41 protein-coding genes are annotated in these 43296 nt (G+C 58.9%); 24 read left to right on the forward strand and 17 right to left on the reverse strand.

Features of this window, described 5'->3' with window-relative positions; genetic code table 11:
• Positions 1-175: 175 nt before the first annotated feature.
• The 5 genes from Q0X21_RS05930 to Q0X21_RS05950 all read left to right on the forward strand — a co-directional run bounded on the left by Q0X21_RS05930 (position 176) and on the right by Q0X21_RS05950 (position 5222).
• Entirely contained in the window at positions 176-682 is a 507-nt protein-coding gene (locus tag Q0X21_RS05930) for a VanZ family protein (protein ID WP_297850906.1), read from the forward strand.
• A gap of 328 nt (positions 683-1010) precedes the next feature.
• Positions 1011-3116 (forward strand): integrin alpha, encoded by a 2106-nt coding sequence (locus tag Q0X21_RS05935; protein WP_297850907.1) that lies wholly within the window; start codon positions 1011-1013, stop codon positions 3114-3116.
• Between the two features lie 45 nt (positions 3117-3161).
• A complete protein-coding gene (locus Q0X21_RS05940; RefSeq protein WP_297850909.1) occupies positions 3162-4469 on the forward strand; it encodes a hypothetical protein in 1308 nt (435 codons plus the stop codon).
• Positions 4470-4493: 24 nt separating this feature from the next.
• Positions 4494-4880 (forward strand): YidH family protein, encoded by a 387-nt coding sequence (locus Q0X21_RS05945; protein ID WP_297850911.1) that lies wholly within the window; start codon positions 4494-4496, stop codon positions 4878-4880.
• Between the two features lie 12 nt (positions 4881-4892).
• Positions 4893-5222, forward strand: a complete 330-nt coding sequence (locus tag Q0X21_RS05950) for a DUF202 domain-containing protein (RefSeq protein ID WP_297850912.1) — start codon at positions 4893-4895, stop codon at positions 5220-5222.
• Here the strand turns inward: Q0X21_RS05950 and Q0X21_RS05955 are convergent.
• The 3 genes from Q0X21_RS05955 to Q0X21_RS05965 all read right to left on the reverse strand — a co-directional run bounded on the left by Q0X21_RS05955 (position 5219) and on the right by Q0X21_RS05965 (position 8352).
• Positions 5219-6526 (reverse strand): IS1096 element passenger TnpR family protein, encoded by a 1308-nt coding sequence (locus tag Q0X21_RS05955; RefSeq protein WP_297850913.1) that lies wholly within the window; start codon positions 6524-6526, stop codon positions 5219-5221. The genes Q0X21_RS05950 and Q0X21_RS05955 overlap by 4 nt on opposite strands.
• A 76-nt stretch (positions 6527-6602) precedes the next feature.
• Positions 6603-7202 carry a hypothetical protein gene (locus Q0X21_RS05960; RefSeq protein WP_297850914.1) on the reverse strand — a complete coding sequence of 200 codons (600 nt, stop codon included), beginning with the start codon at positions 7200-7202 and terminating at the stop codon, positions 6603-6605.
• 19 nt (positions 7203-7221) lie between these two features.
• On the reverse strand, positions 7222-8352 hold the full coding sequence (locus tag Q0X21_RS05965) for an MFS transporter (RefSeq protein WP_297850951.1): 1131 nt from the start codon (positions 8350-8352) through the stop codon (positions 7222-7224).
• A gap of 183 nt (positions 8353-8535) precedes the next feature.
• On the opposite strand from Q0X21_RS05965, the gene Q0X21_RS05970 reads away from it, so the two are divergent.
• Complete coding sequence (locus tag Q0X21_RS05970; RefSeq protein ID WP_297850916.1) at positions 8536-9270, forward strand: TIGR02206 family membrane protein; 735 nt, start codon at positions 8536-8538, stop codon at positions 9268-9270.
• Here Q0X21_RS05970 and Q0X21_RS05975 read toward each other — a convergent pair.
• Genes Q0X21_RS05975 through Q0X21_RS05985 form a run of 3 tightly spaced genes read right to left on the reverse strand, consistent with a single transcriptional unit; the run spans position 9236 to position 12607 of the window.
• Positions 9236-10822: a bifunctional ADP-dependent NAD(P)H-hydrate dehydratase/NAD(P)H-hydrate epimerase gene (locus Q0X21_RS05975; protein ID WP_297850918.1), complete on the reverse strand. Its 1587-nt coding sequence runs from the start codon at positions 10820-10822 to the stop codon at positions 9236-9238. The two genes, Q0X21_RS05970 and Q0X21_RS05975, sit on opposite strands and share 35 nt — an antisense overlap.
• 25 nt (positions 10823-10847) lie before the next feature.
• Positions 10848-11453 carry a response regulator transcription factor gene (locus Q0X21_RS05980; protein WP_297850920.1) on the reverse strand — a complete coding sequence of 202 codons (606 nt, stop codon included), beginning with the start codon at positions 11451-11453 and terminating at the stop codon, positions 10848-10850.
• Positions 11453-12607: a sensor histidine kinase gene (locus Q0X21_RS05985; protein ID WP_297850921.1), complete on the reverse strand. Its 1155-nt coding sequence runs from the start codon at positions 12605-12607 to the stop codon at positions 11453-11455. Before Q0X21_RS05985 ends, Q0X21_RS05980 begins: the two co-directional genes overlap by 1 nt.
• A gap of 116 nt (positions 12608-12723) precedes the next feature.
• Here Q0X21_RS05985 and Q0X21_RS05990 point away from each other — a divergent pair, with 116 nt between their 5' ends.
• Both Q0X21_RS05990 and Q0X21_RS05995 read left to right on the forward strand, forming a co-directional pair.
• A complete protein-coding gene (locus Q0X21_RS05990) occupies positions 12724-13713 on the forward strand; it encodes an FtsX-like permease family protein (RefSeq protein ID WP_297850923.1) in 990 nt (329 codons plus the stop codon).
• Positions 13714-14427, forward strand: a complete 714-nt coding sequence (locus Q0X21_RS05995) for an ABC transporter ATP-binding protein (protein WP_297850924.1) — start codon at positions 13714-13716, stop codon at positions 14425-14427.
• Positions 14428-14557: 130 nt separating this feature from the next.
• Here Q0X21_RS05995 and Q0X21_RS06000 read toward each other — a convergent pair whose 3' ends face one another.
• The 3 genes from Q0X21_RS06000 to aceA form a co-directional block, all read right to left on the reverse strand.
• Positions 14558-15370 carry an Fpg/Nei family DNA glycosylase gene (locus Q0X21_RS06000; protein ID WP_297850925.1) on the reverse strand — a complete coding sequence of 271 codons (813 nt, stop codon included), beginning with the start codon at positions 15368-15370 and terminating at the stop codon, positions 14558-14560.
• 23 nt (positions 15371-15393) lie between these two features.
• Positions 15394-15891, reverse strand: coding sequence for a ribonuclease E activity regulator RraA (rraA, locus tag Q0X21_RS06005; RefSeq protein ID WP_297850926.1), 498 nt, complete (start codon positions 15889-15891; stop codon positions 15394-15396).
• A 138-nt stretch (positions 15892-16029) separates the two neighbouring features.
• Positions 16030-17322: an isocitrate lyase gene (aceA, locus tag Q0X21_RS06010; protein ID WP_297850928.1), complete on the reverse strand. Its 1293-nt coding sequence runs from the start codon at positions 17320-17322 to the stop codon at positions 16030-16032.
• A gap of 477 nt (positions 17323-17799) precedes the next feature.
• On the opposite strand from aceA, the gene Q0X21_RS06015 reads away from it, so the two are divergent.
• From Q0X21_RS06015 to Q0X21_RS06025, 3 genes are all read left to right on the forward strand, one after another.
• The gene (locus Q0X21_RS06015; RefSeq protein WP_297850929.1) at positions 17800-20004 is read left to right on the forward strand and encodes a malate synthase G; all 2205 of its coding nucleotides are present in this window, start codon (positions 17800-17802) and stop codon (positions 20002-20004) included.
• A gap of 127 nt (positions 20005-20131) precedes the next feature.
• Positions 20132-21625, forward strand: coding sequence for a DUF1846 domain-containing protein (locus Q0X21_RS06020; protein ID WP_297850930.1), 1494 nt, complete (start codon positions 20132-20134; stop codon positions 21623-21625).
• A 44-nt stretch (positions 21626-21669) separates the two neighbouring features.
• Positions 21670-22548 carry a rhodanese-related sulfurtransferase gene (locus Q0X21_RS06025; protein ID WP_297850931.1) on the forward strand — a complete coding sequence of 293 codons (879 nt, stop codon included), beginning with the start codon at positions 21670-21672 and terminating at the stop codon, positions 22546-22548.
• 8 nt (positions 22549-22556) lie between these two features.
• Here Q0X21_RS06025 and Q0X21_RS06030 read toward each other — a convergent pair whose 3' ends face one another.
• From Q0X21_RS06030 to Q0X21_RS06040, 3 genes are all read right to left on the reverse strand, one after another.
• A complete protein-coding gene (locus tag Q0X21_RS06030) occupies positions 22557-23102 on the reverse strand; it encodes a hypothetical protein (RefSeq protein WP_297850932.1) in 546 nt (181 codons plus the stop codon).
• A 25-nt stretch (positions 23103-23127) separates the two neighbouring features.
• A complete protein-coding gene (locus Q0X21_RS06035; protein ID WP_297850933.1) occupies positions 23128-24090 on the reverse strand; it encodes a universal stress protein in 963 nt (320 codons plus the stop codon).
• Positions 24091-24175: 85 nt separating this feature from the next.
• Positions 24176-24634, reverse strand: coding sequence for a MarR family winged helix-turn-helix transcriptional regulator (locus Q0X21_RS06040; protein WP_297850934.1), 459 nt, complete (start codon positions 24632-24634; stop codon positions 24176-24178).
• A gap of 101 nt (positions 24635-24735) precedes the next feature.
• Here Q0X21_RS06040 and Q0X21_RS06045 point away from each other — a divergent pair, with 101 nt between their 5' ends.
• From Q0X21_RS06045 to dnaB, 8 genes are all read left to right on the forward strand, one after another.
• Positions 24736-25098 carry a DUF5318 family protein gene (locus Q0X21_RS06045; protein ID WP_367172746.1) on the forward strand — a complete coding sequence of 121 codons (363 nt, stop codon included), beginning with the start codon at positions 24736-24738 and terminating at the stop codon, positions 25096-25098.
• A 57-nt stretch (positions 25099-25155) separates the two neighbouring features.
• Positions 25156-27477: a transglycosylase domain-containing protein gene (locus Q0X21_RS06050; protein ID WP_297850936.1), complete on the forward strand. Its 2322-nt coding sequence runs from the start codon at positions 25156-25158 to the stop codon at positions 27475-27477.
• Positions 27478-27486: 9 nt separating this feature from the next.
• The gene (locus tag Q0X21_RS06055; protein ID WP_297850952.1) at positions 27487-29028 is read left to right on the forward strand and encodes a glycosyltransferase family 87 protein; all 1542 of its coding nucleotides are present in this window, start codon (positions 27487-27489) and stop codon (positions 29026-29028) included.
• Between the two features lie 197 nt (positions 29029-29225).
• Positions 29226-29654: a hypothetical protein gene (locus Q0X21_RS06060; protein WP_297850937.1), complete on the forward strand. Its 429-nt coding sequence runs from the start codon at positions 29226-29228 to the stop codon at positions 29652-29654.
• A gap of 152 nt (positions 29655-29806) precedes the next feature.
• Entirely contained in the window at positions 29807-30106 is a 300-nt protein-coding gene (gene rpsF / locus Q0X21_RS06065) for a 30S ribosomal protein S6 (protein WP_297850938.1), read from the forward strand.
• Between the two features lie 155 nt (positions 30107-30261).
• Positions 30262-30855 carry a single-stranded DNA-binding protein gene (locus Q0X21_RS06070; protein ID WP_297850939.1) on the forward strand — a complete coding sequence of 198 codons (594 nt, stop codon included), beginning with the start codon at positions 30262-30264 and terminating at the stop codon, positions 30853-30855.
• Between the two features lie 48 nt (positions 30856-30903).
• The gene (gene rplI / locus Q0X21_RS06075) at positions 30904-31356 is read left to right on the forward strand and encodes a 50S ribosomal protein L9 (protein ID WP_297850940.1); all 453 of its coding nucleotides are present in this window, start codon (positions 30904-30906) and stop codon (positions 31354-31356) included.
• A gap of 500 nt (positions 31357-31856) precedes the next feature.
• Positions 31857-33362, forward strand: coding sequence for a replicative DNA helicase (gene dnaB / locus Q0X21_RS06080; protein ID WP_297850941.1), 1506 nt, complete (start codon positions 31857-31859; stop codon positions 33360-33362).
• A gap of 6 nt (positions 33363-33368) precedes the next feature.
• Here dnaB and Q0X21_RS06085 read toward each other — a convergent pair whose 3' ends face one another.
• The 4 genes from Q0X21_RS06085 to Q0X21_RS06100 form a co-directional block, all read right to left on the reverse strand.
• Positions 33369-34697: an MFS transporter gene (locus Q0X21_RS06085; protein WP_297850942.1), complete on the reverse strand. Its 1329-nt coding sequence runs from the start codon at positions 34695-34697 to the stop codon at positions 33369-33371.
• 57 nt (positions 34698-34754) lie between these two features.
• The gene (locus tag Q0X21_RS06090) at positions 34755-36953 is read right to left on the reverse strand and encodes a cation-translocating P-type ATPase (RefSeq protein ID WP_297850953.1); all 2199 of its coding nucleotides are present in this window, start codon (positions 36951-36953) and stop codon (positions 34755-34757) included.
• Between the two features lie 183 nt (positions 36954-37136).
• The gene (locus tag Q0X21_RS06095; RefSeq protein WP_297850943.1) at positions 37137-37340 is read right to left on the reverse strand and encodes a heavy-metal-associated domain-containing protein; all 204 of its coding nucleotides are present in this window, start codon (positions 37338-37340) and stop codon (positions 37137-37139) included.
• Between the two features lie 41 nt (positions 37341-37381).
• A complete protein-coding gene (locus Q0X21_RS06100) occupies positions 37382-37585 on the reverse strand; it encodes a transporter (RefSeq protein WP_297850944.1) in 204 nt (67 codons plus the stop codon).
• Between the two features lie 135 nt (positions 37586-37720).
• On the opposite strand from Q0X21_RS06100, the gene trxA reads away from it, so the two are divergent.
• Together trxA and Q0X21_RS06110 are read left to right on the forward strand one after the other, a co-directional pair.
• The gene (trxA, locus tag Q0X21_RS06105) at positions 37721-38098 is read left to right on the forward strand and encodes a thioredoxin (RefSeq protein WP_297850945.1); all 378 of its coding nucleotides are present in this window, start codon (positions 37721-37723) and stop codon (positions 38096-38098) included.
• A gap of 181 nt (positions 38099-38279) precedes the next feature.
• The gene (locus Q0X21_RS06110; RefSeq protein WP_297850946.1) at positions 38280-39086 is read left to right on the forward strand and encodes a PspA/IM30 family protein; all 807 of its coding nucleotides are present in this window, start codon (positions 38280-38282) and stop codon (positions 39084-39086) included.
• Here Q0X21_RS06110 and Q0X21_RS06115 read toward each other — a convergent pair.
• Entirely contained in the window at positions 39083-40312 is a 1230-nt protein-coding gene (locus Q0X21_RS06115) for an NYN domain-containing protein (protein WP_297850947.1), read from the reverse strand. The genes Q0X21_RS06110 and Q0X21_RS06115 overlap by 4 nt on opposite strands.
• 214 nt (positions 40313-40526) lie before the next feature.
• On the opposite strand from Q0X21_RS06115, the gene Q0X21_RS06120 reads away from it, so the two are divergent.
• The 3 genes from Q0X21_RS06120 to Q0X21_RS06130 are packed head-to-tail and all read left to right on the forward strand — an operon-like array spanning position 40527 to position 42667.
• Complete coding sequence (locus Q0X21_RS06120) at positions 40527-40901, forward strand: GntR family transcriptional regulator (protein ID WP_297850948.1); 375 nt, start codon at positions 40527-40529, stop codon at positions 40899-40901.
• Entirely contained in the window at positions 40898-41656 is a 759-nt protein-coding gene (locus tag Q0X21_RS06125; RefSeq protein WP_297850949.1) for an ABC transporter ATP-binding protein, read from the forward strand. Before Q0X21_RS06120 ends, Q0X21_RS06125 begins: the two co-directional genes overlap by 4 nt.
• Positions 41657-42667, forward strand: a complete 1011-nt coding sequence (locus Q0X21_RS06130) for a hypothetical protein (RefSeq protein ID WP_297850950.1) — start codon at positions 41657-41659, stop codon at positions 42665-42667.
• The last annotated feature ends 629 nt before the right edge of the window (positions 42668-43296 follow it).

Below are 43296 nucleotides of genomic sequence, written 5' to 3' on the forward strand. Positions count from 1 at the left end.
CCGTCCAGATCAACGGCAAGGTTCGCGCACGTGTTGACGTTCCGACTGAGGCATCCAAGGATGAGATCGAGAAGATCGCGCTTGCCGACGACCGCATTACCAGCCTCACCGAAGGCAAGAATGTGGTGAAGACCATCGTGGTGCCGGGCCGCATGGTCAACTTGGTGGTCAAGTAGTGCGTCAAAGCGGAGCACAGCGCGCCGCCACGATCGGTGCCCTCATGGGGTACTCCGGCGTGGTGGTGGCGCTGACCATGCTCCGGGCGTTCTACACCATCGGGGATTTGTGGGACCCCGCCAAGCAAATGCGACGGAGCCTCCAGCTCGTCCCCTTCGACACGTTGACGAACGCCACTTCCTGGCTCAAGCCGGTATACGAGTACGGCGGGAACACTCTGCTGTTCATTCCCCTGGGAATGCTCGTGTACATCCTCTACCGCCCCGGTCCCCGTCCCCTACTGGCAACCGCACTGGTCGGCGCTGGTTTCAGTTTGATCGTTGAGACCTGGCAATTCCTCTTCGGACTCGGCTACAGCGACATCGACGACCTGGTGCTGAACACCCTCGGCGCATTCATCGGTGCTGTACTTGCAAAGCTCTGCGGTCCGCGGTTTCACTCACTGTGGGCTGGACTCGCCGCTGTTGCCACTGTTGCGTTCATTGCGCTCGTGCTTGTTGGGTAAGACCCCAAAGTGAATGAGTAACTAGGTTGAGAAACCTAAATCTCCGGGGGCTGCGCTGACTGATCCCCAACTGATTTCGCCAACCTACTGGAAACGTCCGGAATAAAAGCGACCACCCCGCCTATCGCACGGGGCGAAAAGCCTTCAGGGGCTCTTGTCAGCAGGGTGGAACCTTTATTCGCAGCCTATGCCAAGAGTGATTGGTGCCCAACCTTGGGTTTCCTCGATTTACAGTGATCTAAATCACTTATTATCCTCTTGTTACCTAATTCTCTCCTACTTATGATCGTTAGGCCAGGATAACCTAAGTTAGGTAAGGGAATGCTAAATGAATAAAAGAAATCGTGCGTTCACGCGTGCGATCGCCAGCTTGACAGCTCTGTCACTGGCAACCGTGGCTGCCCCGGCAGGGGCGCAGTCGAACGCTTCTTTAGAGCCGCTCGAGACGTACACCTTGTACGGGGCGCCGGGAAATTTTCTCGGAGCAACCATGTCTCAAACTGGGTGCAACATGCTCGGAGATGAAACTCCAGAAGTGTTCGTCACCGACTGGAATTGGGTGCGAAACGGCAAGAAGATCGGCGCGGGTTACGGCGTGACCTGGGAAAACTTCAAAGCAGCTGCTGAGAAACCTCAACCGATCGACGATGAGGATGTCGGCGTCGTTCGTATTGAGAACGATTCGCGATCGAACAGCTCGATCGGCTTTTCTGCCGCGTGCCTCGGTGACACCAACGGCAACGGATTCGACGACATCGTCATGAACGACTTCCAAGCCAGTACTGCCACCGTCGTGTTCGGCGACGAAGATTTGGATACAACGTCAACAGAGTTTTTCGGCGACAAGGGTTACTTCATGAAAGGTGCCCAGGGGTCGCGATTCTCGAATTTTGTGAATGCTGTAGGAGACTTAGACGGCGATGGTCGAAACGATATCGCGGTAACGACGTACGCAGCAAAGGCAAACCCGCGTATCGAAGTATTCAGCGGATCTGACGACATCGCGACGTACGACGCAGCTGCAGATTCATCCCGGTTGTTGATGACAGTAAAACCGGGCAGTAACGCGATCCAGCAGTTCGTTAACGTCGGCGATATTAATGGTGACGGGAAGGATGACTTCGCGGTCACGTCTTATGCAGGGAAGTCCGAGGCTTCGAAGGATTCAGCAAACGGACTCGTGTGGGTCTTGTTCGGCCAGGACAAACCGCAAGATGTTGATTTAAGTCAGCCATTGGGCGAACGTGGCTTCGTTGTCACTGGTCCATTGGAGGGCAAGGACCGACTGGGGATGTCGGTTGCAGCTGCCGGTGACTTGAACGGAGATGGTTACGACGATGTCGTAATCGGCGCGGATTCTCTCCGCTTGTCCGGCGCTGCTGTCGTGTTGTGGGGAGGGAAATCCTCCGCGGACGTCACAACTGACTTCGGAAACAACTCGAACCGAGGTGCTTTTGACGAAAACGGTGAAAACCGAGGGGTCGTCTTGATGGCTCCAGTCGATGCGACGGGATTGGGCTATAGCGTTGCGGTAGCTAAGCCCCAGGTAGCGGCATCTAACCAGGCCTCTACATTAGTGCTCGGTGCGTTTTCAGCTGCAGGCAAGAACGGTGAAGACCAGGCGGGCCAAGTTCATCTGGTCTCTTCGACAGCAGTCATGGAAAAGCCATCTGGCGTAATTGATTTGGGATCACTGCCCGCATCGCAGCACTCTGTGATCTACGGGGAGGCAGGCGAAAGAATTGGGCGCGCAGTTTCTGCGCCAGGCGATATGAACGGCGATGGGAATCCTGATATCGCCTTCGGTGGCGACGCTCCATCGTCCGGACGTAACAAGGGGCTACACTCCACGGTCACTTTGGCCACGATGCCTCCACAGCGCACTAACCCGGACCTACCCGTCATCCCAGTTATCGGCGACAACGGCAACTGGTGGGTGAACGGCAAAGACACTGGGGTGCATGCTCAGGGGCAGCAGGGTGAAAAGGGCAAATCAGCATTCGACCTTTGGGCTGAGCTGCCGGGAAACGAAAACAAAACGCTCGATGATTTCTGGGAGTTCCTCCGTGGTCCCGCTGGAGATCAAGGTGACAGCCCGATCATCGGTGACAACGGCAACTGGTGGGTTGGCGGCAAGGACACCGGAGTGAAGGCCACTGGCGAGAAGGGCGATGTGGGCAAGGACGGCAAGGATGGCAAGGACGGCAAGGATAGCCAGGATAGCCAGGATGGCCAGAGCGGAAATACAGCCTCCAGCGGTTCGAGCGGTTCATCCGATGAATCTAAGGGCGCAACAGTAGCTGCCGTTGTTGGAGGAATCCTTGGTGTGTTCCTCGGCGGTGCCAGCGTAATTGGCGCTCTGTTCGCCCTGTTCCCACAACAATCTAACGCGGCGTTTGCGCAGATTTACAAGAGGCTGTTTGGCCGGAAGTAGGCCGTCATGAAGCAAATTATTGACGGTCTATCTGGAAGGAAGACAATGAAAATCACGAAAACTTCTACCTGCATGGCGACTCTCGCTGCCTGTGTGGCGCTGGGCGTAGGGTCCGTTGTGGTCAATGCTCAGCAAGCTGATCACGCGAATGATCCGCATGCGCATCACACATCAGGCACGAATGCAGATCAGCACGCCAAGACGGGTTGGTCGCCGAACGATCTCGACACTTGCACTGAACAGGAACACGAGCAATTCATGGTGACTGGCCCTGATGGTCGCAAATACGATGGGTGGCATCCACCGGTGCTTACACGGACTAATGGTGAGCAGTGCTCTTTCGGGCACGAGCACGGGGACGAACCGACGAAATCGAACATCTACGAGTGGACCATCGAAAAGCTCAATGAGATGGCTGAGCCCGGCGTAACAGTGGATGGCATTCCATTCGGCTACGTCTCCCACCAATCAGAGACGTACGCGAAAGCGACGGACGGATCGCTTGCGCACCGCCACGAGGATCATTACGGGCACAAGTTTTATGTGCTTAACGACGTGAAACTCGTCAACCAAGATCGCGCACAGGGGTATGTTCGCGATGCCACAGGTGAACCGGTTCGGTGCGACTACCTGATCAAGATGCACCAGGGATCGCACTCCGCCGACGCAACGCGTAACAATGCCCACGAGATGATCTACGCGGTGAAGTGCTCAGACAATACGGAAGCAGTCATTTCTGCTTTTGACCTCTATGGATCTTCGAATGAGTTCACCGAGAACTGCTCAGAGGAAATCATTAAGACTACTGGTTCCAATTTGCCCGTGGCTTCCAAAGGACGCAGGTTGATCCCTACTTCCCGTTGTCTGGAAAACCATAAGGATGTTTGGGCTCCCTACGAGCGGTGGGAGGGCAACACCCGTATTGGTGGCGACGATTCCGCTCTTGCCGAGTACTCGCCATTCTTCGGTGTGCGTAACCCGTCCAGGGTTTGGGATAGCAATCTGGGCAAGGTCATGCCCACAACTTTCGCGAGCAACAGCAACGGGACATTCTCTATTCCGGGTTATAAAGTTGCACCTGGAACTGGACAGTATGACCTGGACTCAGCTTTCGATGGCGCCAAACGAGACGTCTACGTTGCTGGCACGGTTCTGACCAACGAAGGTGGACCGACCCGGTGGTACACCAACCCCTACGGCGGAACTCCGAGTACCGAACGCTTCGAAGGTGCCGTTCCGCAGTACATCGCGTCGGTGAATAATTCGGCCACGCATTCGCAGGTCGCTCACCAAGCCTTCGGTTTCAGCAAGGACTATGGTCGCGCTGAAGATAAAGTCCACGCCCCCAACTAATCGGGAGACCTACACTGTCTAAGTATGAGTGGGATTGATCAACGGCAGCGAGATGAACGTGATGTGTTCACCCGCGCCGTTTTCCCCGATGGTGAGGAACCAGATCCACGATTCACGCTGGCGAATGAGCGTACGTTTCTGGCTTGGACGCGTACGGCGCTAGCTTTTCTAGCTGGTGGTATCGCATTGGAGGCCTTTGCCATGCAGGGGCTGGACGCTGGACTGCGGCAGACTGCCTCAATCGTTCTGATCATCGCGGGAATGGCTATTGCATTGGGTTCTGCTTTCCGTTGGATGCGCATCGAGCGCTCTTTGCGCCACGGCAAACCGCTTCCCGCGCCTGGCATTGTTCCGCTGCTGGGCCTGGGCATCGGGGTGGCCAGCATTATTGTTCTCATCGCTCTTTTCTAAAGGCGGTGTGAGATGAGAAGAACCCCGATCCCGGTCGCTGATGCTGGTTTGCAACCAGAGCGAACAGCATTGTCGTGGACGCGGACCGCGCTGGCGATGATGGTGTGCTCGTTGACGCTGCTGCGCTGGTCAGCGAACTACTCGGCACTGGTGTTCGGGGCAATGGGCCTGTTGGCATTACTGTCTGTGGCGATCATCGCACGCAATCGGGCGTCGTACCGGGTTGAAGCACAAGGCCTGAGCAGAGAACAGGTGGACGCAAATGTCTTCGGTGTTGGAGCCATCACACTGGGGATGACTGTGTTGGGTGGCCTGGGGCTCTACCTCATCGTGGTTGGCTAGGTATCCAGGTCCAGCATCACAGTGAGCACTCCCCTGCCCGGTTCGGTGAGAAATGGGGCTGAAGGAGTTGAGGTGGGATCGAGAATGCCGAGACCGATCAACAGATTTACGGCCAGGTCTGGGTCTTTCGGGGCATTGGGAAAGGCGGCGGGGCCGGAAAGTCCGGTGGCGCTGGCTGCCCAGGAAAGGATCTGTTCGGCGCTTTCGTTCTGTTTCACCGCGAAGTAGCGGTAGAACTCTGTTTCAAATGTGTACAGCAGACCATCTGGGTTGGCGGCGAGATCAAGGCTTTTTTCCGTTGCGGTGAGCTGGCCGTCCTCTTTGACGATCAGGCCGGCGAATTGCAGGAAGGAACGCAGCGCGCTGAGCGACGGCACCGCTTCTTCGCGGTGGTTGCCGGGGGCGACGTTGAGGCCCATCGCGTCGGCAAGCGTGCGCACATCGGCTGCGCGCAACGTTCCACGTGAAGTCAGTCGGATGGGTTCGGCGCAGTGGTACAGGAATGCGCGGATATTCGTGACCACGCGCGTGAATGGGTAGAGGTTTTCCTCCATGAATTCTGGCGCACGGTCGGAAAAGAACTCGCTGATCGCTGCGATCAAGGTGGGATTGCGCTCCGGATTCGGGTCGAGCGACAGGATTTGCTGCAGGTCAGGCCTGGTTTCCATGAAGGAGTCGAATTCTTGGGAGAGTTCGGGGGCGCGAGGATCGTCGATAAGTTCGTCGGCGTTGTCCAACAAGAGATTCTCAGCGGTGAATGCGATGCGCTCAGCGACGGTGGTGTGATCGGCGGAGGTCAGGCGTTGGATGAGGCGCTCCGGGCTCATCACGGGCATGAAGCTGAGTAGTAGTGGCGAGACCTTCATGTCTGGGTCGAGGCCCGCGGCGAGGCGACGGGCTTCGCCATGAAACGCCGTCATGAGCTCTGGGCCGCCGCAGGTTTCGAGGACGTCGGGGCCCTGTGCGTCGATAAGCATGGGCGATGGCGAATCGAGGTCGCTGACGCCGAGCAGCTCAAGGCGGATATTCCAATTCGCGGCTGGGTCGTAGACATACGTCATCGTGTCGATGTCGCCGAGCATCACCTCGGCTTCATCGCACTCGCCCTCACTCGGTGTTGGAGAGAATAAGACAGGCTCATCCCCAACAGTGCCCATGTATAGGTGGGAAGCGGTGCCGGAAAACCCGAAAGAGGCGTCGATGACGGGCGCGAATTCGCCAAGGGTCACGTCATCTTCGATGTTGATCAGCCGCGAGATTTCGGGGCGTGATCCCTCGAGGGACATCAGCAGCGTGAGGATCATGCCTTCACCTTACGGCGGGTTCAATCCACGTGCGGGTTGAAAGGCGTCCACGATGTCCACTTCAGTGGACGTTGCCTCACACCTCGCTTATCGACGGCGCCCCAAGCACCAGCGCCAATGCTGGGTTATCCCCAGGATTGATCATATGAAGCGTTCTCACGCCTTCATTGACATATCCCATGGTCTCAGGCTGCAACGAAATGTCTTCGAGATATAGCTCCTGATCGACCGAAAGTACCGCATGAGCGAGTGAAGAATCAATCACAAAAACGAATTCCTCGTGTGGTTTGATCCGCAATTCTGCGGCGATGACGGAGCCCGGAAAATCGACTGGGGACGACTGGCCAAAGATGGAGCCAGCGAACACACGAGCCTCGCCGGCCTCCACGCCGTTGAAGCCAGTGAGCGTGAACGGCTCCGGCGAAAATGCATCGAAGTGCTCCGTTCGCTCCCCCGAGATGCCGAGCAGCACACTGCGTCGCTCGGTATTCTTCGCGCCAAAAAACAGACGACCGGGATGCTGACTATCGGTGAGCTCCCACGTGATCGCAGTGTTGCCAGGCTCCGGACGGCTGCCCACTGAGTGCCACGCACCTGGGCCGATCGGAGTGTTCAACGGCAGAGGGCGGACATCCACGTCTGCAGCACCGGGGCGACGTTCATGCGGGGTGGTCATGAGCCAAAGGCTACATGAGCTAGCGCAGCAAGGGGCGCGCGCGGAAGCTCAATTCCGCAGCGGCAAGCGCACCGAGCACAGCAGTGATGAGGAGGGTGCCGGGGAAGAAGCCAGCGTCGACAGGAATAGCGCCGATCGCCGAGCCACTAGCGATACCCACCTGGAAGGTGACCACGTAGATCGAAGAAGCACGATTCTGGTTCGCATTACCGGCGAACAGGAAGACCGTGGTGGCCACGGTAGGAAGTCCACCACCGGCGAGACCGAGGAAGGCCACGACGAGGACGGCGAGAATGAAGCCCAGAACATAGGATCCGCTGGTCGCGGTGAGGGCGACTGCGCCGGTGAGGCCCGCCAACACGATCAAGCCGGCGCCAACGACATTCATGCGGATCATGCGGCGATCCGCGCGACGTCCAGCGGAGAGCACACCGACGATGCCGAAGATGCCGTACGCGGCCAAGCCGATAGCCACAAAGGACATACCGGCGGTGTGCTGAATGAACAAGCCAAGGTAGGTGTAGCTGCAGAACAATGCGGTGATGACCAGGGCGAGGTACACAACCAATGCAGGAAGTGCAGAACGCTTCTGCTCCCCCTGCTTCTTGCCCGCCGGCGGGATAGCAGGCATCGAGGGCAGCAGGTAGAACAGCAAAACGAAAGACAAAGCCACAAAGGCACCAAGAATCCACGTGGCATTACGCCAGCCGAACGCCCCGCCAAGCAGTGTGGTCAAGGGGGAACCGATCACCAATGCCATCGTCGATCCCAGGGAGACCACTGCGACTGCCTTGCCGGTCATGCCGGAAGGAGCCAGACGTGCAGCCATCGGGTTCACCAACGACCAGAACAGCCCGTGCGTGAGAGCCGCGCAGACACGGCCGATCACCAATACCCAATAGCTCGTCGCGGTGGCCTGCAAGACAATGCCACCGAGCAGGAAGACAAGGGTGGCCATGAACACCGGTTTCCGGTCCAGGCGTCTGGTCACCTCCATCAGCGGAATGGTCACCACAGCGACAATGGAGGCGTAGACCGTCATGAGAAGTCCCACTTGGCCCTCACTCACACCCAAGTCCTGAGACATTGGAGTGATCAGGCCAACGGCGAACATCTCAAAGGTGACATACACGAACGCCGCGAAACCCATCGCCGACAGCGGAAGATATGGAAACGGCGGTTTAGCTGCCGATGCTGATGCTTGAGTAACCACGAGTCCACGCTAAGCCTCTCCTTCCGCTCACGCGAAATGGAAGAGGCGAATTAGTTTCTGCTTCGAGCGTTTAGCGCAAGTGGTAAAACATTAGAAGATTCTCGGCAGCATGGAGATGAAATGGCCTACCAACCCGCCCCGTGGACTTCGAAGCACACGGGCCAGACGTACCCCACGATCACGCAGTACGACCAGAAGCACTTGGCGCTCATGGTCTTCTTCATCATGCTGTGCGGGATTCTCGTCGTCGCGGTGAAGCAGTTGCCGGGTTCGGTGGTCAAGGCTTCGCGCAAGGTAGCCGGGGCGATCATGGGGATCATCACATTCGCCTATTTCGTGTGGGTGCTCAACCCGAAGCGACTGGTGTGGGATGAGACAGCGCCATTCCACATCACCGATGCTTTGCGCGTGATCACTCCCCTGGCACTGGGCACGGGCAATCCCACGGCGACGGCGATCAGCTACTACTGGGGGCTGTTCCTCAACCCGATGGCGATCTTCTTCCCTGACATGGCATTCGTACAGGACAACAGGAAGCTGCAGGAGATCGCCTACTGGTACTTCCATATCGCAGCCAGTGTTGTGCCTGTGGTGCTCACCTTCGGGTTGGGGTACCGGCCGAGTTGGAAAGATTTCCGCATGGTCACGGGCGTGACCTTGGCGTGGGCGGCATTCGCATCGGCGATGAATAAGCGCACCGGAGGCAATTACATGTTCGTGGCCGATCACCCGCGTGGCTGGTCACCGCTGCAGCTCTTTGGCCGGTGGCCCTGGTACTTGGTGGTTGTCGGCCCCGGCGTGATCGGCGCTTTCGCTCTGCTTACCGTTGTGTGGAAGCTGCCGGCAGACCGCTAAAGGTATTCAACTTCGCCGTTGCGGCGGGCACTGCGCGGGCGATTGCGCTCGCATGAGTGGGGCCTGGTCCATATTCGGTCTGTGTGGCGAGTGCACTGGCGACAGCGTGAATGACAACGGGCTGAGTATCACTCAGGAAGGCATCATTTCCCCAGCGTGCAGCGGTCATAGCCAGGTGAGCGCCTGTGATTCCGGCGAGCACATCACCTGAGCCAGGGGTCGCTGCCCACGAAGTCCCGGCATCCACGATCGAATCGTGCGAGTCTTTGCGTGGATTAACCATGATGGTGCTGCGTCCCTTGCGCAGGATCATGCAGTTGATTGCTTCGGCCAAGGCACGGGTTTCAGCAAGACGATCAGTGGTTTCCAGTCCCGCGGCATCACGGAGGCGCGCGAATTCACCATCGTGCGGGGTGAGCATGGTCTGTGCAGAGCGAGTACGCAAGAGCTCGCGCAGCTCGGGGTCGAGGGAGAGAAGGGTGATGCCGTCGGCGTCGATAAGCAAAGGCTCCTCACGGCCGAGCAAATAAGCGAGCTCGCTGCTCGCTGTGCTGCCGGTGCCCACACCCGGGCCGAAAACCCACGCTTGTACGCGGCCAGTGTCTTCGAGTTTTTCAGTGACTACTGCCTCGGGGTGCGCCCGCACGACCTCAAGCGCTTGGGGGCCGGTGTAGCGGACCATCGACGGGGTCGCGTGAACAGCGCCTGTGGTGCACAGGATCGCCGCGCCGGGATATGTGTCACTACCAGCACGAATCCCCACAACACCACCACTGTACTTGTCATCGTGAAAGCGCGGTTCCAGGCCAGGAACATTGGTCCGGGTCAGTCGCTCGAGGCTGTCTGGCCAGCCATGGGCATCATTCACGGCGCGAGAGAGTAACGCGGCGGCATTGAGAGGCGAAAGGTTCTCGCTGATGGATCCGCCATTGGTCAAGTGCGGGTCCGCGAGCAACTGGATCCCGCACTCTGGGGCGAGGCCGTGGGCAAGACGCCAACCACCGAAAGTGACCGTTGCATCGGCGATGACGTGAAACTCGCCTTTCTCGCCGGTATCAGCCGCGATTCCAGATGGGACATCGACGGCGAGCACGTGCGCATACCAATCGGCGAGACCAGCAATGACCTGGCCCGTTTGTTCGTCGAGACTGCCTGCACCCCCCAGGCCAGTCAGCCCGTCAATAGCGAAGCGGTAGTCGCGCAGATCTTCTGGTGCCGCCTTGAGCACGGTGCCACCAGCATTACGGAATGTCTCCAATGCCGGCTCGTGAGCACTCCCCCATGCCAGCCACGCATCCACAGGGTGACCAGCCAGCGCGAGCTCCGCGCCGGCATACAGCGCATCACCACCATTGCCGCCCTTGCCAACAAGCAGCAGCGACTTGGGGTTCTGGCGCATGAACGCTAATGGATCAGGCCAGGTCAGCATCGCCTCGGCTGCCTCAAAAACAGCGTGGGCAGCCGACTTCATCAACTCATCCGGGACAGCCTGCGCATCCAAAAGAGGCTTCTCGGCCGCACGGATCTGATCAGCTGTATACGCATAACCCATGGGTCCCACGGTAGCGATTTAGCTATTAGATGATGCGCTTCTCCCGCGCCACAGTGATTGCCGCGGTGCGGTTGTCCACGCCGAGCTTGCTGTAAATGTGCACCAAGTGCGTCTTCACTGTCGCAGCGGAGATGAACAGTTTGGCTGCGATATCGCGGTTCGATGCACCCGTTGCCAAAGCTTCCAGGATCTGGATCTCCCGGGCGCTCAATGCCACATCAGGCCTGGTGAGACGCTCAGCGAGCACATTCGCCACCTGTGGTGACAAGGTGCGCTCGCCCTTCGCAGCGGCAAGCACCGCAGCACGAAGATCCTCCTCCGGCGCGTCCTTGAGAACATAACCCAAAGCACCCGCTTCCATCGCACCGACGACATCGGCCTGCGTGTCATAGGTAGTCAAGATCAGTACTGGCGGGCCACCAGCAGCCTGCAGTTTTTGAGCGACCTCAATACCGGTGACGGTAGGCATCTGGATATCAGTCACCACCACATCCACGTCCGCGGGCAGTTCTTCAATCGCGGTGCCATCAGACCCTTGTGCGACGACCTCGATCTGACCATCGCTTTCCAGTACGGCGCGCAGGCCGGCGCGGACGACGGGGTGGTCGTCGATAAGCATGATGCGGACCATCAGTCCTCCAGAGGGATTCGTGCCGCGAGCACTGTGCCGCGCGGCGAGGTTTCAAGTTCGAGCGTGCCACCGACTTCCGCGAGCCGCGCGCGCAGGCCAGTCAGCCCGTGGCCCTCAGGGCGCTTGACGCCCAAGCCGTCGTCGAAGACGTCCACCGTGGCGACATTACCGAGTTTTTCCACAGTGACCACCGCTTTGCGCGCCTGCGAATGACGCACAATATTGCTCACGCCCTCACGCACGACACGTTCAACCACATCAGCGGCCGTGCCCGTGATCGCATCCGCATCGTCAGCGATGAGCGTGAGTTCAAACGGCGCATCAATCGCGCGTTGCCTACTGCGTGCCGACGCCGCGACCGCCCCAAGCCGCTCCCCCAACGGGGCCGATTCAGGCGAGTTCGCGGAGACAAAACGCCGTGCCTCCGCCAGGTTCTCGCTGGCAGTATCCACGATCGTGCCCAAGATCTCCTCCGCCTTGTCCAGCCTCACCGGTTCCTTGGACGCGACATGCCCATGCGCCACTCGGCCGAAGAGCACGATGCTGCTCAAGCCTTGCGCCATGGTGTCGTGCACCTCGCGCGCCAAACGTGTGCGTTCCTGCAGCGCGCCCGCCTGGTACTGGCTTTCCGCCAATTCCATCTGCGTAGCTTCCAGCCGGGCAGCGATGTGCTTGTAATGCTCGGCCTCTGCGTGAAGTGCCTGATAAGCGAAGCTGGCCACGATCGCGACCAGCGTGCCGATCGTCGGCCCGATGATCCCAGCAATGCCCGATTCCGGTGCCATCACCGACACCGTGAATGCGCCCGCGGCCAGCGACGCGGTGATTCCCAGAGGCGCCGGCAACAGGTAGCACGCGATCATCACCAGCGGGAACTCCAGCCACGCGAATGTCGGGGAAGACCACACCAATGCAACCCAGAAGGCAGCCACGACCCCGAGCCACGCCCAACTAGCGGAGCGTGGAATCGATTTACCGCGGTGATGCAACACAGTTCCGGCCAGGTAGAGCGCCGAAAACGCGACTGCCAAGCACACCGTGAGCGCAGGCACGCGTGAATCATTGATGCTGAGCAACCCGACAAGGAGCAGCAGCGCGACGAGCACATGAAGGCTCACGCGCAGGAAAGCAAGGATATGGCTGGTGGTTCTCACAGTTATTCACCGTATCGGACCACCCATGGGTGTACGCCCAATCAACCGATCGGTTGATTGATAAATCGCCCTCTCTCCCGATGTGTGATGACCTGCAAAAACATGAGAATTGAATCATGTTTGTTGCACTGAGAGATTTGCTGAATGCCAAAGGGCGCTTCGGCCTGATCGCGGGCGTGGTCGCACTAGTGACCTTCCTCGTGGTTATGCTCACCGGCCTTACCTCCGGCCTGGGCAAGCAGAACACCTCTGCGCTCGAAGCCCTCGACCCCGCTGCCGTGACTTTCGACGGCGCGGATAACCAGTCCTACACCACTTCCCGCATCGCCCACGCCGATGAGGGAACCACCCCGTTGGGCACCGGCCAGACCCTGATGACGCGTGCGGACGGCACGGAAGATTCCGTCGCGGTCTTGGGCCTCCCGTCCGGCACCACGCTGCCTACCGGCCAGGTCTTGGGCGATGACGCGATCGCATCCGAGGCGCTCAAGCTTTCCGACGGCGAGTCCATTACCGTCGGCGGCGCCCCCGTCACGGTGGCTGAGCAGGCCGAAGATCTGTACTTCGCCCACTCCCCTGTTCTATGGGTCCCGACCAAGACCTGGCAGGCTGCCATGCACACCGAGGCAGTCGGCACGGTGATGCTGTCTGACAACAAGGACACTGCCCCGGAAGGGTCTGTGTCTTTGAAGGACTCGTTTGATGCGCTGCCTGCGTACTCTTCCGAGCAGGGCTCGCTGAAGATGATTCAGGGCTTCCTCTACCTCATTTCCGCGCTGGTCACCGTCGCATTCTTGAGCGTGTGGACAGCACAGCGCACCCGCGATCTGTCCATCCTCAAGGCCATCGGTGCTTCCAACCGCTACCTGCTCAAAGACAGCATCGGCCAGGCCGCCCTCATCCTCGCCCTTGGTGCTCTGGTGGGCACCGCCCTCGCCGCTGGTCTGGGCGCACTGGCTGCGAATGTCGCACCATTCGTGCTCACCCCAGCGAGCGTGATCTTGCCCGCCGTAGCCATCTGGATTCTCGGCATGGGCGGTGCTGCCCTGGCTACTCGTTCAATTTCCCGCGTTGACCCGCAACTCGCACTTGGAGGTGCAGCTTAAATGACCACCGCAACCGATATTCGCCGCACGTCCCACTCCTCTACCGGCGATGCTCCGGCACTGTCGATGCAGAACGTCACCGTCACCTACCCGGATGGTGATAGCCGGATCACCGCCCTGGACAATGCTTCCCTCTCGGCTGACCCGTGCACCGTCACCTTCGTCGTCGGTGCTTCCGGCTCTGGCAAGTCCACACTCCTTTCTGCAGCGGCCGGCCTGCTCACTCCCGATTCCGGTTCCGTGACAATCGCCGGTCAGCCGATCAGTGATGAGGTCCGCCTCAATCACATCGGCATGGTTTTCCAGCAGCCGAACCTGATCGCATCGCTCACCGTCCGCGACCAGCTGCTGGTCACTGAGCACATTCGCGGTGTGCGTGGCAAGGCTCTCCGTGCGAAGAAGGCGCATGCGGATGACCTGCTCGAGCTCGTTGGCCTTGAAGGGCTTGGCGATCGCCGCATGCAGCAGCTCTCCGGCGGTCAGCGTCAACGCGTCGGCATCGCCCGTGCGCTCATGGGCGAACCAAGCCTCCTGCTTGCCGACGAACCCACCGCCGCCCTAGACACCAACCGCTCCCAGGAGATCATCAAGCTCCTCCGCAATGTCACCGAGGAGCTCGGCCCGGCCTGCCTCATCGTCACCCACGAAACCGAGCTGATCGAAGACGGCGACCGCGTCATCGAAGTCTCCGACGGCCACGTCACAGAGGGCTAGAAGAGCGCAACGCCCAGAAATCTCTAAATACCTATTCCAGGAAACCTATTCACAAGGTCACCATGTGTGGCCCGGCCCCGTTCACCTGGTGAATAGGTATCAAGGAATAGGTATTTGGCGTTTTAGGTGACTACTGGCACTCGGGGCACCAGTACAGCTTGCGGCCTTCCAGGACCTTCGTCTCGATGGGCGCGCCACAGATGTAGCAAGGATCAGCGGCACGGCGGTAGACGTACACTTCGCCGCCGTGGTCGTCCTTGCGGGGTGGGCGCCCCATCGCCTCCGGGGTGTGCTCGGGGCGGACGGTGTCGATCCGGCCATGGTCGACGCCATAAGCCATCAATTCCGCGAGATCAGTCCAGATCGCATCAAATTGGGCGCGGTCTAGCTGGTTTCCCGGCAGCGCAGGGTCGATTCCCTGCCGGAACAGCACTTCCGCGCGATAGATATTGCCAACTCCGGCGAAGAGCTTTTGGTCCATCAGCATCGAACCGATGGTGCGCTTTGAGCGGTGTACGCGCTCAAACAGGGCCTCAGGCGGGTCGAGCTCCACGATCGGATCGAAGCCAGACTTATCGACGATCGCAGCCGCCTCCCCCGGCGACATCAATTCGCACCGCTGCGGGCCACGCAGGTTGGCGGCTATTTCACCATTAGAAATGTGGAGGCGCATCTGCCCCCATTCGTCGGCGGCAGGCTCAAAACGCAAAGAGCCGATCAGGCCAAGGTGAATGTAGACGGTGTGCTCGGGTTCTCCTTGTTCAGTGCCGAAGGAGATGAACAGGTGCTTGCCGTGAGCGGTGGCTTCGGTGAGCCACGTGCCGTCGATAAGCGCTGCTTCTGTAGCGAAGCGTCCCTGCGGGCTGGTCACCTCCACCGGACCCGAGCGGAAATCGGTGTTGAGATCGCGGGCGAGACGGTGGAGAACGTGACCTTCAGGCATTCCTCCAGGTTACAGGGGAGGTTCTACTTCGGTTCGACCGGGGACTGCGAGACGACGACGCCATCCGAATCGGCGTAGACGTACTCGCCCGGCACGAAGTCGATGCCGCCGAGACGCAACACGATATTTTCCTGCCCCACACCGTCCTTCGCGGACTTGCGCGGATTAGAACCGAGCGCCTTGCAGCCGAATTCCATCTTGGCCACCTCAGCGGAATCACGGATCGGGCCGTTGATGATCACGCCGGCCCAACCGTTCTTCACGCCGGCCTCCGCGATCATGTCACCCATGAGTGCGGTGTGCATGCTGGCGTGGCCGTCAACGACGAGCACCTTGCCCTCACCCGGAGAGTTCAGCGTCTTCTTCACCAGGCCATTGTCCTGGAAGCAGGAAATGGTGTGGATCTCACCGCAGAAATCGATCTTGCCACCAAAATTGCGGAACTGGATGTCGCAGCTGCGAACCGCGGTGTCGTGAATATCAGCGATGTCAGCGGTGGGAATGAACTGGATGTCGGCCATGAAGAATTCCTTTCTGTTTGGGTCCCGAGTCTACGCCGAGACCATGCGTTGTAGTGCGAAAATGAGAAAGGGACCTGCATTGTGACGTGCAGGTCCCTTGATACTCAACCGGGGACTATCCGGTCATGGCAGTTCTAATTAGAACTGGCCCTCCTCGGTGGAGCCCTTCAGAGCGGTGGTGGAGGAGTTCGGGTCGACGGTGGTTGCGACGCGGTCGAAGTAGCCTGCGCCGACCTCGCGCTGGTGCTTCACAGCGGTGAAGCCGCGCTCGGAAGCAGCCTTGAACTCGCGGTTCTGCAGGTCGACGAACGCCGGCATGCCCTCGCGAGCGTAGCCGTAAGCCAGGTCGAACATGGAGTAGTTGAGGGCGTGGAAGCCAGCCAGGGTGATGAACTGGAAGACGAAGCCCATCTTGCCCAGCTCCTTCTGGAACTTGGCGATCTCTTCCTGGTCGAGGTGGGAGGACCAGTTGAAGGACGGGGAGCAGTTGTAAGCCAGGAGCTGATCCGGGAACTCTTCGCGGACGCCCTCAGCGAACTTCTTAGCCAGCTCGAGGTCCGGAGTACCGGTCTCCATCCAGATCAGGTCAGCGTACGGAGCGTAGGACTTCGCACGGTCGATGCACGGCTCAACGCCGTTCTTGACGTAGTAGTAGCCCTCAGCGGAACGCTCACCGGTCAGGAACTTAGCGTCGCGCTCATCGACGTCGGAGGTCAGCAGGGTTGCAGCCTCAGCGTCGGTACGGCCGATGACCACGGTCGGGACGTTGAGGACGTCAGCTGCCAGACGAGCAGAAGACAGGGTGCGGATGTGCTGCTGGGTCGGGATGAGGACCTTGCCACCCAGGTGGCCACACTTCTTCTCGGAAGCGAGCTGATCCTCCCAGTGGGTACCAGCGGCACCAGCCTGGATCATTGCGCGCTGCAGCTCGTAGACGTTGAGGGCGCCACCGAAGCCAGCCTCACCGTCAGCGACGATCGGGACGAGCCAGTTGTCTACGGAGGTATCGCCCTCGACGCGTGCGATCTGGTCTGCACGGCTCAGAGCGTTGTTGATGCGACGGACAACGTTCGGTACGGAGTTAGCCGGGTACAGGGACTGGTCCGGGTAGGTGTTGCCGGAGAGGTTAGCGTCACCAGCGACCTGCCAACCGGAAAGGTAAACAGCCTGCAGGCCAGCGCGGACCTGCTGCACAGCCTGGTTACCGGTCAGGGCGCCCAGTGCGTGGATGTAGGAACCGTCGCCCTTGGTGATGCCGTCCCAGAGGATCTCAGCGCCACGACGTGCGAGGGTCTGCTCCTCGACGACGTTGCCCTGCAGCTCTGCGACCTGCTCTGCGGTGTAATCGCGGGTTACGCCCTTCCAGCGGGGGTTCTCGTCCCAGTCCTTCTGGATTTCCTGAGCAGTACGAGCCTGTCCAGTGGTGGTCATAGTGCTTGTCCCCTTTCAGTGGGTGTGTGATAGAAGCCTCTCACAACAAAAAGTGAAGTGAGCCACGCTCTTCGCGTTGTGCTTAGTATCCCCAAGTCGCACATAAAACGTCAACAGACTTCGAAACTCGATTTTTATGAGGGGGTGAGTTGACTAAGCATTGTGAGCCTTCCAAGCGGACCAAATCCCCCCGAGGAATTGCCACTAGCTGGAGAAAAACTCCCTTAATCCTGCGGGAATTATAAGTTCTGCACATTGGCCGCGGCAGGCAGGACCAAACATTCGCGCCGAGAAGAAGCCACAATTTCGGGGGTAGATATCGACGCCGTGTGACGAAAGTTATCCGCTCGTGACAGTAATCACTTAGTCTTGCGAGCAACGTCCACCTAACACCAGAGCACTGATGTGGTGTGGTGCGCGCTCGCGCACCTTTAGACTGGAGTCACAACTACCGACTGGCTGAAAGGATCTCATTCGATGACTACGCCGCAATTCGAGGACCGCACCGAACGCGTTGAAGCTGCCGGCTTGCAGGTTGCACGCCCGCTTTATGACTTTGTGACGGAGCAGCTTCTCCCGGAGATCAACATTGATGCCGACAAGTTCTGGGCGGATGTGGCGAAGTACTTCGCTGACCTGACGCCGAAGAACAAGGCACTGCTCGCACGCCGCGATGAGCTGCAGGCCACGATGGACCAGTACTACCGCGAGAACCCGGGCCAGCCGGACCCGACCGCGCACGAGGAGTACCTGCGCTCGATCGGCTACCTGGTGGACCAGCCGCTTGATGGTGCGATCCGCACCGAGAATATCGACGAGGAATTCGCCGATGTCGCCGGCCCGCAGCTGGTCGTGCCCATCACCAACGCCCGCTTCGCCATCAACGCGGCGAATGCACGCTACGGCTCGCTGTACGACGCGCTGTACGGCACCGATGCGATCCCGACTGACGGTGGCGCTGAGCCGGGTGAGGGCTACAACCCGGTCCGCGGTGAGCGCGTGATCGAGTGGGCACGCAACTTCCTCGATGAGGCAGTGCCGCTGGAGGGCGCATCGCACGCCGATGTTGATTCCTACGAGGTCGCAGAGGACGGCGCACTGAAGATCACCGCTGGTGGCAACGAGGTTTCACTGAAGAACCCGGAGGCTTACCTCGGCTACCAGGGCGAGAAGAACGACCCGTCCGGCATTGTTCTGCGCAATAACAACCTGCACCTGATCATTCAGATCAACCGTGAGCACCCGGTGGGCAAGACCGACCGCGCTGGTGTTGCTGACGTTCTGCTCGAGTCCGCTGTGACCGCGATTATGGACTTTGAGGACTCCGTTGCAATTGTTGACGGCACGGACAAGGCTGCCGCGTACGCCACCTGGTTCGGCCTCAACAAGGGCGATATCTCCGAGACCGTGACCAAGGGCGGCAAGACCTTCGAGCGCACCCAGGCAGACGACATCACGTTCACCACGAAGGATGGCGCTGAAGAATCGCTGCACGGCCGTGTGACGATGCTGTGCCGCAACGTTGGCCACCTGATGACCAACCCGGCGATCCTCGTCGACGGCGAGGAGGTTCCGGAGGGTCTGCTCGACGGCATCATCACTGTCGCAGCAGCGATCCCGGGTCTGCGCGAGGACAATGCTCGTCGCAACACCCGCGTTGGCTCTGTCTACGTGGTGAAGCCGAAGCAGCACGGCCCGGAGGAAGTCGCATTCACCAACGAGATCTTCGACCGTGTCGAGGAGATCCTCGGCCTGCCGAAGAACACGGTCAAGGTCGGTGTCATGGACGAGGAGCGTCGCACCTCCGTCAACCTGGATGCTTGCATCATGGAGGCAGCCGAGCGCCTCGTGTTCATCAACACTGGCTTCCTGGACCGTACCGGCGATGAGATCCATACCTCCATGCAGGCTGGCCCGATGGTGCGCAAGGCGGACATGCAGACCGCGCCGTGGAAGCAGGCATACGAGGACCACAACGTCGATGCTGGTCTTGCACACGACCTGCCGGGTCGCGCACAGATCGGTAAGGGCATGTGGGCAGAGACCGACCACATGGCTGCGATGCTGGAAAAGAAGATCGGCCAGCCGCGCGAGGGCGCGAATACCGCTTGGGTCCCCTCCCCGACCGCCGCGACCCTGCACGCCACCCACTACCACCAGGTGGATGTCCACGCAGTGCAGGATGAGCTGCGCGCTGCTGGCCGCCGCGATTCGCTCAACAACCTGCTCACCGTTCCGGTCAGCACCGCAGGCGACAACTGGTCTGACGAGGAGAAGGCTGAGGAGCTGGACAACAACTGCCAGTCGATCCTGGGCTACGTGGTCCGCTGGGTCGAGCAGGGCGTTGGCTGCTCGAAGGTGCCGGATATCCACGACGTTGACTTGATGGAGGACCGCGCTACCCTGCGTATTTCCTCCCAGATCCTGGCTAACTGGATCCTGCACGGCGTGGTCACCGAGGAGCAGGTGCTGGATTCCCTGCAGCGCATGGCAGTCAAGGTCGACGAGCAGAACGCTGGCGACCCGAACTACCTGCCAATGGCGAAGGATTACGACGCATCCATCGGCTTCCAGGCCGCAAAGGACCTGATCCTGAAGGGCACCGAGTCTCCGTCGGGCTACACCGAGCCGATCCTGCACGCGAAGCGTCGTGAGTTCAAGGCAGCACACGGCCTCGCATAATCACTGCTAATAGGCGGTGACAAGGAGAAAGCGCACTGCGTCCACAATTTGGGCGTGGTGCGCTTTATCTTTGTTTAGGTGCGCGCGTATTGTCGCAAGCAATCGATGCGAAGGGCATGGTGGAAAAGTGGTGTACCAAATCGGTTTCGACCGCGAGAAGTATGTGGCGATGCAGTCGGAGCACATCTCCAAGCGTCGAGAAGCAATCGGTGGGAAGCTGTACCTAGAGATGGGCGGCAAGCTTTTCGACGATCACCATGCCTCCCGCGTCCTGCCCGGGTTTACGCCGGACAATAAGATCGCGATGCTCGAGCGCATCAAAGATGAAGTAGAGATTATCGTGTGCGTCGCGGCGGGCGACCTCGTGCGACAGAAGGTCCGCGCGGATCTGGGCATCACGTACGAAGATGAGGTCTTAAGGCTTATCGACGTCTTCCGTGAGCGTGGCTTCCTCGTCGACAATGTGGTGATCACGCAGTACGAAAACGGCACTGATCAGGCAGATGCATTCCGGGACAAGCTCGAGCGCTTGGGCGTGACGGTGAGCCAGCACCACGTTATTCCTGGGTACCCGAACGATATTTCGACCATTGTTTCACCAGAGGGCTTTGGGCGGAATGACTATATTGAGACATCCCGCGATGTCGTGGTGATGACCGCGCCGGGCCCAGGTTCAGGCAAGCTGGCCACCTGTCTCAGCCAGGTGTACTTGGAAAATCAGCGCGGTATTTCTGCTGGTTATGCGAAGTTTGAGACCTTTCCGATCTGGAACCTGCCTCTCTCCCACCCGGTGAACTTGGCATATGAGGCAGCGACGGTGGATCTGGACGATATCAATGTGATCGACCAGTACCACCTGGCTGCATATGGTGAGCAGGTCTCGTCTTATAACCGTGATATTGAGGTCTTCCCGCTGCTTAAGGCGCTGCTGCGTGAGGCGACTGGGACGGAGCCGTACCAGTCCCCTACAGATATGGGCGTGAATATGGCCGGCCATTGCATCTCTGACGATGATGCGTGCCGCTATGCCGCGAACCAAGAGATCATTCGCCGTTTTTTGGCAGCACAGGTGGATGCGCGCCGAGGCGATGTGGACGCGAGCGTGCCGGATCGTGCGGCGAATGTCATGCGTAAAGCTGGCATCACGGTCGCTGACCGCCCTGTTGTCGGACCGGCGCTCGAGGTGGCTGAACGGACGGGCAATCCAGGCGCAGCGCTCGAATTGCCGAATGGCGAGATCGTCACGGGCAAGACGTCGGACCTACTGGGCCCGTCGGCAGCTGTCCTGCTCAACGCGTTGAAGAAACTCGCGGGGATCGATGATGACGTGCACCTCCTCTCCCCTGATTCGATTGAGCCGATCCAGACGTTGAAGACGCGCTATTTGGGTTCGCGCAATCCGCGCCTGCACACGGATGAAGTTTTGATCGCGCTGTCTGCGTCTGCATCTGCCGATCAGAATGCTCGTCTGGCATTGGAACAGCTCCAGTCGCTGCGTGGCTGCGATGCGCACATCACGACGATTCTTGGCTCGGTTGATGAGGGCATTTTCCGTTCGCTCGGCGTGCTCGCTACGACGGAGCCGCAGTACTGGCGTAAGGCGCTCTACCACCGCCGTTAAGCGCGATTTCCGGCCTGGCCAGGAAAGTTTCTAGACTTGGGCTTATGCCAGAGAAAATCCTGCTCTACTACCAGTTCCGCCCGATCCCGGACCCAGAGGCGATCCGCCTGTGGCAGCGCGATCTGTGCGAAGGGTTAGGGCTGCACGGCCGCATCATCATCTCCCCCGACGGCATCAATGGCACGGTCGGCGGCGACATGGAGGCGTGCAAGACATATGTGCGCAAGACCAAGGAATTCTTCCGCGGGATCGAATTCAAATGGTCCGAGGGCGGCAAGGCAGATTTTCCGAAACTCAGCGTGAAGGTGCGCGATGAGATTGTCACTTTCGGCGTGCCAGAAGAATTGCGTGTCGACGACCGCGGCGTTGTCGGTGGTGGCAAGCACCTAAAGCCGGAAGAGGTCAATGAACTCGTCGAAAAGCGAGAAGACGTCGTCTTTTTCGATGGCCGTAATGCGTACGAGGCTGAGATCGGCAAATTCAAGGACGCCGTCGTGCCCGATGTGAACACCACGCATGACTTCATTGCGGAATTGGAATCAGGCAAATATGACTGGATGAAGGACAAGCCGGTGGTGTCGTATTGCACCGGCGGAATCCGCTGCGAGATCTTGTCCTCGCTGATGATCAACCGTGGGTTTGAGGAGGTCTACCAAATCGACGGTGGGATTGTCCGCTACGGCGAGAAATTCGGTAACCAGGGCCTGTGGGAAGGCTCGCTCTACGTCTTTGACAAGCGTATGCACACCGAATTCGGGCCGGAAGACGATGAGGACTTCGTGCAGGTCGGCCACTGCGTTCACTGTGGTGCAGCCTCAAACCAGCACTACAATTGCGCGAATGAACCGCACTGCCGGCAGCAGTACGTCAGCTGCGAGGCCTGCCACGAGAAGAACCCGTATTGCGCAACGTGTTCTAGCTAGGTGGGCGCTTATTGGGGTGCGCTGTCCTGGGCGAGAATGCCCACGGTGACGATCAGCCATGCCATGGTCAGTGGAACGAGCGGCAGCCAGAACACGCCCATCCAAGGCACCCACCGCTGATAACGGTTGAGCTTGCGCACCATAATGATTGCGCAGCCCAACAATCCGACTACTGGCGGAATAGATGCCACAATCGCCCAGGTGGTGCGCCACGATTCAGTGCACAGCCAGGTTGCTTCACCAGCTTCACACAGCGGACCGCCGGACATGCGCGCGATAAGGGCGACGACGAAAGCGACGACCGCAGTGATCGCGATTGTGCTGGCTGCGTAAATGATTGCCTGCCGCGTTGAAGCACGGTTCTGCTCGTTGACTACTGCGGGATCAGGTTGATCGGCAAGGTCATCAAAAGTTCGCGGCTCCGGTGGCACTTTGTTGTAGTAGTCCGATGCGCTGTGCAGATCATTCTCCGGGTGCTCCGGGCTATCGCGGCGCAAGCCGCCGCGCGCAGAGGAATTGTTGTGGGACTGCTGGTGCGGCTTATCAGTGGACATACCAGCCAGTCTATCCCTGCAAGCTTTAAGGGAAAATGACCACGGGCACTGGTGCGTGAGTGAGGAAGTCTTCGGTGCGCTCGGTAGCCACGACCCGGCCGCGGTTTGCTGGGTTGGAATCCAGGAAGAGAATGTCGCCCTTCTTCCACTTCTGTGAATTCACCACAGACTTCCAGCCATCGCCCGAGCTAACACAGGTGTCCACTTCGAAATTCTTCGGCTCGGGAATGCCCAAGGCCTCAGCGGTCTCACTGATACAGTCGCGTGCGCGGTCGAGCAGAGCGAGGGAGGATTCATTCCATTCGTCGATAAGCTGCGAATGTGGCTCAAGCTCAGCTTCGTACTGGTAGGTCCGGCGCGGGGAAAACGCCATGACGCGCAGGTCGACGTCGAGAAGCATGGCTGCTGTGGCGGCGACCTTGATTCCGTGGGCTGAGGCCTCCTCGCGCTCGCTCAAGAAGGCGTAATTGATGCGCGTGATGCCCTTCTTGGACAGCTTCACCGCGCGTGGTGCGAGACCCACCGAGATCGGCGAATAGTGGATCATCGCGTCTGCTGTAGAGGTAGCCAAAAAACGGCCTTTTTTCGCTTTCGCCTTCGAACCCAACAAAATGAGGTCCGCCCCGAAATTAGCAGCCTCTTCTGAAATCAACTTGTGCCGCGGAGAACCATCGCGGAAAACAGCGCAATCCGCATCGCGCGCATCTCGTGGGATGTACTCTTTGATGGCGGCATTCATCGCGCTGATGCGCTCGTCAGAGATCTTTTTGAACCACTTGGCGTATTTCTTGCTCTTCGAATTGTGGCGTGAGGACCACGGACGTGGAGCTGTGGAGATCACGCGGACACACGTTGTCGTGGTGCGCGCGACCCATGCCGCGAATTCAATTGCTTCCTCGCCCGACTGATCCCAAGCGACAAGAATGCGTAAGGGACGCTCGGGGCCGACCTGTGGCAGGAGCGTCGGAGTTCGCGGTGATTTTGTCATCAAACGGCAAGCTTTAATAAAAAACTAACGGTCTTTTAACTTTAACCTGCTGGTTGACGTTGCGACAATTTTTCGACGAAGCAGCCTATTCCTTGCGACCGGTGCTGTAAGCCTCGGCGAGACTGCCCAGGGCCGGCGTTGCCTTTTTGAGCAGTTCGATGGAGTCCGAATCGAGGGAACCGATCATGTCAGCGACGTACTGCGTGCGCTCCTCAGCCACGCGGTTGTACTCCCTCAGCCCAGTATCGGTGACTTCGACCTTCACGCCACGGCGATCCGCTTCATCGCGCACGCGGTGCACGAGATCACGCTGCTCGAGCTGGTGCAAAGTATTCGACGCAGTAGGCATGCGGATGCCTTCCTCCTGCGCGAGCTGGCTAATGCGCATCGGGCCCGAATTGATCAGGCGCTCCATGATGGAAAGCTGCGGCCCCGTAATATCCGAGACCTCAGAGATGCGGAAATAAGCGACATAAAGCTTTGTTAGAAATGGACGAATTTCTTTTGCGATTGCGTACGCGTCCTCACGGGGGTTCTCTGGCATGACAGCCAGTGTAGTTCGTCGATGCAGAAACAAAGAAGACGGCACGCATTTTATTTTCGCGAGAGAACCGATAAAAGTGCTCGAAGAGTAGGATGGATGCGATGTTTCGCCTGATTCATGAGGTCTCACACGAGTGGGAAAGACGCGCTACGCTGCAAGAATTTCGGGCAGGAAAGAAGAAAGTCGAGGAAGTCTGCGATGCAGATTTCCTCCTCCGGGCCGCTGGCGAACACCATGGTGTCGACGCCGATCGGGTGTGTCCCCTTTGTGAATCAAATATGCATAATGTTCTATGGATTTATGGGGATAATCTTGGCCGGCGGTCCGGGTCTGCTCGTAGTGAGAAGGAAATTGCGGAGCTCGTCGGTGAAGTCGGTCCATTCACTGTGCACAAGGTCGAGGTCTGCCCGAACTGCCGGTGGAACCACCTATTGAGTACAGCCGAGGCCGTTCCAGTGCAGTGAATCGGCGGTCAAGGAAGTACTCTGTCCTAGAGGAATCGAGTAGGCAGGAACACTTCAGTGGCACGAGAAACTGATTCAAGCGCTGCTTCTAAGAAGAAGCAGCCCGCTTCGCGCCGTTCAAGCGCTAAAAATGGGAACAGCAATGCAAAGAGCTCGGGCTCTGCTGCAAAGCACAGCAAGAGCAGTAAGCCTGCGCAAAAGAAAAGCACAGCAGCTACGAAGGGTGCGAGTGCGAAGCGCAAGCCGGCTAATAAAAAAGGTCGTGGCGCACAGTGGTTCGCCGCTTTCGTCTTGGCGCTTGTTCTCATTCTGGCTATTCCAGTCACCATCTTCGGTGTGAAGTACGTTCGAGCTGATTTGCCGAAGGTCGGTGAGATTGAGACGGCACAGGTATCAACGATCTTTGCTAACGACGGCAAGACTGAACTCGCCCGTCTCGTTCCGGCCGAGGGCAACCGCGAACAGATCCCACTTGATGAGGTGCCGAAGCACGTCCAGGACGCGGTGCTCGCTGCCGAGGACCGTGACTTCTGGGAGAACTCCGGTTTCTCCTTCACTGGTTTCGGCCGTGCAGTTCTGGGCCAGCTCACCGGTAATGATTCCGCCGGTGGTGGCTCCACGATTACCCAGCAGTACGTGAAAAACACCATCGTGGGTAACGAGCGTTCCTACCAGCGTAAATTCAATGAGCTGGTCTACTCGATCAAGATGACCCGCAACTGGTCCAAGGAAGACATCCTCGCTGGCTACCTCAACACGATTTATTTCGGACGTAATGCTTACGGCATTCAGGCAGCGGCCAACGCCTACTTCAACAAACCCGCTTCAGAGCTGACGCTGGAAGAAGGTGCTGTTTTGGCCAGCCTGATCCAGCTGCCGAGCCAGTTGGACCCGTGGAATAACGAACAAGACTCGATGAACCGCTGGAACTACGTGCTCGACGGCATGGTGGGTATGGGTGCGATCAGCCAGGAAGAGCGTGCCCAGGCCACCTTCCCGGACACGCGTGACCCGCAGACCTACTCGGCTTATACCGAGGCCAGCGGTCCGAATGGTCTGATCAAGAACCAGGTCATCGAAGAGCTATCCCACATTGGCATCAGCGAGGCCGATGTGACCAACCGTGGCCTGCAGATCACCACCACGATTGATTCCCGCACCCAGGAGCAGGTGCTCCAGACTGCAGAGAATGAGCTGAGCCAGCTCCAGGAAGATGCCCGTACTGGCGTTGTGGTGATGGATCCGGCTACCGGTGCAGTCAAGGGCTACTACGGTGGCGATGATCCGAGTGGTTGGGATTATGCGAATGCTGGTTTGCAGACCGGTTCTTCCTTCAAGATCTTCGGTCTGGCAGCTGCTCTGCAGCAGGGCATTCCGCTGTCGGCCTACTACGACTCTGCACCGGTCAATGTTGGTGACCGAGTGATCCAGAATGACTCTGGTGTCACCGGTGGTGTGACCACCATGGCCGAGGCGATGAAGAACTCCTACAACACCTCTTTCATCCGCATGCAGTCGGACTTGGACAACGGTGCACAGGACACGGCCGATATGGCCCATGCCCTTGGCGTGGCACGTGAATTGCCGAATGTCCCGGAGACCCTGACGGAGAACGGTGGCCCGCCGTACGACGGCATTGTCCTGGGCCAGTACCAGTCCCGTGTGATTGATATGGCTACCGGTGTGTCCACCCTGATCAACCGTGGTGTGTGGCACCCGCCGCACTTCGTGCAGCGTGTCACCTCTGCTGATGGTGAGGTCCTCTACGAGTTCAATCCGGACTACAAGGAACGTCGTGTTTCCCCGGATGTTGCCGATAACGTGATTGAGTCGATGCTGCCGATCGCTGGTTGGTCGAATAAGCCACTGGCTGGTGGGCGCCCGTCCATTGCGAAGACCGGTACTGCACAAATGGGCGATACCGGCACGAACAAGGATGCTTGGATGGTCGGCGGTACCCCGCAGCTCGCAGTTGCAGTCTGGGTGGGTACGGCTGACAACACCTCCCCGATCTTCAACCAGTGGGGCGGCAATATGTACGGCTCCATGTCCCCTGGCACCATTTGGAAGGGCGTGTTGGACGGCGTGCTCGAGGGCCAGGACTACGAGCAATTCCACCCGGCTAAGCCAATCAACTGGGGTGTGAACCCGTATTCCGGTGGCACCTACGGCGGTGGAACCGTGCCGACTTATGACTACAGCTACACCCAGCCATCGGCGGAGGCAGCACCAGGAGAGCAGCCTTCCGAGGAGCGCGATTCCTCGCCGGCACCTGCCCCGGCACCAGCGCCGGCTCCCGCGCCCGCGCCTGCCCCAGCGCCCGCGCCGGCTCCACCACAGGTAGATATCGGGGGCCTGATCAACGACCTCGTTGGTTAGTGCGTGACCATGCAGGACACGACGACCACCACGAGCCGTTGGGCTGACCCGGCAGACCGCGTTCAGCCAGGCAAAACTGAGCCGATGGCGGCTGGAGTCATGCGGTTTCTAGGCGGCCCGATGGGCGCATACGCACAGATTGGTCGCGGTCGCTGGTGGACCCCATTGCGCGCGATCATCGCGGTTGCTTGGGTTTTTCTCGCGCTCGGTGCGCTGTCGAAATCGAATTGCGCTCGCGGCAAGCTTGTCGACGGCGCAATGCAGCTCAACTGGGACGGAAACCGCCAGTACACATCGTTTTGCTACAACGACATCGTTCCTTTGTATGGAGGCCGCGGACTAAATGAGCCCGGGTTCGTCTACGACTATTCGTGGGTGGAAGACGGGATCACCCGGTACATGGAATATCCGGTACTCGGTGGTCTGTTCCAGGGGGCGATGGGGTGGATCGCGAGGACGACGTATCCGCTCGTCGATAAGCTTTTGCCCGATTCTGGCTGGTACTTCTACGTCACCGCACTGTTCATGGCGGTGCTCTGGGTGGCTACCGCGCGCATGGTTGCGGAGCTGGCGGGCAATCGCATCTGGGACACGATCCTCGTGGTCGCCTCTCCACTGCTGATCATGCACGCATTCACCAACTGGGACATCCCGTCGATCGCGTTCGCGGTGGGTGCAATGCTGGCCGCACGGAATAAACGGTTCGGACTGGCGGGCGTCCTTATTGGTGCTGGCGCGGCCTTCAAGATGTGGCCGATTTTCCTGCTTGGCGCATACCTGGTGGTCTTCCTCCGGCGCCGTGACATGGTGCCGTGGCTGAAGATGACGGTCGGCGCGGCTCTTACTTGGCTGGCAGTGAATGTGCCTGTCATGCTGCACAATTACGATGCCTGGCACGAATTCCAGCGCCTGAACACTGAGCGTGGCTGGGAGTGGACCACTATCTACGCGGTGATCTCGCGCATGACGGGCTGGACTGGCTTCGATTCTGGTGAGGGTGCCCCTGTGATCCTCAACGCGGTGACGCTGGTTCTCTTCCTTGCTGGCTGCCTCTTCGTGCTGGTGGCTGGCCTGAAAGCTCCGCAGACCCCGCGCGTGGCGGAACTCGTCGTGCTCATCGTCGGGTTCTTCCTGCTCTTCAATAAGGTGTGGAGCCCCCAGTACTCGCTGTGGCTGGTCATTCCGGCGGTGCTCGCGCTCCCCTACTGGCGTCTGCTTTTCACGTGGATGACCGTGGACATGGTGGTCTGGCCGATTCTGATGTGGCACATGATGGGCACCGATAATCTCGGTTTGCCCGGCAGTGCGCTGAATCTCATCGTGCTGACACGTGATGCATTCATCGTGGCGATCATGGTGCTCGTGGTCCAGCAAATGTACGGCCGCCGCCGTGACAAGGTCCGTGATGCCCACTTCGGCTGTGATCCGCTCATGACCCGACCGACTGATTGGGAGGAGGCGAAACGTACATGGGAACCACAACGATCCTCGGCATCTGCTCCATCGCAGTCGCATTCATTCTCTTCGGCGTCTGCTACTGGACAGTCGTGAAGAATAAGCCCGTCGCACTCTCTGTCGCGCTGGGATTCATCGCTTTCATCTTCATGACATTCGTGCCGGTATTTCTCGCTGTGTTTATCGCAGCGCCAAATGCTGGGCCATAGTGACAGGCGGACAATATTCATGCTTTGAGCTGGGGATACGCTAAGCACGCAGAGTGATACTCATGAATCGGTACCGTGGAAATCATGAGCTTTAAGAAACTATCGACGATCGCTGCTGTCCCTGCTCTTGCCCTCTCCCTTGCGGCTTGCAGTGATTCTGGGGACTCGAATACCTCTAACTCCGAACCATCCGTGGTGACCGAGACCGTCACTGAGAAATCAGCTGAGGACGACGCAAAGAACGAGACTCAGCAAGCTGCGCCGCCTGCCGCTTCTGCCCAGGGTGAGCTGCCCGCTGAGGTCAGCGGTTACAGCCCGGAGGCTGAAGCCGAAATGGCTGAAGAAGGCGTTACTGAAGCCGACGTCGAGCGTGTTCTTGCTGCTGCTCATAACGGTGATGCCGGTGTGCAGATCGAATGGGATGACGATGGCTACTGGGAAATCGAGCTCGCTGAGATCGACATTGATATCAACCCAGATGGTTTGGTCCTCGACGTAGACAAGGACGACTAGTTCGATTTGTAGGCTGTTCGGTTTCGGGGCCATCAAATAGCAATTTCTCCCTGGTCGCCTGCTGCGGTACCCTGGTGAGGTTGCTTGACGTAAGCGACCCTCCTGCCATCGCCAACCGGGCGGTGGCCGAAACCAACAGACCATAGGAGGTGATGAGGTCCGTGCGTCACTACGAAGTAATGATCATTCTTGACCCGAGTCAGGATGAGCGCACTGTTGCCCCGTCCCTGGACAAGTACCTTGAAATTGTCCGCAAGGATAACGGCACGGTGGAGAACGTCGATGTGTGGGGCAAGCGTCGCCTTGCATACCCCATCGACAAGAAGGAAGAAGGCGTCTACGCGGTCATCACTCTGGACTGCGCGTCCGAGACCGTGCAGGAATTCGACCGTCGTCTGAACCTGAACGACACTGTCATTCGAACCAAGGTTCTGCGCACCGACAACAAGTAGGCGCTGAACTTTCAAGAACGGGCGCTGTGGATAAAACCTCCAGCGCATGGGCTGTGTTCACTCCGGGCTATAAACTAGCTTGCGCAAGGAATGGACACGACAAAAACGTCGAACCAGCACACTGTTCACAAAGGTCGAAAAGGTAAGGACACAAAATGGCACAAGGCGATACCCCAATCACTGTTGTAGGCAACCTCGTTGCCGACCCGGAGCTGCGTTTTACGCCCACGGGACTTGCTGTTGCGAATTTCCGCATTGCATCCACCCCGCGCGTGTACAACCGCGACGCTGGTCAGTGGGAAGACGGCGAAGCTTTGTTCCTGACCTGCAATGTGTGGCGTGAGGCTGCAGAAAACGTTGCAGAATCGCTGACTAAGGGCATGCGCGTCATTGTGAATGGCCGCCTGAAGCAGCGTTCTTACCAGACCCGTGAAGGGGAGAACCGCACGGTATTCGAGGTCGAGGCCGACGAGGTCGGTCCGTCCCTGAAGTACGCCAGCGCCAACGTGACTCGTAACTCCCGTGATGGGAATTCCGGTCGCTCCGGCGGATTCGGCGGTAACCAGGGTGGCCAGAACAACCAATTCCAGGGTGGCCAGTCCACCGGTGGATTCGGTGGCGGCAACCAGGGCGGTCAGAATGCACAGGGTGGTCAGGGTGGCCAGCAGGGCCAGCCCGCGAACGACCCGTGGAATTCCGCTCCTCCCGCCGGTGGTTTCGGCGGCATGGACGACGAGCCTCCGTTCTAAGAAACATCGACAACCCACCATCAACTTTCAGAAGGAAAGGTAAGGATTATGAAGCTGATCCTCACCGCTGCCGTTGAGAACCTTGGTGAACCCGGCGATATTGTCGAGGTCAAGGACGGCTACGGACGTAACCTTCTGCTTCCGCGCGGTCTGGCTATTGTTGCCAGCCGTGGTGCTGAGAAGCAGATTGAGGACATCAAGCGTGTTCAGCAGGAGCGCCAGGTGCGCGATCTGGACCACGCGAAGGAACTGCGCGACCAGCTCGACAAGCTCGAGGGCGTTACCGTGAAGGTGCGCACCGCAGAAAACGGCAAGCTCTTCGGTTCGGTCAAGCCGGCCGATATTGCAGAGGCCGTTTCTGCTGCTGGCGGTCCGGCACTGGACAAGCGCCGCATCAACATGCCGAAGGGCCTTGTTACCGCTACCGGCGGCTACCAGGTCAAGGTCCGTCTCCACGATGACGTGGAGGGCAAGGTGAACTTCGAGGTCGTTAGCGCCTAAAACACGCGCCTAACGGCGATCGCTATCAACGCGATCCAACGACAACAGCTTTGGGTGTGGGCCCCACTTGTGAGGAGTGGGGCCCACACCCTTTTGTATTCCTAATGATTTCGCACATGAGCTGTGGATAAACAGTGGAGAAATGCCAGTTCATGCCCCCAAAAGGCCAAGATTTGGATCAAAAAAGCGCGCGAACGCCCGTTGTCAAACCAGCTGGTTGTGAAGTTATTCACCGGTAGTAATGTGTCACAACGGTCGTCGATAAGCCTGTGACCTGCGACGATGGGGCACGTTGGGGAAAGGTTGGCGAGTTATCCACAAGTTATCCACAAGTGTGGGTGGGGGTGTGTGGAATGGTTCGTGGGTTTTGCACTTTCTATCCACAGGGGGCTGTGGATAACTCTGTTGTGGGTGGGTGAAAACCAGTCCAGGAAGGGTGGATTGTTCGCCCGGCGGGGTAACATCTCACAGGAGTTTGAAACGAGGAGGCGCAGCGAATCATGGCAGTGGGGTCAGCTGACGGAAACACCGGACCGGAGTCGTACGACGGGGGAGATAGCTTCGCCGATGAGGCGGTGCCGCCACCACCAGAGCCCAGCGATGGACCGGAGGAGCGACGCGGCGGTGGTTCTTCGCGCTTCAAGCGCAATAAGGGATTCACACAGGACCGCGAGGACTTGAGCGAGTACCGCCAACCGCCGCACGACCGTAAGGCGGAACAGGGCGTCTTGGGCGCGATGCTGCTTAGCCCGAACACGGTGGTCGATGTTATTGAGCTGCTCCAGGTCGAGGATTTCTACTTCCCGGCGCACCAGCTGATTTATCAGGCCATCCTAGACCTGTATTCCCAGGGGTCTGAGGTGGACGTGCTCATCGTCAGTGGTCGTCTGGATCGTTTGAACCAGCTCGAGCGTGCAGGCGGTGCGCCGTATCTGCACACCCTGATCTCCGAGGTGCCTACCTCAGCGAATGCGCGGTATTACGCCGATATCGTTTCGGAGAAATCAACGCTGCGTCAGCTCGTTGATGCTGGTACTCGTGTGGCTCAGCTCGGTTACGAGGGCGCAGAGGGCATGGAGATCGAATCCCTCGTCGACCGCGCGCAGCAAGAGATTTTCGCTGTTGCTCAGCAGAAGACAGGGGAGGACTACCGCGTCCTGGCTGACCTGCTGAAGCCGACTGTGGATGAGCTCGCCGCCTACGAAAAAGACGGTGGTCTGGCAGCTGGTGTGCCCACTGGTTTTATTGATCTGGATCGTCTCACTAACGGCCTCCACGCAGGTCAGATGATCATTATCGCTGCGCGTCCTGGTGTGGGTAAGTCCACGCTTGCGATGGACTTCGTGCGCTCTTGCTCCATCCACAATGGCCTGACCTCGGTCATCTTCTCGTTAGAGATGAGCGCCTCCGAGATCGTTATGCGTCTGCTTTCTGCGGAGACGGAGATCAAACTGGCAGCAATGCGCTCTGGCCAGATGGAGGAATCTGACTGGGAGAAGCTGACCCACCGTCTCCGTGAGATCCAGGCAGCCCCGATCTTCATTGATGATTCACCGAATCTGACCATGATGGAGATCCGCTCTAAAGCCCGCCGGTTGAAGCAGCAGCATGGGTTGGACCTGGTGGTGCTCGACTACATGCAGCTGATGAGTTCGGGCCGGAAGGTCGAGTCCCGTCAGCAGGAGGTCTCGGAGTTCTCCCGCCAGCTCAAGTTGTTGGCGAAGGAGCTTGAGGTTCCCGTGATCGCCATTTCCCAGCTGAACCGTGGCCCAGAAGCTCGTACGGATAAGCGTCCGCAGCTGGCTGACCTGCGTGAATCCGGCTCGCTGGAGCAGGACGCGGATATCGTCATGCTGCTTTACCGCCCGGACTCACAGGACCGAGACAATGAGCGTGCCGGTGAGGCAGACATCATCATTGCGAAGCACCGTGGTGGCCCGATTGACACCATTGCGGTGGCGCACCAGCTGCACTACTCGCGCTTTGTCAACATGGCGCGCGGTTAAGCGCGTTTAGCTCAAAGCCTTGCCGCGTTGCTCTGGCAGTGTGAATGCGGCAAGGCACGCTAGCACGAAAGCACCGGCGAATACACCGAACACAGCCGTAGGTCCGCCGAAGGCGAGCACCGGCGGAACAATCAACGGTGCGATGATGGATCCGATTCGACCGAATGCCGCACCAGCGCCCGTTCCGGTGGCGCGAATTGAGGTGGGGTAGAGCTCTGGCCCGATCGCATACAGCGCACCCCACGCACCGAGGTTGAAAAACGATAGTAAGCAGCCCGCGGCAATGATCTGCCAGGGCGCTCCCGCGAAACCGAAAAGCACAGCCGAGATGGCCGAACCAGCGAGAAATGCCGAGAGCGTGATTCGTCGCCCCCAGATTTCAATCAACCATGCGGCAGCGACATAGCCCGGCAACTGCGCAAGGGTGATGATCAAGGTGAATGCGAAGGAACGCACCAGCGTAAAGCCTTGATCCACCAGCAGAGATGGGATCCAGATGAACGCGCCGTAGTAGGAGAGTGATACTCCGAACCAGATGGCCCAGAACGCGGCGGTGCGACGGCGCAACGCGGGACCCCAGATCCCACCGGCAGCAAATTCCTCTTCAGGTGCCGATGGGGTAGTGGTATCAAGATCAGCTGGGTCAACGGCCTCTTCGAAGGAGCGAACGATCTCCTCTGCCTCATCATGGCGCCCAACGGATTCCAGGTAACGCACGGATTCCGGCAGCCCAAGGCGGACATAAATCGCGTACAAAGCAGGCACAGCGCCAAGCGCAAAACCCCAGCGCCAACCGTTTTCTCCTTGGGAGACAACGAAAGTGCCAATCACAGCAGCCATGATCCATCCGACTGCCCAGAAGGCCTCGAGCAAAACGACCATGCGACCACGGATTCTGCGCGGGGAGAACTCACTGACCAGCGTCGAGGCGACAGGAAGTTCCGAGCCCAAGCCGAGGCCGACGAGGAAACGGAATACCATCAGCGCACCAACAGACCAGGCCAGCGCGGAGGCACCCGTGGCAAGGCCGTAGAGCAGCAGCGTCGCCGCGAAGACTTGTCGTCGCCCGATCTTGTCGGCCAAAAGCCCGCCCAAGGAAGCACCGATAGCCATGCCGATAAACCCGATCGAAGCGATCCACGACGTGGTGGATTTATCCAGGTCCCAGTGCACAGCCAGCGCCGCAATGATGAACGAGACAAGCCCGACATCCATCGCGTCTAGCGCCCACCCGATGCCGGAGCCGACAAGAAGGCGCTTGTGTTTGCCGGTGACCGGGAGGCGGTCGAGCCTTTCGCTACGGGTAAGAGAGTTTGCGCTGGCGGTGCTGCTCATGGGGGCAAAGCTTAATCAGCAGGCTGAAGTGCTGCGAAGCTGTGCACCCAAATCCATTCACTTGAAACGGTTGAGCCGTAGCGAATTCGACACAACGAAAACAGAGGAGAACGCCATGGCAATGCCAGCCAGCATCGGGTTGAGAAGGCCCGTCGCAGCAACAGGAATGAGGATGAGGTTGTAGGCGAATGCCCAGAACAGGTTGCCCTTGATCGTGCGCAGCGTTGCGCGTGACAGCCGGATCGCATCAGCGGCAGAACGCAGGTCATTGCCCATCAGGGTGATATCGGCGGCCTCAATCGCAACATCCGTGCCAGACCCCATCGCCAGTCCCAGGTCAGCGGTAGCCAAAGCAGCAGCATCGTTGACGCCATCGCCGACCATCGCGACGACCTTGCCTTCCGCACGCAGCTTATCGACGACACCCACCTTCTCCTCCGGCATCACCGACGCCACGACCTTGTCAGTGTCGATCCCGACAGCCTCTGCTGCTGCCAGTGCAGCACCACGGTTGTCGCCGGTGACCAAGTATGGAGTCAGCCCGAGCTCACGCAGCTGTGCAATCGCCTCTGTCGAGGACTCCTTCACCGTGTCACGCACCGCGATCACACCGGCATCAGCATCGTCGACGGTCACAGACACCGCTGTTGCACCAGTTTCTTCCAAAGCACGTGCTTTCGACCCGGCGCCGCGGGAAACGGTGACAGTGCGACCGTCGATAAGCGCGCTCACACCTTGGCCCGGCATGCTGTTGAAGTCCGTGGCCTCTGCAACGTGCAGGTCAGATGCTGCCGTGACGATTGCGCGTGCGATGGGGTGCTCGGAGCCGGCTTCCACCGCGGCCGCCAAGGCGAGAACCTCATCAGCGTCGAAACCCTGGGCGGGCTCGACAACATCGACCGCCATCTCCCCGGTAGTGACCGTGCCAGTCTTATCCAGCACGACCGTATCCGCGCGCCGGGTCGATTCGAGTACCTCTGGGCCCTTGATCAAAAGACCCATTTGCGCACCGCGACCCGTACCAACCAAGATCGCCGTCGGCGTGGCCAGGCCAAGCGCGCACGGGCAGGCAATGATCAAAACAGCGACTGCTGCTGTGAATGCCTCCGTCGTCGGCTGGCCGAGCAACAAGTGCACAATCAGCGTGACCAGTGCGATTCCGATGACAACAGGAACGAAAACGCGCGAAATTTTATCCACAAGCTTTTCGACGGGCGCCTGACCCGCCTGCGCCTCACGCACCAGATCGCTCATCCGCGACAGAGTGGTCTCCGACCCCACACGCGTGGCCTCGACAACGAGCCTGCCGGTCTGGTTGATCGTGGCACCCGTGACCGTGTCGCCCTCCGCGACCTCGACAGGAACCGACTCGCCGGTCAGCATTGAATTGTCTACGGCTGAAGCGCCAGCGACGATCCGCCCATCCGTAGCGATCTTCTCGCCTGGGCGCACCACGAAACGGTCACCGACCACGAGCTGCGCCACCGGGACACGTACCTCGGCGCCATCACGGATGACCGCCGCGTCCTTTGCGCCCATCGTGGCCAAATCACGCAGCGCCTCCGAAGACTTGCCCTTCGCTTTTGTCTCGAACCACCTGCCCAAGAGCAGGAAGGTGATCACAACTGCGACGGTTTCCAGATAGATCTCATCCATCCCGCCATGACCACCGCCATGGGAGGGGGAGAAGATGTGCATCTCCATTTTCATTCCCGGCTCACCGGCATTGCCGAAGAACAGTGCCCACAGCGACCACAGGTACGCGGCAGTGGTGCCCAGGGTGATCAAGGTGTCCATGGTCACCGCACCATGACGGAGGTTTGCCCAGGTTGCCTTGTGGAATGGCGCGCCAGCCACCACGTACACCAGCGTGGTCAACGTGAATACCGCCCACTGCCAATTCGTGAATTGGAGCGCCGGCACCATCGAGATCAACATCACCGGCACTGACAACAGAGCAGACCAGATCACCGTCCGCTTCAGCTGCGCAGCCTCGTCCTCACGAGCTTGATCAATCTCGTTGAACGGATCAGAAGAGGTGGTCGCAGCACCGTTGTCCGCGCCGGGCTGGTTTTGTGAAAGGGCGAAAGCGTCATAACCAGCGTCGCGCACGACCTGGATCAACGCATCACGATCAGTCGATGCAGGATCAAAATCCACCGATGCGGTCTCAGTGGAGAAATTCACAGTGGCTTCCACTCCGTCGAGCTTGTTCAGTTTCCGCTGCACTCGGGAAGAACACGACGTGCACGTCATTCCCGTCACGCCCAAATCGACGTGCTCGAAATTCAGCGCCTGGGTGGGGGAGCTCACCGCGCCATCATCCTTTCTGACAACCGTGGGATCTTTACTTTTTGTCACACTGACCGCAACAGAAAAAGAGGCCTGAAGATTCCACCAAGCGGGGAAACTCCAGGCCTGTTGACCGTGTGAGAAGAACTACACGAGGGTGTAGCCAGCTTCTTCCACAGCTGCGGCGATCTGATCGCGGGTGAATCCTTCACCCTCAACCTTGACCGCACCGGAATTGTGATCCGCGGTCACACCAGTCACGCCGGCGATCTCGCTGATCTCCTCGACCACACTTGCTTCGCAGTGTGCGCAGGTCATGCCTTCAACAGTGAATTCTGTCTGATTAGCCATCTTTTGATCACCTTTCTCGGATTGTTGAGTGGGCTGGGCACCTATTCGTCGATAAGCGAAAAGCCCGCGTACTCAACGGCGAGCGAAATCTGCTGGTCAGTGAATCCCTCGCCGCGCACACGCATGATCTTCTCGTCTACCTCGATCTTGACTCCCTGCGTGCCCAGTACCTGACTCACCTCGTCCTTCAACTTCGCCACCGAAGTCTCGTCCGTCGGTCCTTCGAACCGGTAGTTCTTGGTCACGTGCACTCCTTAAAGTACTGCTCTTAAGACGGAGGGAATGAAGTCAGCGTTGGTACGATTGAACCAACATGGAACCCACTTTCCACGGGAATTCCTTAATCATGAGGTTACTAAAGCATTTATAGGAGGCGAAACGTGAGTACCGTCAATGTAACTGAGGACACGTTCACCGAGACCATCGAAAACAACGACATTGTCATCGTTGATGCGTGGGCAGATTGGTGCGGGCCGTGCAAGGCTTTCGCCCCGACATTTGAGAAGGCTTCCGAACAGCACGAGGACATCGTCTTTGCCAAGCTCGATACCGAGGCTAACCAGGGACTTGCCGCTGCCCTGCAGATTCAGTCGATTCCGACCCTGTTTGCTTTCCGTGAGGGCATTTTGCTCGGCCAGACTTCCGGCGCGATGCCGCCAGCTGGCCTCGAGGAATTCGTCCAGGCTGTGCGCGACGTGAACATGGAAGAAGTTCGCCGCGATATTGAGCAGCAGAATGCTCAGCAGGGCGAAGAATAAAATCGTCCTTTTGCCTGTATGACTCCGGCGGTTCTTTCCGCCGGAGTTTTCTCATCCTTAAACAGGCTTTCAGCAACAGGCTTTCAGCGCGGAATCGCGGCCTGACGGTGGCCGGGAACGTACGTAGACTCGGGAAAGAAAATCTCGATGAACTACCTACGGAAGTAAAGGACCCGCAACCATGGCTAATCCGTTCAGCAAGGGCTGGAAGTACCTGATGCAGTCGTTTGATTCGAAGATCGATGAGAACGCTGATCCGAAGATCCAGATCGAGCAGGCTGCAGCCGCGGCGAAGGAGCAGCACCAGGCGATTACTCAGCAGGCTGCGGAGATCATTGGTTCGAAGAAGCAGCTCGAGCTCAAGCTGAACCGTCAGCGTGAGAAGCAGGCGGAGCTGCAGGAAAAGACCAAGACTGCTCTGCAGATGGCAGACAAGGCGACTGCTGAAGGCGATAGCGCCAAGGCCGAGCAGTTCACTAACACCGCTGAGGTGCTGGCTTCCCAGCTGGTCGCTGTTGAGCAGGAGCTGCAAGATCTGTCCACCCAGTACTCTGCCGCGGAGCAGGCTGCTGCGGAGGCACAGCAGCAGCAGAAGCAGTCGGAGGCTCGCCTGCACGAGCAGTTGGGTGAGGTCGATCGCCTGCGCGCTCAGGCTGATCAGGCGAAGATGCAGGAGAAGACCGCGCAGTCGATAGACACCATCGGCCAGTTCAAAGAGGACGATTCCGTGCCCACCCTGGATGGCGTCCGCGAGAAGATCGAGCGCCGCTACGCCACGGCACTGGGCCAGCAGGAGTTGGCTGAGTCCACCGCAGATGGTGTGGAGGGCACCATGGCCGAGATCGAATCAGGCCAGACTGATGCCGCAGCTAGCTCCAAGCTGGCGGAGATCCGTGCGTCCATGGAAGCAGAAAGCGCCGGCGAACTCACCACTGGTAGTGAGTCCGCCGACGCTGAAGTTAGCGACGGAGAGTCCTCGCAGAACTAGCTCTGGGTCCTGCGAATATTGATCAATACTCCGCGGATTCCGGAGTGGAATCCGTCGCGGAGGTTGACGCGTTGGTGCTCGCTCAGCGTGTACTCGTGAAGAGTTTCGCAGGCGAATTGCAATAGCGGGCGGTCGATCTCTGGTGGCAGGCCACCGCCGGAGAGCATGTGGGCCTTATCGCGCTGCTCCGTAGAAGCAGCATTGTCGTACCACCACGTTGCATACTGTTGTCCCACGTCAAATGGGGTTTGGAATCCCGAGGATGTCCAGACCTCTTCCGGCAGTGGCACGTAGCGCGAACGTAGTTTGCGGCGCGGCGCCATCATTGATGGCTTCGGCATACTGCTCGGCGTCGCTGCTGCGAGCTGTGCAGGTGAAGGTGGCCCAGACGGTGCTTCCGGAGCAGGCTGCTTCGTTGCCGATGGTTCCGCTGTTTCACATTCAGTGGGTTCAGTAGGCTCAGCGTCTTCTTCCGGTGCGGATTCTGCGATCGGTGCAGCTGGTTCAGTAGGGGATTCAGCCGGCGTGGCTTCGCGGATAATCGCGCTTTCGTCGCTGTCCACCGCGGACTCGGACAGCGGCTGCTCCCCGTCGGGGCGGGGGATATCGCACATGCCTTCTTCAGCTTCGTAGCCGCCGTCATCCATCGGGCGTTCCCGAATGGTTGGCGGCAGTGGGCCTTCGAGCACCTGTAGTTGCATGGCCTCGGCGAAGTCCTCGCGCGGGTCGAGGATGGTGGTTGTGTCGCAGGCGTGGCGCAGGGCCGAGGACATGGAATCCCAGCCGAAGCCGTAGAGGTGCACGCGAATGCCCGCATTCGTTGCTTCCTCAACGCCAGGGATCATGTCGGCATCGCCACTGACCAGGACGAAGTCGGTGTATTGGCCGCGCATGGCGTTGACCACGACGTCAGCGACAAGGCGGGTATCCACACCCTTTTGCGTGCGGCGCTCACCCCACTCGATGAGCTGCCCGGTGCGCAGCTGCACGCCATCGCATGTGCGCAGCGCGCGCTGGTAGCGGTGCGGCCCCGAATCGGGAATGCCGTCGTACCAGAACTGGCGGTGAATTGGCTGGTGAAGCTGTTGCGTGATCATGCCCGAGAGGTTGTTCACCACCTCAGGCAGGTCGATTTCTAGTTGCGAGCGTGCCCCTGTTTCCCACGAGTTATAAAAGCTCGCGAGCAGGTAAGACGTGTCCACGAAGACAAGTGTGCGTTCAAGCATGGCTCCTAAATCCGTATCTATTCATGTAGCTAAAAATTTTTGTTGTTCTCCCAGTGTGCCTTTTTTGCGTCCGTCTCGCTGAGACTTTGCGTTGACCAGCGTAAACCGGCAGCTTGTGGGCAGGTTCTGTCCAGTTCAACGCAGATTTGCTGCGAAAAATTTCTCACGGTTATACGGTTGATTACATAACTAACTAACCTGTCGGAGGTGAAGGGTGGGCAATGACACAGAACCGTTATTCCTTCAGATCGCACGTCTAATCCAGGAACAGATCATGGACGGCGAACTCAAGCCCGGCCAACGCGCCCCGTCAACGAATGAGCTCGCCGCATTCCACAGCATCAACCCCGCCACCGCGCGCAAAGGACTGATATTGCTCGTCGAAGCAGGCGTCCTTGAAAAACGCCGCGGCATCGGGATGTTCGTCACCGAGGGTGCGCCCGAGCGCATCGTCGCCAAGCGCCGCGAGGACTTCGCTGGCGACTACATTGCACCGCTTATCGACGAAGCCTTGCGCCTGGGCTACGCCCGCACCGACCTCCACGACCTCATCTACCGCGTCGCAGAAAGCAGAGGAATGTACCAATGACCATTTATGTCTCACGTTTGGCTCACAGCTTTGGCAAGAACGACGTCTTGCAGGGCGTCACCGTGGACTTCGGCCCCGGCATCCACGGCCTGCTCGGTCGAAATGGTGTGGGTAAATCCACGCTGCTGAAGATCATCGGCGGCCAGCTCAAACCTGATTCAGGCATGGTCAAGGTTTTTGGTGAGCGCCCCTTCGACAATGCCCGCGTCATGGATAACACCTGCTTGACGGGCGTGGACACCGCCTACCCGGGTTCGTGGTCCGGCACTGACGTGATCAAAGGTGCGCAGTTGCGTTACCGCACGTGGAATCAAGCGCTTGCCGACGAGCTCACCGCCGATTTCGAGATGGGCGATGCCCTGAGCACCCGTTACGACAAACTTTCTCGCGGACAGCGCGCCATGGTCGCCATCATTATTGGGCTGGCCTCGGGCACGGAGCTTTTGCTTCTCGACGAACCCTATGTCGGCCTGGATACCCACAACACCGATGTGTTCTACCGTCATCTTCTCACCCAGGCAGATTCCGGCCGGACGATCGTGATGGCCACGCACCATATCGACGACGCGGCGAAAGTCCTGGATGATGCGGTGATTCTGGGGCGCGACGGGGTCGTCGCCAAGCAATGTGCCCCCGAGGATGCCGATGATTTCGCTGTCGCGGGCCCGGACCTTGTGCCCATTTACGACGCCCCGCGTCATGCCCGCGCTGCCACTTTCGACGACCTAATCGAGCACTACCTGGAGGTGTCCTAGATGAACACGAGCCTGCTTGGATATTTCCGCCACCAATTCGTCGCGCCACCGCTGACCCGACTGATCTGGATGATTCCGATATTGGCGATGCTGGCATTCGGGCTGCTTTATGTCACCCGTGATTCAGTAGTCGGTGTCATCTTCGGCCCAATGATCCTGACGGTTGTCATGATCGGGGCGTTGTCGTTGGAGGACACCGCCTATACGGCATACGGGATGCCCAAGTCTTGGGCCAAAAAACTCACTGCCATGGCTGTTGTCCCCTCAGTGGTGTTCAGCGCGGCCATTGCGCTACTCGCCCGCCCGGACTGGGTTGGCATTGCGGGCGCACTCGTGGCGCTGGTGTCGGGGCTGCTCTTTGGCGGGCAATACATAGCCGGCGATGGAGTGGCTGATGACCGGAAGGCGGGTTCGCACCTTGGAAGCGGCAGCTTCGAATTCGAATCGATCTTCAAACCGCAGCTGCTGTGGGCTCTAGGTGCGGGTAGTGCGCAATCACTCATGATCCCTTTGACCAACTTCATTGGTAACGACACATTGCGTCCACTCCTTGGTGGCCTACCGATCATGATCTGGTATTCGGCATATTGTATGCAGGGTCTCGGAATTACCGGTGCGGCAACGGGCGCAAGCTACGGCGTGCCGCGCAGACGTTGGTTGGCGCAGTCCGGAGCTGCTGCCGTAGCCGCGGTGTTGGTCTACATCGTTGTGGCCGGGCTGTTCAGTCCCGTGACGGGCACCTGGCCAGCGGTGATAGTTACCGGTGCCGGCGGTTTTGCGTGTGCTGTTTTGGGTGGGGCCATGAAGATCTGGCGCACGGAATTAGGCATGCTTCCCGCCTACATGATGTTCTTCATCGCAAATGGGGCATCGGATACTCAAAGCTTCCTCGACGGCGCAGTCATCTTTGCGCTGGCCACAGCGGGAATCCTCGCATTGGTCGGCATTGTCATTCAGGCCGGGTATCTCGCGGGTTTAATCAACCCAAAACATGCTCAAAAGAACCTTTAAAAAACAAGACCTAACCAGGGGATTTGTGTTGTTGGTTGGGTGTGTGTAGCTTTATGTGAGTCAGCGTGACCGACAACGCCCCGCCGGGCAGTGGTTCTGGTGAGATGGCGGTAGGAAAACGAGCGTTGATAGATCCTTATCATTTGATCCGCATGACTGCGATTTTGTTTGTTGTGTGGGTGTGTGTAGGGTCGGACAAGTCGCTTTGAACAGGCCCCGGTGAATTATGGGGTGTGTTTGGGTGTGCGTGTGTTGTGTGAGAACTCGATAGTGTGCCAATGATTTTATTGTTTGGTTGGTTTGTGTGACTGTTTCATGCCTTTTGGTGTGTGCTGGTCGGTACTGTCTGAACCATTGATGGGACAGTGTCGTTCTGGTTGGTTGCATGACTGATTGGATATTTTTGGTTGCCCTTCTTTTTTGCCCCGTCAGGGTTGGAGGGTGACTGTTTAGTAATTTTTGGATTGCCAGATCTGGCACCTTTGTGGTGTTGGTTTGGTTTGTTTTGGTTGGGTTTTGAGCTTTTCACGGCTCGGTAATCTTTTACTGATTGATGCTCGCCTTTTGTGGTGGGTGTTTTTGTGGAGAGTTTGATCCCTGTCTCTTATACACATCTGACGCTGCCGACG

Source organism: uncultured Corynebacterium sp. (assembly GCF_947253065.1).
Taxonomy (GTDB): Bacteria; Actinomycetota; Actinomycetes; order Mycobacteriales; family Mycobacteriaceae; genus Corynebacterium.

Bases quoted from the DNA above. Each gene is read 5' to 3' on its own strand.
- Q0X21_RS05935 (WP_297850907.1), top strand. From the start codon at position 1,011: ATGAATAAAAGAAATCGTGCGTTCACGCGTGCGATCGCCAGCTTGACA.
- Q0X21_RS05940 (WP_297850909.1), top strand. From the start codon at position 3,162: ATGAAAATCACGAAAACTTCTACCTGCATGGCGACTCTCGCTGCCTGT.
- Q0X21_RS05945 (WP_297850911.1), top strand. From the start codon at position 4,494: ATGAGTGGGATTGATCAACGGCAGCGAGATGAACGTGATGTGTTCACC.
- Q0X21_RS05950 (WP_297850912.1), top strand. From the start codon at position 4,893: ATGAGAAGAACCCCGATCCCGGTCGCTGATGCTGGTTTGCAACCAGAG.
- Q0X21_RS05955 (WP_297850913.1), bottom strand. From the start codon at position 6,526: ATGATCCTCACGCTGCTGATGTCCCTCGAGGGATCACGCCCCGAAATC.
- Q0X21_RS05960 (WP_297850914.1), bottom strand. From the start codon at position 7,202: ATGACCACCCCGCATGAACGTCGCCCCGGTGCTGCAGACGTGGATGTC.
- Q0X21_RS05965 (WP_297850951.1), bottom strand. From the start codon at position 8,352: ATGGGTTTCGCGGCGTTCGTGTATGTCACCTTTGAGATGTTCGCCGTT.
- Q0X21_RS05970 (WP_297850916.1), top strand. From the start codon at position 8,536: ATGGCCTACCAACCCGCCCCGTGGACTTCGAAGCACACGGGCCAGACG.
- Q0X21_RS05975 (WP_297850918.1), bottom strand. From the start codon at position 10,822: ATGGGTTATGCGTATACAGCTGATCAGATCCGTGCGGCCGAGAAGCCT.
- Q0X21_RS05980 (WP_297850920.1), bottom strand. From the start codon at position 11,453: ATGGTCCGCATCATGCTTATCGACGACCACCCCGTCGTCCGCGCCGGC.
- Q0X21_RS05990 (WP_297850923.1), top strand. From the start codon at position 12,724: ATGTTTGTTGCACTGAGAGATTTGCTGAATGCCAAAGGGCGCTTCGGC.
- Q0X21_RS05995 (WP_297850924.1), top strand. From the start codon at position 13,714: ATGACCACCGCAACCGATATTCGCCGCACGTCCCACTCCTCTACCGGC.
- Q0X21_RS06000 (WP_297850925.1), bottom strand. From the start codon at position 15,370: ATGCCTGAAGGTCACGTTCTCCACCGTCTCGCCCGCGATCTCAACACC.
- rraA (WP_297850926.1), bottom strand. From the start codon at position 15,891: ATGGCCGACATCCAGTTCATTCCCACCGCTGACATCGCTGATATTCAC.
- aceA (WP_297850928.1), bottom strand. From the start codon at position 17,322: ATGACCACCACTGGACAGGCTCGTACTGCTCAGGAAATCCAGAAGGAC.
- Q0X21_RS06015 (WP_297850929.1), top strand. From the start codon at position 17,800: ATGACTACGCCGCAATTCGAGGACCGCACCGAACGCGTTGAAGCTGCC.
- Q0X21_RS06025 (WP_297850931.1), top strand. From the start codon at position 21,670: ATGCCAGAGAAAATCCTGCTCTACTACCAGTTCCGCCCGATCCCGGAC.
- Q0X21_RS06030 (WP_297850932.1), bottom strand. From the start codon at position 23,102: ATGTCCACTGATAAGCCGCACCAGCAGTCCCACAACAATTCCTCTGCG.
- Q0X21_RS06035 (WP_297850933.1), bottom strand. From the start codon at position 24,090: ATGACAAAATCACCGCGAACTCCGACGCTCCTGCCACAGGTCGGCCCC.
- Q0X21_RS06040 (WP_297850934.1), bottom strand. From the start codon at position 24,634: ATGCCAGAGAACCCCCGTGAGGACGCGTACGCAATCGCAAAAGAAATT.
- Q0X21_RS06045 (WP_367172746.1), top strand. From the start codon at position 24,736: ATGTTTCGCCTGATTCATGAGGTCTCACACGAGTGGGAAAGACGCGCT.
- Q0X21_RS06055 (WP_297850952.1), top strand. From the start codon at position 27,487: ATGCAGGACACGACGACCACCACGAGCCGTTGGGCTGACCCGGCAGAC.
- Q0X21_RS06060 (WP_297850937.1), top strand. From the start codon at position 29,226: ATGAGCTTTAAGAAACTATCGACGATCGCTGCTGTCCCTGCTCTTGCC.
- rpsF (WP_297850938.1), top strand. From the start codon at position 29,807: ATGAGGTCCGTGCGTCACTACGAAGTAATGATCATTCTTGACCCGAGT.
- Q0X21_RS06070 (WP_297850939.1), top strand. From the start codon at position 30,262: ATGGCACAAGGCGATACCCCAATCACTGTTGTAGGCAACCTCGTTGCC.
- rplI (WP_297850940.1), top strand. From the start codon at position 30,904: ATGAAGCTGATCCTCACCGCTGCCGTTGAGAACCTTGGTGAACCCGGC.
- dnaB (WP_297850941.1), top strand. From the start codon at position 31,857: ATGGCAGTGGGGTCAGCTGACGGAAACACCGGACCGGAGTCGTACGAC.
- Q0X21_RS06085 (WP_297850942.1), bottom strand. From the start codon at position 34,697: ATGAGCAGCACCGCCAGCGCAAACTCTCTTACCCGTAGCGAAAGGCTC.
- Q0X21_RS06090 (WP_297850953.1), bottom strand. From the start codon at position 36,953: ATGACGTGCACGTCGTGTTCTTCCCGAGTGCAGCGGAAACTGAACAAG.
- Q0X21_RS06095 (WP_297850943.1), bottom strand. From the start codon at position 37,340: ATGGCTAATCAGACAGAATTCACTGTTGAAGGCATGACCTGCGCACAC.
- Q0X21_RS06110 (WP_297850946.1), top strand. From the start codon at position 38,280: ATGGCTAATCCGTTCAGCAAGGGCTGGAAGTACCTGATGCAGTCGTTT.
- Q0X21_RS06115 (WP_297850947.1), bottom strand. From the start codon at position 40,312: ATGCTTGAACGCACACTTGTCTTCGTGGACACGTCTTACCTGCTCGCG.
- Q0X21_RS06125 (WP_297850949.1), top strand. From the start codon at position 40,898: ATGACCATTTATGTCTCACGTTTGGCTCACAGCTTTGGCAAGAACGAC.
- Q0X21_RS06130 (WP_297850950.1), top strand. From the start codon at position 41,657: ATGAACACGAGCCTGCTTGGATATTTCCGCCACCAATTCGTCGCGCCA.